The sequence below is a fragment of the Pseudomonas lini genome, assembly GCF_030812475.1.
GTDB classification, from domain to species: domain Bacteria; phylum Pseudomonadota; class Gammaproteobacteria; order Pseudomonadales; family Pseudomonadaceae; genus Aquipseudomonas; species Aquipseudomonas lini_A.
Genome location: NZ_JAUSSR010000003.1, coordinates 170,315 through 227,985 on the forward strand (window position 1 = coordinate 170,315; position 57,671 = coordinate 227,985).

A 57,671-nucleotide genomic window follows, 5' to 3' on the forward strand; every position below is an offset into this window, starting at 1 on the left:
ACCACAACGTGGGTGGCCTGCCGGAAGAAATGAACCTCAAGCTGGTAGAACCGCTGCGCGAGCTGTTCAAGGACGAAGTCCGTCGTCTGGGCCTGGAACTCGGCCTGCCGTACGACATGGTCTACCGTCACCCGTTCCCGGGCCCGGGCCTGGGTGTGCGGATCCTCGGTGAAGTGAAGAAGGAATACGCCGACCTGCTGCGTCGCGCCGACCACATCTTCATCGAAGAACTGCGCAAGGCCGACTGGTACCACAAGGTCAGCCAGGCCTTCGTGGTGTTCCAGCCGGTGAAATCGGTTGGCGTGGTTGGCGATGGCCGTCGTTACGCCTGGGTCGTGGCCCTGCGTGCCGTGGAAACCATCGACTTCATGACCGCGCGTTGGGCTCACCTGCCTTACGAGCTGCTGGAAACTGTTTCCGGCCGGATCATCAATGAAATCGAAGGCATCTCCCGCGTTACTTATGACGTGTCGAGCAAGCCGCCGGCGACCATTGAGTGGGAGTGAGGTTGATTCGCAACTATTTGATTTTATTGTAAAAATAAGAATAGATAGTGATGTTTACTACGTAATCAATGGCGTTTTCAATGGCGCACATCGCACGTCTGTGAGAGAGCTACCTCGATACCATGTCCCGGATAAGGAATGCCGACATGGTATCGAGAACGCTGAAATTCGCTGCAGCCATCACCCCGGCACCGGGCACGTTCCAGTCGAGGCAATCACGCCCCGGCACGGCGCGCACCAGGCTGCATCACATTCTCCATGTCCATGAGCGCCCCAGCGTACAGGGAACTTCCGCTCTGCAGATGGCTCTATACTGGCCTTCTTATAGATGATTCAGGGATCGAATGAAAACTTCTTTGGCGTTTCCATTAGCAATCACTTTCGCTCTTGTCATGGCCGGCTGTAGCAGCCGTCAAGCGGGTGATCTTACTTCAGAACCGGTAGTTCCACTGGCCATGAATGACCATCAAGCCAGCGTGACTTTCCGTACCATAGGTGGCGAGGGAGATCGTCCTGTCAGTTACATGTACGGGTATGCCAATACTGGATTTGTGAGCGCGGGTGAGCGGGTTTATGACTCTGCTTACTTCAAGCGCGTACCGGCTTATCTGAAGAAGATCGCCGGTGGTACTGACAGCATCAGTCAGCTGGTCGAGGCGGACAAAACGGTGTACGTGCAAGGGGAGGTCAAGGACAAACCGTTTACCTTTAATGGTATTCCCATGCCTACGCCGTTCGACAAGGAGCAGCCTGTTGCGCAGCAATTCACGCCGCAAGCCAAGAAGAATTACCTGGTTGAAACCGTGATCGCCGACACTTGGGTCATGAACGTGTACGAAGTCTCCGCAACGGGTGAACGCAAAACCATTGGCGCTCCAAAAAAAGATGCCGGCACAAACTGACCGCGCAGGGATCCTGGAGAGGCAAAGGCTGAGTTTGAGGGGGTTTCATCGACGCGCTCGGCGATTTTGTTCACATCACGACTGATGAACACCGCTGATGACCCCGCCGCATGATCCCGCGCGGGTGCTCCGGCAACCCGGACGTTAACGATAAACCAAACCCCGGCTCAGGTCGGGGTTCTGTTTTTTTGGTCAGGCAAACATTCGGCATGAGGCCGGATGACGTGAAAGAAAACATACCTTGGCAATGCCCTGAAAGACATGAGTCATCCCCCATTCTCAGCCTCGTCTGTACTCTCTTTGGCACCTTCCCAGCCTGTCACGACTGTTGCTGCAGTTCGAATGGCAGGGGTAGATGGTTCTTCATGGTTGTCAGTTGACAACTGTTCGAATTCTGCGGAGACTGGAGGCTATGGATGGCTCGTGCATCTCACCCGAAAAAAGAAATCGAAATGGCCCTGCGTCACGCCGAAGCGCGAGGCTGGCGAGTAGAAGTCGGCGGTAGTCACGCCTGGGGAAAGATCTACTGCCCTTTCAGGCATGACCTTTGTCGCTGTGGCGAATTCTGCATCACCAGTGTGTGCAGCACGCCGAGAAACCCTTTCAACCATGCGAGGGCACTGCGGCGGGTGGTCGATAACTGTACGACGCAGCAGGTGATGGACGGGACGTCGGCACCTCGACTCAAGGAGTAATTCAATGGACTACATCTTCACCCTCAAGTATCAATTAGCGCAGTGCGATAGCGATCCTGACGTGTTGATCGAACGGTTGTACGCCGAAGGATGCGATGACGCATTGGTCGGTGTCGGATTGCCCGGCCGCCTGGCATTGGCGTTCACCCGCGAGGCCGTGACTGCCGAAGCGGCGTTGTTGAGCGCGCTGGTGGACGTCAAGCGCATCATCCCTGACGCTCGCCTGGTGGAGGTGGCACCCGACTTCGTCGGCCTGACGGACATTGCCGACATCGTCGGCGTTTCGCGGCAGAACATGCGCAAACTCATGCTCACTCATGGCAACAGCTTTCCGTTGGCCGTGCATGAAGGCAAGGCATCGGTCTGGCACCTGGCTGAGGTGCTGAGCTGGCTGGATGCCAAGGGCGGCTACCACCTCGAACAACCGGTAATCGAGGTTGCCCGTATCGCGCAAAGCGTCAATCTCGCCAAGGAATCGCGCCGGGTTGTCGCCTTGGGCGCCGAGTGGCAGGCCCTGGTCTGACGTCCCCCTTTCAGCGCCGGGCCACATCGGAAAAGTAGAACTTGTCCAGGGTATGCCGCGATTCGGTGTACTCGAACTGCCTGCCATCCTGCAAAAACGTCTGGTTGCTGACCACGATCACATGGCTCTGGCCATCCAGGTCCAGGTGTTGCTGATCATCCTTGCTCCGCGGCACCGCTTCGATGGTGCGCTGGGCGTAGGCGATTTGCAGCTGCAGGGTCTGCTCGATGAAGGCGTAGATCGAGTGCTCGGCGATGTCCCTGGACAGGCCGGGAATCACCTCGCTGACGAAATGGTTGATGTCGAGGATCACCCGTTTGCCGTCGATCCGCCGCACGCGTTTGATCCTGACAATCAGGCTGCCTGCTTCAGCCTGGATGTGTTCCAGCAGCGCACCTTCAAGCGGGAACTGCGTGAACTCCACCACTTCGGTGCTGACGTCGTTGCCCAGTCGCGGGTAGGTCTCCTGGAAGCTGACGATGCCCCCGAGCTGAAATTCGATCGGGTTGGTCGACAGCACGAAGGTGCCTTTGCCGTGGACCTTTTGGGCGAAACCGCGCTCCTGAAGTTGTTCGATGGCCTTGCGCACGGTGCCGCGACTGGCCTGGTAACTGTCCATCAGTTCGGTTTCGGAAGGCAAACGGGCGCCGCGTTCCAGACGTTCGGTGGTGATACTGGCAAGCAGATCGCTATAGATCTGGTTGTATTTACTCATGGGGATGGCTCTATGCCGCAATGCTCAAGGGTTTGAACCTTAAGGGCGGGGTAGGGAATTGTCCATGCAGGTTTGGATTTCTTCCCATATGGGTGTAGGAAATTTCATCGTCTACGGGATTGGGAGATTTTAAACAAATTGAAACTCGTCTGTACGAGTTGTTGCTTTAACTCGTATAGACGAGTACTTTTCATCTCGGCGTGCTGCCAATAACAAAAAACTACAGCGGAAGATCAAGCATGAGCCACGACTATCCGAACATCGTCACCGAGCTGCTGCACAGCCTCGGCGGCAGCGACAACCTCGAGCAGGCCGCGCACTGTGTCACACGGCTGCGCCTGGCCCTCAAGGACCCGAGCCTGGTCAACAGCGCCACGCTGAACCAGATTGACCTGGTCAAGGGGTCGTTCTTTACCGGGGGGCTGTTCCAGGTGGTCATCGGTCCCGGCGAGGTGGAAAAGGTCTACGCCGAATTGCGCCGTCAAACCGGTCTCGCGGCCTCAACCATCGCTGACGTCAAACAGAAAAGCGCCGACAAGATCAACGCCATGCAACGGCTGGTGCGGGTGTTTTCCGATGTGTTCATGCCGATCCTGCCGGCGCTGATCATTGCCGGCCTGCTGATGGGCGTCAACAACCTGATCGGCGCCAGGGGCATGTTCATCGAGGGCCAGACCCTGCTGGACGCCTACCCCAGGCTTGAAGGGCTCTGGAGCCTGATCAACCTGATGGCCAACACCTCGTTCGTGTTCCTCCCGGCGCTGGTGGGCTGGTCGGCGGCCAAGCGGTTCGGCGGCAGCGAAATCCTCGGCATCGTGCTCGGTCTGATGCTGGTGCATCCGGACCTGCTCAACGCCTGGAACTACGGCAAGGCGGTGGCCGGGCTGGAAGGGCAGAGCCTGCCGTATTTCGACATCCTTGGCGTGTTCCAGATCGAGAAGGTCGGCTATCAGGGGCAGATCCTGCCCATCCTGCTGGCCGCCTATGTCATGAGCGTCATCGAGAAATGGCTGCGGGCGCGGGTGCCGAACGCGGTGCAATTGCTGGTGGTGCCGATCACCACCATCGTCGTCACCGGCGCGCTGGCGCTGGCGGTGATCGGCCCGGTGACGCGACACCTGGGCATCCTCATCACCGAAGGCGTGGTCATGCTGTTCGACCTGGCGCCGATGGTCGGCGGCACGATCTTCGGCCTGCTCTACGCGCCGCTGGTGATCACCGGCATGCACCACATGTTTCTCGCGGTCGACTTGCAGCTGATCTCCACCCAGGGCGGCACGTTCATCTGGCCGATGATCGTCATGTCCAACCTCGCCCAGGGCAGCGCGGCGCTGGCGGTGTTCTACATGACCCGGAATGTGCGGGACAAGAGCATGGCCTCGACTTCGGCGATCTCCGCTTACTTCGGCATCACCGAACCGGCCATGTTCGGGGTCAACCTGCGCTACAAATTTCCGTTTTACGCGGCGCTGATCGGCTCGGGCCTGGGGTGCATCTTCCTGTCGATGAACAAGGTTCAGGCCTCGGCGATCGGCGTTGGCGGGTTGCCGGGTTTTATCTCGATCATTCCGCAGTTCATTCCGATGTTCGTGATCGGGATGGTGATTGCCGTGGTTGTGCCGTTTGTTTTGACCTGTGGGTTGAGCGTGAAGATCGTTCGGCCGGGGTATCGGGTTGCCTGACAGATCGCTATCGCGGGCAAGCCCGCTCCCACAGGGGAACGCGATCACCTGTAGGAGCCGGCTTGCCAGCGAAGAGGCCCTCAAGGCCGATACAAAACTTACTCAAGGAATAGCGCCATGCAAGACTGGCAACGTTCGGTGATCTACCAGATCTATCCGAAAAGCTTCCACAGCCACGCCGGCAACCCCACGGGTGATTTGCTCGGTGTCGTGGCCAAGCTCGACTACCTGCACTGGCTGGGTGTCGATTGCCTTTGGATCACGCCGTTCCTGCGTTCGCCCCAGCGCGACAACGGCTACGACATCAGTGACTACTACGCCATCGATCCGAGCTACGGGACCATGGCCGATTGCGAGTTGTTGATTGCCGAGGCCGGCAAGCGCGGGATCAAGCTGATGCTCGATATCGTCGTCAATCACACCTCCATCGAGCACAGCTGGTTCCAGCAGGCCCGCAGCAGCCTCGACAACCCGTACCGCGACTTCTACATCTGGCGCGACCAGCCGAACCGGTGGGAATCCAAGTTCGGCGGTTCGGCCTGGGAGTACGAGGCGCAGACCGGACAGTACTTCCTGCACCTGTTCGACCACACCCAGGCCGACCTGAACTGGGACAACCCCAACGTACGCGCCGAAGTATTCAAGATGATGCGTTTCTGGCGGGACAAGGGCGTCGGTGGTTTCCGCCTGGACGTGATCAACCTGATCTCGAAACCGGCGGATTTCCCCGACGACGACAGCGACGGTCGACGCTTCTACACCGACGGCCCGAACGTCCATGAATACCTGCAGCAGATGCACCGCGAAGTGTTCGAAGGTCATGACCTGATCAACGTCGGCGAGATGTCGTCCACCAGCCTGGAACACTGCATTCACTATTCCCGGCCAGAGTCGAAAGAGCTGTCGATGACGTTCAACTTCCATCACCTGAAGGTCGATTATCCGAACCTGCAGAAATGGATTCGCGCCGACTTCGACTTCCTCGAACTCAAGCGCATCCTCTCCGACTGGCAGACCGGCATGCAGGCCGGTGGTGGCTGGAATGCGCTGTTCTGGTGTAACCACGACCAGCCGCGGGTGGTCTCGCGTTTTGGCCATGACGGCGAATACCGGGTGATGTCGGCGAAGATGCTCGGCACCGCGCTGCATTTCCTCCAGGGCACGCCCTTCGTGTATCAGGGCGAAGAGCTGGGCATGACCAATCCGGGTTTCGATCATATCGATCAGTACCGCGATGTCGAGACGCTGAACATCTTCCGGCTCAAGCGCGAGGCGGGTGCCAGTGACGCCGACAACATGGCGGCGATCATGCAGAAGTCCCGGGACAACGGTCGTACGCCGATGCACTGGAGCGCCGGGCCGAACGCAGGCTTCAGTGCTGCCGAGCCGTGGATCGGCGTGCCGGCCAACTCGGCACAGATCAACGTCGCCACCCAACTGGATGACCCGGACTCCGTGCTGCATCACTACCGTCGGCTGATCGCGCTGCGTCGCACCGAAGCGTTGATATCCGATGGCGTGTACCGGCAACTGTTGCCGGAGCACCCGCAACTCTGGGCGTATGTGCGTGAAGGTCAGGGTGAGCGCTTGCTGGTGCTGAATAACTTCTACGGCACCCCCTGCGAAGTCCTGTTGCCGGATGAGGTGATCAGCGAGGCGATGGCCCAGCGTCTGGTCATCAGCAACTACCCGGACTGTCCGCCGCGAAATCGGCAGGTCTGTTTGCGGCCTTATGAGTCGCTGGTTTTGCATCTGACCGACTGACCGACCACTAGACAACACCGGTTTTAAAAAACACGCAGAACACTGCGCGGGGGATTTTTGCGCGTCGATTTTGTGCTGCACAAAATAAAAATAATGGGGTGGATATTGAAAACAAAAATAAATCGCAGTCTTGCGCTCGCGTTTGCATGCCTGGCTTTGCCTCTTTCAGCCCAGGCGCTGGAGTTTGGCGGTTACTTGCGCAGCGGCGTCGGTACGTCGGTCAACAGCAGTTCGCAATCCTGCTTCCAATTGCCGGGTGCACAAACGAAATATCGGCTGGGTAACGAATGTGAGCAATATGGGGAGCTGGAGTTGCGCCAGGATCTGTTCACCCTGGACGATGGTTCGGTGCTCAGCGTCGACGGCATGGCCTCGCTGTATAACAAGTACGACCGCCACCTGACATTCAAGGGCGATACCGGTTCGGTGCGCATGCCGCAGTTGTATGCGCAATGGTCGAACATGCCCAGCCTGAACGGTGGTTCGCTGTGGGCCGGTCGACGGTATTACAAGCGCAACGATATCCATATTTCAGACTTCTACTATTGGAACCAGAGCGCGACCGGCGGCGGTATCGAGGACGTGTTGATCGGCGACCTGAAATACAGCTACGCCTTCTCGCGCAAGGACAACCTGTACCAGAAGGACTACATCAACCGCCACGATTTCAATGTCGCCGGCTTCGACACCAACCCCGGCGGTGAACTGGAGTTCGGCCTGAGCTACATCGACAAACCTGACAGTCGTGGCGCACACCGTGGCTGGGCAATCACCACCCAGCATGTGCAGCAGGGTTTTCTGGGCGGCAAGAACAAGCTGGCCTTCCAGTACGGCGAGGGCCCCGGCACCGGGTTGGGCTATACCGGTAACGTGAAGCTCGACGACAGCAACAAGAGCTACCGTGTGGTGGAGTTCTTCGACTGGCAAGTAACGCCGCGGTTTGGCGGTCAGGTCCAGGCCGTTTACCAGAAGGATGTGCGTCCGGATGGCAGGGATCAGAACTGGATGTCCCTCGGTGTTCGTCCCGCCTATGCCCTCACCGAGCAGTTCAAACTGGTGACCGAACTGGGGCACGATCAGGTGGAAGCCACGGGCGGTACGCGCAAGCTGAGCAAGTTCACCTTCGCCCCGACCTGGTCGCCCAAGGGGCCGGAATTCTGGGCGCGGCCCGAAGTGCGGGTGTATTACACCTATGCCAGCTGGAACCAGGCGGCCCAACGAGCGGCCAATGAGCTGGCGAAAGGGTCTGCGTTGTCGGACACCGGCGCCTTTGGCACGGCGCGACACGGTGCGAATGTCGGATTGCAGGTCGAGTACTGGTGGAACTGAACGCCGCCTACCCGCAATCGCTAGTCTTTTTATAAAGAACAAAACAACAGGTGACGTCATGGCCACACCCCAACAATTGCAACTGCTGGCACCTTTGTCCGGCGTGCTGATGCCGCTGGACCTGGTGCCGGACCCGGTATTCTCGAGTCGCGTGATTGGCGACGGCCTGTGCATCGATCCAACCTCGCAAACCCTGTACGCACCCTTGACCGGAGTGGTCAGCAATGTACAGGCCAGCGGGCACGCCGTTGGCATCACCGACGACAATGGCGTGCAGGTATTGATGCACATCGGGCTCGACACCGTGAACCTGGCCGGCCAGGGTTTTACCCGGTTGGTGGAGGAAGGCCAGCGGGTTGAGGCGGGGCAGGCCCTGATCGAATTCGATGCCGATTACATCGCCTTGCACGCCCGCAGTTTGTTGACCTTGATGCTGGTGGTCAGCGGCGAGCCCTTTACATGGTTATCGCCGGAAACCGGCATGGTAGAAGGAGGCCAGCCGCTGCTGAGCTTGCGTTGCGTCGAACAGGTCGAACGGATAGCCGATGAGCCAGCGCCGGTAGAGGGCGACGCGCTGTTCTCCAAACCTGTGACGCTGGCCAATCCGAATGGCTTGCATGCCCGTCCCGCCGCAGTGTTCGCCCAGGCGGCCAAAGGTTTTTCGGCGAGCATCTACCTGCATAAACAGCAGGAAAGCGCCAACGCCAAATCCCTGGTGGCAATCATGGCGTTGCAGACGGCTTTTGGCGACATCGTGCAAGTCAGTGCGGCGGGCCAGGATGCCGAGAAAGCGATTGCTACGCTGGAGGCATTGCTGACCGCTGGCTGCGGGGAAACGGTGTCGGTGTCGGTGCCGGCGCAAGTCGAGGCGCTGGAGCCTTCATCGTTGAAAGTGTTGCGCGGCGTGTGTGCGTCACCGGGGTCGGCCTTTGGTCAGGTGGTGCAGGTCGCCGAACAGCGGCTTGAGGTGAGCGAGCCCGGCAGGGGGCCGCAGGTTGAGCGCGAGCAGCTCTCACGTGCCTTGGCCCAGGCGGATCTGGCTTTGCAGCTTTTGCGGGACAAGGCTACCGGGGATGCCCAGGCAGAAATCTTCAAGGCCCATCAGGAATTGCTCGAAGACCCGAGCCTGCTGGATCAGACCGATGCGCTGATCAGCCAAGGGAAGAGCGCGGCGTTTGCCTGGCGCGCAGCGACCGAGGCGACGGCAGCCTTGTTCAAGGGCCTGGGCAGTGCATTGCTGGCCGAGCGGGCGGCGGACCTGGTGGATGTCTGCCAGCGGGTGCTTAAGCTGATCCTCGGCGTGCAGGATCAAGTGATCGAGCTGCCCGAAGGGGCAATTCTGATCGCCGATCAACTGACGCCGTCCCAGACCGCCGCGCTCGATACCCGCAAGGTCCTGGGGTTCGCCACGGTCGGTGGTGGTGCCACCAGTCACGTCGCGATTCTCGCCCGGGCTGCCGGTTTACCGGCGATTTGCGGCTTGCCTGCTCAAGTACTCTCGCTGAGGAACGGCAGCCTGGTGTTGCTCGACGCCGACAAGGGCGAGCTGCACCTGGACCCGGAACTGGCGGCCATCGAACAGCAGCAGGTCGATCGGCAGCGTCAGGAGCAACGCCATCAGCATGTTTTGGCACACGCAACGCTGGCCGCCTGTACCCGTGATGGACATCACGTCGAAGTCACGGCCAACGTCGCCTCGCTGGGTGAGACCGAGCAGGCCATGACCCTGGGCGGCGAGGGCGTCGGCCTGTTGCGTTCGGAGTTTCTGTACCTGGATCGCAACCACGCGCCGAGCGATGAGGAACAGGCCGCAACCTACAGTGCCATCGCGCGTGCCCTGGGGCCGTCACGCAGCCTGGTGGTGCGCACCCTGGATGTTGGTGGCGACAAGCCTCTGGCCTACGTGCCGATGGACAGTGAAACCAACCCGTTCCTCGGCATGCGCGGCATTCGTTTGTGCCTGGAGCGTCCGCAGCTGTTGCGCGATCAATTCAAGGCCATCCTGGCCTGCGCAGGGCTGGCGCAATTGCACATCATGCTACCGATGGTCACGCAGCTATCGGAACTGCGACTGGCCCGGCAGCTGCTTGAGGAAGAGGCGCTGGCAGCGGGTCACGCTGAACTGCCGAAGCTGGGGATCATGATCGAAGTGCCGGCTGCGGCACTGATGGCCGACCTGTTTGCGCCGGAGGTGGATTTCTTCTCGGTCGGTACCAACGATCTGACCCAGTACACGCTGGCCATGGACCGCGATCACCCACGCCTGGCCGCTCAGGCCGATAGCTTCCATCCGTCGGTGCTGCGCCTGATCGCCAGTACCGTCAAGGCCGCCCATGCCCATGGCAAATGGGTCGGTGTGTGCGGGGCCATGGCGTCCGAAACACTGGCGGTGCCGTTGTTGCTGGGCCTTGGGGTGGACGAACTGTCGGTGAGCGTGCCGTTGATTCCGGCGATCAAGGCCGCGGTTCGCGAAGTGGACCTGGTGGACTGCCAGGCCATCGCCCAGCAAGTGCTGGGCCTGGACAGCGCCGAGCAGGTGCGCGAGGCACTGCGCTTGTACCACGAGGCAACGGTCGATACTTCACAGGTTCTGGAGAACGGACATGTTTGAGAAAATGCAGCAGGCATTCTGGAAGGCGTTGACCCCGGATCTGGTGGTGGATGAGCCCAAGGTGGCGGCGCAGCCGGTTGCCGGGTTGGCGGCGAACGTCGTCGCGGCGTTGGGCGGTGTGGATAACCTCAAGTCGCACAAGGCCGTGGCGCTGACCCGGGTTCGGGTGGAGTTGCGGGATGTGGCGCGGGTGGATCGGCAGGCGTTGACGGCGGCGGGGATACCGGGGGTGATGACGTTGGACGGCGGTGTCGTGCATCTGATCACCGGCCTGAAGTCATAACCGATCCCCTGTGGCGAGGGAGCAAGCTCCCTCGCCACAGATACGTATGAGGCACTGTAGGAGCGAGCTTGCTCGCGATGTTCGTTAACGATAACGCGTGTTTGCTGATTAAACGCGGCGCTCTTGAGTCCATCGTCGGAACGCCGCCCGGAGCAAGCTCGCTCCCACAATTTCCTTAACTGAACGGCATTAGGGCAAGCCTCCTCACCACTGACGCGGTGCTCAGGCCATGGTTCACTGTGACCAGTCGCCGCGCCACCCTTACTGTTTCTCATCCGCAGGTGTATCGTATTCGCCTTTTACAGGCCCCGGGCCTGTCGCTGATACGTGAGGTAGTTGAGTTCATGTCCTTTACCCGTCGCCAAATCCTCGGTGGCCTGGCCGGTCTTGTTGTCGTTGGTGTCGGAGCGGGGGGCGCGTCGCGGTACTGGCTGGGCAAGATGGCGGACGCCGACGCGGGCCACGACTATGAGCTGATCGCCGCACCGCTGGACGTCGAGCTGGTGGCCGGGCACACAACCGAAGCCTGGGCGTTCGGCCCGTCGGCGCCGGGCACCGAGTTGCGCGTGCGTCAGGGTGAATGGCTGCGGGTGCGTTTCATCAATCACCTGCCGGTCGCGACCACCATCCACTGGCACGGCATCCGCCTGCCGCTGGAAATGGACGGCGTGCCTTATGTGTCGCAGCTTCCGGTGTTGCCGGGTGAATACTTCGACTACAAATTCCGCGTGCCCGACGCTGGCAGCTACTGGTATCACCCGCACGTAAACAGCAGTGAAGAACTGGGTCGCGGCCTGGTCGGTCCGCTGATCATCGAAGAACGCGAGCCCACCGGTTTCAAGTACGAGAAGACCCTGAGCCTCAAGAGCTGGCACGTCGATGAAACAGGCGCGTTCGTTGCCTTCAGCATTCCTCGTGAAGCGGCCCGTGGCGGCACGGCGGGGCGTCTGGCGACCATCAACGGCGTCGCACAAGCGGTGATCGACTTGCCCGCCGGGCAGATCACCCGCGTCCGCCTGCTCAATCTCGATAACACCCTGACTTACCGCCTCAACATCCCAGGGGTGGAAGCGCAGATCTACGCGCTGGACGGCAATCCCATCGAACCGCGGCCGTTGGGCAAGGAATACTGGCTCGGTCCTGGCATGCGAATCTGTCTGGCGATCAAGGCGCCGCCAGCCGGTGAAGAACTTTCCCTGCGCAATGGCCCGGTACGCCTGGGCACCTTGCGTTCGGTGGCAAACACCGATGCACCGACCCCGTGGCCACCTGCGCTGCCGGCCAACCCGGTGGCGGAGCCGGACCTGGCCAATGCAGAGAAACTCAACTTCAATTTCGAATGGGTGGGTTCGGTGTCGGTGAACGTCGACAACGGCAGGCCGCCGAGCCTGTGGCAGATCAACGGCAAGGCCTGGGACATTACGGACAAGACCTGCGCCGACCGCCCGATTGCCAAGCTTGAAAAGGGCAAAAGCTACATTTTCGAATTGAAGAACATGACTCAGTACCAGCACCCGATTCATCTGCACGGCATGAGCTTCAAGGTCATCGCCTCGAACCGGCACAAGGTGATCCCGTACTTCACCGACACCTACCTGCTGGGCAAGAACGAGCGCGCACAGGTGGCGTTGGTGGCGGATAATCCGGGGGTGTGGATGTTCCATTGCCATGTGATCGATCACATGGAAACCGGCCTCATGGCCGCCATAGAGGTGGCGTGATGCGGCAGATTCGTCCCATGGCGATCATCGATCGCAGCCGTGATCGCGATTTCATGCGTGAAGCCCTGGCGCTCGCCGCCCAAGGTGCCGCGCTGGGCGAGGTGCCGGTGGGCGCGGTGCTGGTCCAGGACGGCGAGATCATCGGTCGCGGCTTCAACTGCCCGATCAGCGGCAACGACCCCAGCGCCCATGCCGAGATGGTCGCGATCCGCGCCGCCGCCCAGGCCGCGAGCAATTACCGTTTGCCCGGCAGCACGCTCTACGTGACGCTTGAACCGTGCAGCATGTGCGCCGGTCTGATCGTGCATTCGCGGATTGCGCGGGTGGTGTATGGGGCGCTGGAGCCGAAGGCGGGGATTGTGCAGAGTCAGGGGCAGTTTTTTACCCAGGGTTTTTTGAATCACCGGGTGCTGTTTGAAGGCGGGGTGTTGGCGGAGGAATGCGGGGCGGTTTTAAGCGAGTTCTTCAAAGCCCGCCGCGCAAAACCCGCAGACTGAACACCAAACCTTTGTAGGAGCGAGCCTGCTCGCGATGGACTTGAAGGCGGCGCGATAATCCAGACAGGACGCGTCATCGTTCACGTCCATCGCGAGCAGGCTCGCTCCCACAGGGGGATCTCCATTAGGGCGGAGATTGGGTTTTACTTGCGGGCGACAATCACCGCCCGCATCGGCGCCGGCAAACCTTCAATCGTCTTGCTGTGATCCTCAGGATCAAGGAAATCGCTCAGCGACTGATACTTCATCCATTCCGTCCCACGCTGTTCCTCAACGCTGGTCGTGCTGACGTCCACACAGCGAACATCGCTGAACCCGGCACGCCGCAACCACAGCTCCAGCGCCGGCACCGAGGGCAGGAACCACACATTACGCATCTGCGCGTACCGATCTTCCGGGACCAGTACCTGCTGCCGATCGCCCTCGATCACCAGCGTCTCCAGCACCAGTTCACCGCCCTTGACCAGGCAGTCCTTCAGCGCCAGCAAGTGCTCGATCGGCGAGCGGCGGTGATAGAACACGCCCATGGAAAACACCGTGTCGAAGCCTTCCAGATTGGCCGGCAGATCCTCGAAGGGAAACGGCAGGTGCCAGGCATTGGGCTCGGACAGGTAGCGCTGAACCGCCTGGAACTGGCAGAAGAACAGCCAGTTCGGATCGACGCCGATCACGCTGTCGGCACCGGCGCCGAGCATGCGCCACATGTAGTAGCCGTTGCCGCAGCCGACATCGAGGATGCGTTTGCCTTTTAGGTTCAAGTGCGGTGCGACCCGCGACCATTTCCAGTCCGAACGCCATTCGGTATCGACATGCACGCCGAACAGATCGAACGGCCCTTTACGCCACGGCGACAACCCCATCAATGCGGTGCGCATCTGCACGCGGGTCCCATCGTCGCAATCGGTATCGAGCTTCAGGCCGTTCAATAAGTCGACTTCGCTCGGCTGGATCTTTGGCAAGGCGTCCAGCGCGCTCTGCCAACGCTCCAGGTCGCCATGACCCTTTTCCATTTTCTTGTCGAGTTGCGCCTGCAGGGTGTTGGCCCAGTCAGCCAGGGGGGTACCGGCCAGTCGGCGGGCGAGGGGGGACAGATCAATCATGGCAAGGCAATCAACGAGGCAAAGTTAAGACACTGGAACCACGGCACGACTTTCGAGAATCCGGCAGCCAGCAGGCGCTCGCGGTGTTCTTCGAGGCTGTCGGGCTTCATGACGTTTTCGATGGCGCTGCGCTTCTGGGCGATTTCCAGTTCGCTATAGCCGTTGGCGCGCTTGAAGGCCACGTGCAGGTCGGTGAGCAGCGCGTGTTCTTCGGGGTCGTTGAAGCGCAGCTTCTCCGACAGAATCAGCGCGCCGCCGGGCAGCAGCGACTGGCGGATGCGCGACAGCAACGCGGTGCGCTGGTCCGGGGCGATGAATTGCAGGGTGAAATTCAGCGCCACCACCGAAGCCGGCTGGAACTGCAGGGCGAGGATGTCGCCTTCGATCACTTCGACGGGCAGCAACTCCTGGAACATCGAGTCCTGGCCGTTGAGGTACTCGCGGCAGCGCTCGACCATGGCCGCGGAGTTATCCACAGCGATCACCCGGCAACCGTCGGTGCGCACATGGCGGCGCAAGGCCTGGGTCACGGCGCCGAGGGACGAGCCCAGGTCGTAGAGCACGCTGTTGGGCTGGGCGAACTGCGCGGCAAGCACGCCGAGGTTTTCGACGATGGTCGGATAACCCGGCACCGAGCGCTTGATCATGTCCGGGAACACCCGCACCACGTCTTCATTGAAGGCGAAGTCGGGCACCTGGGCCAAAGGCTGGGCGAATAGGCGATCGGGTTCTTTGCTCACGGCGGTTCCAGCGGCTTGGGTGGAAAAGGCCGGCATTTTAGCCAAATTGACGGGGGGATGCGCGGGTTGTCTGATAAACCGGTGGGGTAGGTTCTGAGGTCTGTGTGTTCAGGAATACCGCTTTCGCGAGCAAGCCCGCTCCCACAATGGTTCTGAGTCGGACACAGAAAATGTGTTCACTGAACAAAATGTGGGAGTGGGCTTGCTCGCGAAGGGTTCAGCGCGGTTTCTGAGTGAACGCCGAGGCTGTGATTCCCCATTGCCCCAGCCAATAGCTGAGGATAATGACGTAGGGCGCCGCATGGAACGGCGCAACAAACCGATCGATACCGATCACGCTGTCGGAAAACACAAACGCTACCGCACCCGCCGCCGCCAACAGCGCCGAGCGTTTGGGCACGTCGCTGCCAAGGCGGGCCAGCGCTCTCCAGAGCATGGCGCTGATGGCCAGGCCATAGACGATCACCGGGACCAGCATGGAGCCGAGCCCATTGGCAATCAACATCCCCGGCAGCACCGCGCCGACGCCCAAAGCGACGATCAGCGGTACCGATGCCAACCGCCGACAATCACTCAAGTAAGCTTTCAGATAAGCCAGGTGGGCCAGCAAAAACGCCCCGAGGCCAAACACAAACAAATCCCCCGGCCACGCCAGCAACACATCGCCGAGCAGGGAGAGCATCAATCCAAGGCTGATCCAGCGTCGATACTCGCTGGGCGGTGCGTCGTGCAGCCAGCCGAGGAGGGCCAGCACCGGCAAGGGCTTCACCAACAGGCACAGCAACGTGGCGTGGACGCTCAGGCCGTAGAGAAATGTCACCGCCCCCATCAGCGCCAGAATCAGCCAGCCCATTATCAGTTAACCGAGATCGCGCAATCGAAGGTCTCCACCGGCAGCACTTCCGGTGCCCAAGGCTGCTGGGACGTCAGGCGCAAGCGCCCGGTACCGTTGGCGAACGCCTGGAAGCGCCAGGTCGAAACCCCGGCAGCGCCCACCACGCCAGCGTCTTCCGGGTTGCTGTACACCTCGGGACCCAGCGCACGCAACACGCCACCGGCCGAGTCCTGGATCGCCCAGCGATAACCCGTGGTCGGGTTGCTCGGCAGGCTCAGGATCAGGGTCTGCCCGCTGTGCAGCTTCGCCGGGCATGCGCTTTGTTTTTCCACGGTCAGGTTCTGTTTCGGCTGCGTGGCGCAAGCGGCCAGCAAGGCGAGGGCGAGGGGGACCAACAGGCGGGTGGGGGACATAGGGCGGTAGCTCCGGCGTTCACGACGAACGGCGAGCATAGCTGAAGATGAGACAAATTGTGACAAGAGCCGATTGGAAGAAAATGCTAACGCATCGGCTCTGGTGCGTGGGATAAAATCAAACCTGGCTTTATTCGCTGACGTCGATCTCACCGGCTATATTGCCTATTCGGCCAAACTCCAAATTAAAAGTTATACGATGTTTTTTAGTCGTGTTGTTAAGGATCGCATTGAACTTGCCAGACAGTGCGGATACTGTTCCAAGCTTGTCTTGGTATTGAACGTATCTCATCTTCCCATCCCCACCAAATATAAAATCCTGTTCCCCGGGTAGAGTGCTGGGGTCAATAAGCAACAGGAATATTCGACCTTCAAGCGAGCCTCTACCTATAGATCCCTCGATCTGCAGGTTACCTGGGGCAGAATCCACCAAAACTTTCTCGCTGTTGAATGTTTCAAAGTTGTCGCCTTTTGCGTTGAAGTAACCGGTAGCCGTTCTTTTAGTGGGTGATTCAGTGGTCATGTAATAGCCTCATTGTTAATTTGTTAATTTGTTAATTTGTTAATTGTTGTTTGGGGTGAGGTAAGTGTAATGCGAGGTGATGGGAGTGGATACTGTCAATTCTGTCAGTTGTTTAAAACCAATCGCGATAATAAATTAATTTCTAGGCACGATGCGAGAAACGGATTAACTGCCCGTTTTGTTTTTCAGGTAGAAAAAAACACGACTTCGGATATAGATTTACGGTTTTGTTAGTCTTGAAAGACTACGCCCAATGTGCCGGAGTATTCTGGCGTTTTCAGACGAAGGCGTTTTTATTGTGCCAGGTGCAATGATCGACAAGATTTCTTCGTTCCTTGATATCCATGAGGTTTTCTCTTCAAGGGTGTCAGGTGCTTTAAGTTACAGGCTGCAACGGCGATGGAATACTGTTAGAACTAACAGGTTGTAAAAGACGTTGATTTTAATGTATGTATTGTTGTTCGGCGAAAAAATAGTAATGGCCAGACAGCAAGTCTGGCCATTTCAGTTGCGCTTGATCCGCTTAGAACAAGATCTTCGCCACATCCGCAAAGCGCTTGGCAAAGTGCACCGTTATCCCTTCCTTCAAATAATCCGGCAACTCCTCAAAGCTGCCGCGATTCGGCTCCGGCAGGATCAATTCGAAAATCTTCTGCCGCCGCGCCGCAATGACTTTCTCACGCACCCCGCCTATCGGCAGGACATGCCCGGTCAGCGTCAGCTCGCCGGTCATGGCCACGCCTTTCTTCGGCGGTTGATTACGGGCCAGGGACAGCAGGGCGCTGGCCATGGTCACGCCCGCGCTCGGACCGTCTTTCGGGGTGGCGCCTTCTGGAACGTGCAGGTGCACGAAAGCTTCGTCGAAGAATTTCGGATCGCCGCCAAACGACTTCAGGTTGGAGCTGACGTAGCTGTAGGCGATTTCCGCTGACTCTTTCATCACATCACCCAGTTGCCCGGTGAGTTTGAAGCCACGGTTCAAGGTGTGAATCCGCGTCGCTTCGATCGGCAGCGTCGCGCCGCCCATGCTGGTCCAGGCCAGCCCTGTGATGACGCCGGTGCCTGACAGCACTTGTTCGTTGCGGAATACCGGATGGCCGAGGGAGGCTTCGAGGTCTTTCGGCCCAAGCTTGATCACGGCTTTGGGGTCGTCGATCAACTTCACCACGGCCTTGCGCACCAGTTTGCCCAGTTGTTTTTCCAGCTGCCGCACCCCGGCTTCACGGGCGTAGCCGTCGATCAAGGCTTTTAATGCGCTGTCGCTGATGGCCAGGCTGCCCTTGGACACACCGGCTTTTTCGAGCTGCTTGGGCCACAGGTGACGCTTGGCAATGGCGATCTTTTCTTCGGTGATGTAGCCCGACAGGCGAATCACTTCCATCCGGTCCAGCAACGGGCCGGGGATCGAATCCAGGGTGTTGGCGGTGCAGATGAACAGCACTTTCGACAAATCCAGACGCAAGTCCAGATAGTGGTCGAGGAATTCGACGTTCTGTTCCGGGTCGAGGGTTTCCAGCAGCGCCGAAGCCGGGTCGCCCTGGTAGCTCTGGCCCATCTTGTCGATCTCGTCGAGCATGATCACCGGGTTCATCACTTCAACGTCTTTCAACGCATGGACGAGTTTGCCCGGCTGCGCGCCGATGTAGGTGCGGCGATGGCCCTTGATTTCGGCCTCGTCGCGCATGCCGCCGAGACTGAAGCGATAGAACGGCCGGCCCAGGGATTCGGCGATGGATTTGCCGACACTGGTCTTGCCCACGCCCGGCGGGCCCACCAGCAACACGATGGAACCGCTGATTTCGCCCTTATAGGCACCGACCGCGAGGAACTCGAGGATGCGGTCCTTGATGTCGTCGAGGCCGGCGTGGTGTTTGTCCAGCACCTTGCGCGCGTGCTTGAGGTCGAGTTTGTCTTCGCCGTACACGCCCCAGGGCACCGAGGTGGCCCAGTCGAGGTAGTTGCGGGTTACCGCGTACTCCGGCGAGCCGGTCTCGAGGATCGACAGCTTGTTCATTTCCTCGACGATGCGTTTTTGCGCCTGGGCGGACAACACCTTGCCTTCCAGGCGCTGCTCGAACTGTTCGATGTCGGCGCTACGGTCGTCCTTGGTCAGCCCCAGCTCTTGTTGAATGACCTTCAGTTGTTCCTTGAGGAAGAATTCCCGCTGATGTTCGCCGATCTTGCGGTTAACCTCGGCGGAAATTTCTTTCTGCAGGCGTGCGACTTCGACTTCCTTGCGCAGCATCGGCAGGACTTTTTCCATGCGCTTGAGCATCGGCACGCAGTCGAGTACTTCCTGCAGTTCACTGCCCGTCGCCGATGTGAGGGCGGCGGCGAAGTCGGTCAGCGGCGACGGGTCGTTGGGGCTGAAGCGATTGAGATAGTTCTTGAGCTCTTCGCTGTACAGCGGGTTGAGCGGCAGCAGCTCCTTGATCGCGTTGATCAGCGCCATGCCGTAGGCCTTGACCTCGTCGGTGGGGTCGGCGGGCTGATGCGGGTATTCGACTTCCACCAGATACGGCGGGCGATGGTGCTTGAGCCAGGTCTTAAGGCGTACGCGCGTCAGGCCCTGGGCGACGAATTGCAGTTTGCCGTTTTCGCGACTGGCGTGGTGCACCTTGACCAGCGTGCCGTAGAGCGGCAAGGCCGAGGTATCGAAGTGGCGCGGGTCTTCCTGGGGCGTGTCCATGTAGAACAGGGCCAGGCAGTGGTGATCGGATTTGCTCACCAGATCCAGGGTTTCCGCCCAGGGTTCTTCATTGACAATGACTGGCAGTACCTGGGCCGGGAAGAACGGGCGGTTGTGGATCGGGATGATGTAGACCTTGTCCGGCAGGTTCTGGCCTGGGAGGGCGAGGCCCTTGCCGGTGGAGTGATGTTCAACGTTCTCCGGGTCGGCGTATTCGCTGGGGTCTTCAGGGAATTCTTGCTGGTCGCTCATGGGGCACCTGCGCAATGGAGTATGGGTCTTAGATGGGGCAGGTGGAGGGTGGTTTCAATGGTCGCGATTAATTCAAGGTATTCGCTTCGACCACTGTAGGAGCGAGCCTGGCCGCGAAAAACCTGAGAGCGCCGCGGGGCATCAGGCCGGGCGCGTTATCGTTGAGGACCATCGCGAGCAGGCTCGCTTGTATGTTTAGACTTGAGGGGGTGGGCGGAAAATAAGGCTGTTTACCATGCAATGTTGATGGTGACTGAGAGGGCGCTTTCGCTGGCAAGCCAGCTCCTGCAGGGGATGTGTATTCACAAAAAAAGGCGACCCCCTCGCAGGAGTCGCCTTTGGTTTTGACTGTCGCTAAAACTTACTCGGACAGTTTGAACGCCATCACATAGTCACCCTGCTTGGTGCCCAGCGACCCGTGACCGCCGGCAACCACAAGCACATACTGCTTGCCGTCCTTGCCGGTGTAGGTCATCGGCGTGGTTTGCGCGCCGGCGGGCAGGCGGCCTTCCCACAGTTGCTTGCCGTTTTTCACGTCATAGGCCCGCAGGTACTGGTCAAGGGTGCCGCTGAGGAAGCCCACGCCACTGGCAGTGGTGAAGGTCCCGCCCAGGCTTGGCACGCCCATGCTCAGGGGAATCGGAACCGGCGAGCTGTCGCGCACGGTGCCGTTCTTGTGCATCCAGATGGTTTTGCTGGTGGTCAGGTCGACCGCTGCCACATAGCCCCAGGCCGGTGCCTGGCATGGCAGGCCCATGGGCGACAGCAGTGCTTCGAGGACCACGCCGTAAGGCGCGCCTTTGTTGGGCTGCACGCCTTCGGTTTCGCTTTTGCGCGGGCCTTGGGCGGCGATTTCCGAGGCCGGGATCATTTTCGATTTGAACGCCATGTAGCTCGGGTTCACGAAAGCGATCTGGCGCACCGGGTCAACCGCGATGCCGCCCCAGTCGAACACGCCGAAGTTGCCTGGGTAAACGATCGAACCTTGCAGCGACGGCGGGGTGAACGGACCGTCGTAGCGCATGGATTTGAAGTCGATCCGGCAGATCAGCTGGTCGAACGGGGTAACGCCCCACATGTCGCGCTCTTGCAGCGGCGGCGGCATCAGGTTCAGCTCGGATTTCGGCTGGGTCGGTGAGGTGCGGTCACCTTCGACAGCGCCTTGTGGCACCGGCACTTCGTGGATTGGCACGATCGGTTCGCCGGTGCTGCGGTCCAGCACGTAGATGCTGCCCTGCTTGGTGGACGCCAGTACCGCCGGCTTCACGCCGTCGGCGGTTTTCAGGTCCATCAGGGTGGGCTGGCCACCGACGTCCATGTCCCACAGGTCATGGTGGGTGAATTGCATGTGCCAGCGCACCTGGCCGGTTGCGATGTCGAGGGCGGTCAGGCCCGCGGCGTGCAATTCCGATTCAGGCGTACGATCGCCACCGAACTGATCCGGGGTCTGGTTGCCCATCGGCAGGTAGAGCATGCCGAGCTTTTCGTCGACGGCGAACATGGACCACATGTTCGGCGAATTGCGGGTGTAGACCTCGCCTTCGGCAATCGGCGTGGTGTCGTCCGGGTTACCGCTGTCCCAATTCCACACCAGTTTGCCGGTGTGCACGTCGAACGCGCGGATCACGCCGCTGGGCTCGTCGGTGGAGACGTTGTCGGTGACGTGGCCGCCAATCACCACCAGGTCCTTGGTGACCGCCGGTGGCGAGGTGGAGTAGTAACCGCCGGCGGTAAAGCCGCCGATGTTGGCGCGCAGATCGACCTGGCCTTTGTCGCCGAAGTCTTCGCACATCTTGCCGGTGTCGGCGTCGAGGGCGATCAGGCGCGTATCGGCGGTCGGCAGGAAGATGCGACGTGGGCAGACGGTGCTGACGGGCGTGGTGCTGGCCGTGCCGGTCGGGCTCTGCTCGGAGGCGTAGACGGCGTCATCGTGATAGGTCACGCCGCGGCAGGTCATGTGCGCCCAACCTTTGAAGTTCTCCGCGTTCTGGGTGGAGAGCTTCGGATCGAAACGCCAGATTTCCTTGCCGGTGTCCGGGTCCAGGGCGATGACCTGGCTGTGCGGCGTGCACACGTAGAGCATGCCGTTGACTTTCAGCGGGGTGTTTTCGGCGGTGGTTTCACCCGGGTCGTTCGGCCCTGGCAGGTCGCCAGTGCGGTAGGTCCAGGCCGGTACCAGTTTGTTCACGTTCTGCGGGGTGATCTGGGCCAGTGGCGAGTAACGATCGCCGTGGGCGCTGCGGCCGTAGGAATTCCAGTCACCGTCCGGCATGGCCGGGGCGGTGTTGGTCATGCCCGGCACGCTGTCGCGGTCCAGTTGGCCTTTGATTTCACCGGGGTTGGTGAACTGGCTGGCCAATGCAGTGGCACCCGCGAGCACCACGGCCACGCTCAGGGCGCCTGTGCCCATCGGCGCGGCGCCTGCACGCAACAGCGGACGACGGAACCATGGCAGCAACATGACGATGCCCAGCGCAAACAGCATGGCCAGGCGCGGCACCAGTTGCCACCAGTCGAGGCCGACTTCCCACAGGGCCCACACCGTGCTGGCGAACAACACCAGTGCGTACAGGCCCAGCGCAGCGCGGCGTGCGGCAATCAGCAGCACGCCGGTGAGTGCCAGGCCAATGCCGGCCAGCAGGTAATACAGCGAGCCGCCGAGCAGGCTCAGCTTGATCCCCCCGGCCAGCATGGCCAGGCCCATTAGCAGAAGCAGGACGCCGAGCAGGCTCGGCAGCAGACGGCTTCGACTCAAAGCACCATCAGTGCTCATAGTGTGGTTCTCCGTGACGTTTTAAGAAGTCCCGCGCAAGTTCACTGTAGATGACGATCCTGTGCGGGCAGGGTTCAGATAAAAATGGTTCGGTTGATGCGTCCCCTTGTAGGAGCGAGCTTGCTCGCGAAAAACCTGAGAACGCCGCGGGGTGTCAGGTTCCCAGCGTTTTCGTTAACGACCATCGCGAGCAAGCTCGCTCCTACAGGGGGGTTACGGGGTTGGTTAGAACGAAGACTGGATCTTGATCCCGCCAATCAGCGCGTCATCGACCTGGTCCACGCCACCGGGGTGGCGGATGTATTGCAGGTTCGGGCGCACGGTCAGCCAGTTGGTGACGTGCACGCCGTAATAGAGTTCGGCGCTGTATTCGGTGTCTTGCGGTGGCAGGAACGACGGGTCGTCGTAATCGGATACCGCGCGAGCCTGGTTGCTTGCCTCGGCGTTCTTGCGATAGGCCGGGTTGACGTGGACCCGTGCGACGGCAAAACCGATATCGTCCCGGGTGCGGGCATCGAACAGGCCTTTGTAGACGACGCCGGCCTGGACATAGTTGTCGATGGCGTTGGTCTTCTTGTCGTGCATCGTGCCGTTGGCAAACACGCTCAAGCCGCGGGAGTGGTCGCTGGCGCGGCTGGTCAGTTGCTGTTGCACACCGAGCCATACGCCGTGCTTGCTCGACGCGCTACGGTAAGCCTCGCCGCTCAGGGCCGCCGGCTGGCCATTGCTGTCCTTGTAGGCATCGGTCGCGTTGGCGTTGCTGTAGTAGTAACCGGCGCGGTATTCACCCGGCAGGCCATTGAGCTTTGGCGACCACACCAGTTCCACCGGCAGGATCGCGCCCTGGGTGCCACTGCCGCTGAGCTTGAAACCGTTGTCGCGATCAAGGTTCGACGGGTTTTGCTCGTAAGCGCCGACCTGCGCGTAGAGTTCCGGCGTCAGGTGATATTTAACCCGCATCGCCCATTGGCTGACCGGCCAGTTGTACCAGATGCCCCCGACCCAGTTACCGACCTGGGAGCCGCAGAACGCCAGGTTCTGGAAATCGCAGGCAAAGCTGTTGAAGTCCTCGCCCTCGCCAAACCGACCGACCTTGATGTCGAGCTTCTGGTCGAAGAATTTCTGCTGATACCACATCTGCGTCAGGCGCCAGGTCTGGCCACGGCCCCAGACTTCCTGGGCCGAGGTGAAGCCACCGACCCGTGGATCGTTGATCCGGTCGTTGCTGATGTTGTTGCCGCTGCGCTCGGTGATGGTCAGCTGGAATTCGGCGTCGTCCCAACCGAGGATCTTCTGCAAGTCCAGGTGGGTGCCGAAGCCGAACTGATCGCTGTAGCGGGCGGTGCGATCGTGGTCGTAGCCGCCGTGCAGGTTGCTGCCCATTTCACCGGTGTAATCGACTTTGAAGTCGTAGCCTTTTTCCGATAGCTCGGTGCGCGTGCCATTCCAGTCGCCGAGCATCCACGGCGAATCACTGTCGAAAGCCGGGGCCGCATGGACGCAAGTGGCGAGGCTTAAAGCGGCGAAACCGCTGATTATGTTCAGGGCGTTTCGACTGGCAACAGTCGTGCAGACAGCGCTGTCTCGCGAAGATTGAAAATAAGGCATAGAGAAGGAATTCTTGATCTTTTTCTGGGATGAACTGAAAGCAGCAGGATGAAGCGGGCGGCAGAAGCGTTTCAGCTTTGGCGGGTGTAAGGATAATGTCCTGTTACAAATAGAGAAAGGGCTTTTACTGACATGCTGCTTTTCGGAATTGGTAACAGTCGGCAGATACGCAAATCCCATATCCACCGAGATCCCCTGTAGGAGCTGGCTTGCCAGCGAAAGCGCCATGTCAGCCAGCACATCTATCAACTGACACACCGCTTTCGCTGGCAAGCCAGCTCCTACAGATTCGCCTACATTTATGAGATAGCGCACAGATCGCTTTCCCCGGATGAAGCCCTCGGCTAATGTGCGCGGCTTCCAATTCCCACTTCGCTCGAAGGCCTGGCATGACCGAACAGAACAACAACCCGCTGCACGGCGTGACGCTCGAGCAGATCCTCAATGCCCTGGTTGAGCACTACGAATGGTCGGGGCTGGCCGAGCGCATCGATATTCGCTGCTTCAAGAGCGACCCGAGCATCAAATCGAGCCTGACCTTCCTGCGCAAAACCCCGTGGGCGCGGGAGAAGGTCGAGCGTTTGTACGTGAAGTTGATGCGCACCAAGCGTCCGGTCTGAACATGGCCCGCCCGTCTGCCGCGCGGCATCGCTTCGTGGCCGTGGCTGCCTTGCTCGGCTGGGCGGGATTGAGCATCCAGCTGTACCTGATTATGTACCTGCGCTGGAGTATCGAGGCCAGCCTGCTTGGCGGGCTGATGAGTTTCTTCAGCTATTTCACCGTGCTGACCAACACACTGGTGGCGACTGTGCTGACGTGTGAGCTGACCTCCCGCGAGTCGGCGGCGCGACGCTGGTTTCTGCGGCCGGCGGTGAGCAGTGGCATTGCGGTGAGCATGGCTTTGGTGGGGCTGGCCTACAGCCTGTTGCTGCGCCATTTATGGCACCCCGAAGGCTGGCAGTTCCTGGCTGACGAGTTGATGCATGATGTGATGCCGCTGCTGTTTCTGGGCTGGTGGTGGTGCTGTGTGCCCAAAGGCACCTTGCGTCTATGGCACATCGCGCTGTGGTTGATCTATCCGCTGGCGTACTTCGCATATGCGTTGCTGCGGGGGCATTTGCTGGCGGCTTATCCGTATCCGTTCATCAATGTCGACAAGCTGGGTTATCCACAGGTGTTCGTGAATGCGGGTGGATTGTTGGTGGGGTTTGTACTGATTGCCTTGCTGGTGATTGGCCTGGATCGGTGGCGGCGTAATCCCTGAATCACCTGGCCCCCTGTAGGAGCTGGCTTGCCAGCGAAAGCGGTGTGTCAGCCGGCGTAAATTTCAACTGACACACCGCCTTCGCTGGCAAGCCAGCTCCTACAAGGGGTTGTGTTCAGTCTTCGCTAGTGTCATCCAGCCGCCAATAGCCCACCGCTTTGACGAACTGTTCGTCCAGCCCATGCTCATCCAGCAACACCCGACGAATCTGCCGGGACACTTTGCTTTCGGTCGCCACCCAGGCGTACAGGTTGCCACCGGGCACTTGCAGTTCTTTCACGGTGGTCAGCAGGCTGTTCCTGCCGCCTTCACGCAAGACCCAGATCACGTCGACCTGCGCCGGGCTGTCGAGCTTTTGCTGTTCGGCGCCGTTCTCCACTTCCACGATCACCAGGGCCCGCCGGTTGGCGGTCAGGCCTTCCAGACGCCGGGCAATGGCGGGCAGGGCGGTCTCATCGCCGATCAGCAGGTAGCTGTCGAAGATATCCGGCACGATCATCGACCCCTTGGGCCCGCCGATGTGCAGGAACTGACCGGGTGTGGCCTGTTCGGCCCAGGTCGCGGCCGGCCCGTCGCCGTGCAGTACGAAGTCGATGTCCAGCTCCAGCGTGTCGAGGTCATAACGCCGCGGGGTGTAGTCGCGCATGGCCGGCATCGGGCCGTGGTCTTTGCCGGCACCGAGTACCAGGGTTTCCAGGGTCGCCTGTTCCGCCGCGTTCTGTGGGAACAGCAGTTTGACGTGATCGTCGGTGCCCAGGCTGACGAAGCCTGCCAGTTCCGGGCCGCCCAAGGTAATCCGGCGCATGCGCGGGGTCAGGTCGACCACCCGCAGGACTTGCAGCCGACGGCGCTTGATTTCATGCATGACGCGGTGAATGGTTTGGGTATCGACAGCACTCATTCGGCGCTCTCCCGGGCAGGTTGCAGGGTGGGACCCTCGACGATGCGCTTGGCCGCGTCGTTGAGCAGTGTGCTGACCCGAATGATTTCTTCCGGGCTCCAGCGACCATGGTGCATGTGCAAGGCATGGCGCAGGTTGTGCACCGCTTCGTGAATTTCGGCCGGGCGGTCCTGCCCGCGCAGCGAGCGCTTGCTGACGTCGATGCGCATACGTACACCGTCCAGCGCAATCGCCTGCTCGCTTAATGAAGCTCGTCCGGCGTCGGTGACGCAGTAGCGCTTTTTGCCGCCTTCGGCGTCGCCCAGGATCATTTCGCTTTCTTCGAGAAAGGTCAGGGTCGGGTAGATCACGCCAGGACTTGGGCTGTAGGCGCCGTCGAACATGTTCTCGATCTGGCGGATCAGGTCATAGCCGTGACACGGCTGTTCGGCGATCAGTGCCAGCAACAGCAGTTTCAGGTCGCCGGGGGCGAAGACGCGGGGCCCACGTCCACCACGCTCGCGGCCGGGCCCCGGGCGTTTTTCGAAGCCGTCGCGGCCGTCGCCATGTTCGCGGTGGGGGGAATGATGGTCTCTCATTTTTCTGCTTCTCTCGTCGTGTTTAGATACAACTTAAGATATATCTTAAATCGCACGCAAGACATTTTTGCCAGAGGGCTAGCCACCGCCGACGAGTGGTCCGCCTGTTTCAACGCTCGATTTACCGAGTAATTTCCACTGGACGAGCGCTTTTTTCGTACGGACAGACTCTTCTGGTGTATTTGAAGTTATTGCTCTAATTATATTTGAGTTAATATTCTAGAAAAGCCGTAAATGCCCATGTTATTTGACCGAAAACGCTGTATGGTTTTTTCAACTAAACTGTATGTAGGTCGCAACTTACAGTCACTGTTTCATATTTAAGTTTTTTGTGTATTTTTCTTTCTAGCTCTGAGGTCGTTGAACTACACGTTCATCGGAAGTTGCCTGCTTACTTCCCGGATCGAACAGTCGATGATGCCCCGGCATTGAAAGTTCAAAGCAACATGCCACGTCAGGGGCATGGGTTGTTTGAACTTTTAATGAACCGAACCTCATCAAGAAAACAGGTACTGAACATGTTCAAGAAATTCGCAATCGCTGCTCCGTTGGCTCTTCTGGCACTGGGTTCCTCGGGTGCATTCGCTGCAGGTGAAGCGGCTCACTCCATCAGCATCGTCGCGCACGTGCCGACCAACGGGTTCTACGTGGTACCAACCGACCCGGACTTGATTAGCAAGGATCAGCGCATGGACCACAATCCTGGCACCGGCCAGATGGACGAGGTCAAGGGGTTCTTTGATGTTCGCAACAATAACGGCTCTGTCCACGCCAGTGTTGTCACCGCTCCCAAGTTGATTTCCGGCGCTGACACCATCGATCTGAAAGTAGAGCTCAATGGCAAGGAATTGACGACTACGCCACAAATGGTAGTTGGCGAAGCAGAGTCCGATGTGAACTACCGCGCCGCGCTGCGTATCAGCTCAACTGATGCGACCCCCGCTCCAGGCGACTACACCGGTGTCGTCGCAATGGTATTCGACGCTGTTCCACCCGTAGCACTCTAAGCGTCCTGCTGGCCTGAAACGTCATCTCCCAAGGTGGCGTTAACCGGCGGGCATACACCCTGTATGTCCGCCGGACTTCAACTGTTCGTAATCAGAGTAAGAGTTCATGTTCCCGATGACACCCATCGCGGCTGCGCTTGCGCTGTTGTTTTGTGCCAGTGCAGTGGCGGCTCCAGCTTCTCCCGCCGGAACGACACCGCGAAGTCTGTTGGCCCAGGCCAAAGGCCTGCCGGCGGATTTCGAGGAGCATTTTTTTGATGTGCCTCTGGCTGTTCGGGTGGAACTCGACCAGCAGCCATTGGGGGAGGCGATGGTGGTGCTGTCCCGTGACGATCGCATCACCCTGCTCGAATTTACTGACACCAGTGACAACCGTTTCGGCCCCGCCGAGCGGGAAAAATGGGCGAGTTATCTCAAGCCGGGTGTGGCGCTGGGCAATTGCACCGGTTCATGTCCGGATCAGGTGCTGGCTGTGCACTACAACCTGGAAAATTCGCTGGTCTCTATCCTGACCGAAAACGCTGAACGCGATGTTGAAGCCAAGCGTTATTACGAGCAGCCCGCTGGCGGTAGCAGCGGCCTGATGGTGCGTAACCAGCTCAACCTCAATGGCGGCCAGGATCAGGATCCGGGTGGTCGCTTCGGCCTGGAAGCCAGCGCCAGCCTGGGCAACTGGAGCCAGACGTTCAATATGCAATTGGCCCGCCTTGGCGGTCCCGATGACAAGCTTTATCACGCGGTGCATGAGCTCCACACCCAGCGCGAACTGCAAGGCAGTTTTCTGCGCCTGGGCTATTTCACCCCCAATTCCGAAGGGCTGACCCGCCAACCGCGCACGTTTGGCACCAGCCCCGATACCGCCGTCGGCGTCATGTACGGCAGCTCCGACAGCCTGGCGATCAACACGCCGATGCCCAGCGTCTATCCGATCTATGTCACGGCCAATCGCCAGGGTTCGGTGGAGATCTATCGTGACGGCCTGTTGATCAATACCCAGTCGGTGCCCGCCGGTTTGCAGACCCTCGACACGCGTCCGTTGCCCGGCGGCATCTACGAAGTGGAAGTGCGCCTGGTCGAAGACGGCCAGATCACCTCCACCACCCAGGAGCTGGTGTATAAGCCCAGCAACTGGCGCAACCTCGACGATCGCTGGCGCTACAACCTGTTCGCCGGGGAAGAAACCAAGCTGCTGAGCAACTGGGATCAACAGTCCAGCGGCAGTCCCACGGCAGGTGCCTCGGTCAACTACCTGATGCACCCGCGGGTGATTCTCGGGCTGTCGGCGCGGCAGATTCGCGAAAAACTGCAATACGGCAGTTCCATCGACTGGACTTTGGCCAATCACATCAGCCTGTACGCCAACGTATATCAGACCCAGGATCATGGCACCGGCCTCGATCTGCAAAGCCTCTATAACTATGGCGCCGGTAGCGTGGTGATCAGTCACAACCGCAGCTGGCTGGACACCACCAACCTCTACGAAACCCTGCCGGACGGCACCCGGATCCGCCAGCGCAATGTCTTCGTCGGCGAGACCAGCAACTCATCCCTGGCGCTGAACCATCGGCTCAGCAGCAAAAGTTCGATCAATGCCCGGGTCTCCCACAGCGAGGGCAACGTCGAAGGCGTCGGCCTGGACCTGGGCTGGAATCAGCGCACCTTGCTGTTTGGCAGCGATGGCAACTGGCGTTTGTCGCTGTTCGACCGGCCCGGCAGTTACAGCAGCGGCAGTGCGCGCAATCGTGGGGTCGACCTGAGCATCAACCTGGCATTGGGCGCGCCTGGCCAGCAGATCACCGGCAGCATCGGTTCGCGTACGGCGCGCGATGGCGGTCGCGACAACAACGCCTCGATCGGCTGGCGCAAGGACCTGAAAGATCACGTGCTGCAAAGCGTCTCGGTCACCGCGCTCACCGACACTTATGGCGTCGGCCTGTCCAGCCTGGCGAACTTTCGCACCGACCAGATCAATGGCGATGGGTTTATCCAGCGCTCGTCCTACAACGGTAACTACACCGGCGGCCTGAACCTGGACAGCACCCTGGCCATTGGCGGCGAGCAAATGATACTGACCAGCCAGCACGAGATGCGCGGCGCCGGGCTGATTGTCGATGTGGAATCGGACATCGATGACATTGCCCTGCGCGCCGACGATTACAGCGGCGGCAGCGCCGCATTGAGGCCAGGGCGCAACTTCATCCCGATCACGGCCTATCAGAACAGTTCGGTGAGTTTCGACTTCGAGGGCAACCATGTCCCGGCGGCGACCATCGAGCCGGCGCGCACCCGCTATCACCTGAACAAGGGCGGGGTGGAATACCGCAAGATCCGCGTGATGAAAACCCTGACCGTGCTCGGCCGGCTGGTCGACGCGCAGGGGCGACCGCTCAAGGGCCATCACGTGATCAACCACGCCAGCCGCGGAGTGACCGAAGTCGATGGCTTCTTCTCGATGGAAATGAACGCCGGCTCGCCGACTTTGGAAGTACGCCAGGGCAATCAGTTGCTGTGTCAGTTCCGGCTCGACGCGAGTCGTCACCGCAGTGAAAACAACGTGTTGATGATCGGTGATCTGCGCTGCACGCCGGACACCCTGGCCGACGTCACGGCTACCGAACAGAAGGCGGGATGAAATATGAAGAGGTCTACCTGTTGTCTGGGATTGTTGATGGCACTGGCGCTGCCTTCGGTAGGGGCGGCGAATCAGATTCCGCCCGGTGGCAACAAAGTCTTGTTGGAACCCCAAGGCGGTTGGCAAGGCTGGTTGGAGCATGGTCGCAAGCCAGTGCGACTGGAGGGCCGACCTGTCAAGGGCACTATCACCGTGATCCGGGATTGCGTGGTCTGACCTTCAGGGTCGGTCATCTTTTATTTTTATGAGGTAAAGATCAATGAAGCGTCTGTTGTGGATGTGTCTGTTCTGTATGTATTCCCTGACGGTTCAGGCCGGACCGCAGATCAACGTCGGCACCGTGTATGACTATCTGGACGCAGATAAAAGCACCTACCTGAAACGGGTGTTCAACAGCGGTGACAGCACCGCGTTCGTCAAGGTCAACGTACTCGAAATCGTCTATGACGCCGACGGCTTGCCGAAGGAAATCCCGGTGGAGACCGCCGCCGATGGTGCGTCGCGCAATGGCGTGATGGCCAGCCCGGCGCGGCTGATCGTGCCGGCCCAGGGCATGCAGGGCACCCGTCTTTTGTACTTGGGCGAGCGCGACCGTGAGCGCTATTTCCGTGTGCGGTTCGTGCCGGTGGTACCGGAAAAGGAAGATGAGTTCGCGGTCTCTGCTGAAGAGCGTGAAGACTACAAAAAGAACCTGTCGGCCGGGGTCAACGTGATGACCGGTTTCGGCACCGTGTTTTTCGTGCGACCCAAAGACGCCCGTTTCGAGACCGCCGTCAATGACACCGCCGACCGCTATGAGTTGCGCAACAACGGCAACACGGTGGTCATCGTCGACGAGTTCAAAAGCTGCTCATTGAGCAATGAAGCCGACTGCGGGGCGACCACTAAACACCACGTCATGGCCGGCAAGACATTTGGCTTCGACAAGGAAAAAGGCCGTGAATACCGGTTCTTCCTGATTGAAGGCGACAACAAAAAAGTCCTGAAGATCGCCGGCCGCTAGGCCTTTGGGTGTTCTTTTCATGGCTGAAATTCAATCTGGATATCACCGCAAAACCCTGTGGGCTTTCCATTGACGCAACGGGTAACGAACATGATCAAGCAATGCGCCGCCGTCGCGCTGACGGCAATCACCGTACTGACGGGCTCTTTGTCCTGGGCTGCGCGGGAAGAGCACACCTTCGATGTGTCGGTAACTATCCCGACGCTCGCGTTTTATGTGATCCCGGCCGAACCGGACTGGATTCACCGGCCACAGCGCCTGAACTGGAACCTCTCGAACTCGACCCTGAGCAGCGTGCGCAAGAATTTCGATGTGCGACATGACACCAGCGCGATCGAGGCCCGTCTGGAAGCCGCTCCTTACCTGTCGAACGGCAGGCCGGATGACGACATTGCATTGCGGGTAAGTTTCAACGGTGTGGAGTTGAGCCCTGACATTAACCCACGGCAAGTGGTGTCGGTGGCCGACGCGGCAACGGGCATGCGGGCGATGTTGGAGATTGCTCCCATTAAACCGGCCGGGGGCTACCGTCCCGGTGATTACAGCGGCAACGTACTGTTGTTGTTCAGCGCCAGGGCGCCAGGGGCGTGAAGACGTGGCCCGGTATCAGGATGTCCAGACTCAGCTTCAGGTAGGGAAGACAATGAATTTGATTAACAGGCAATGCTTTAAACGGTGGAATGGGTGGTTGTGTATCGGCCTGTTGTTGGCTCTGGGCGCCGCTGAAGTGCGGGCCGAGGTGCACGACATCAGGGCCACGTTTCAGCCGGATTCGGCGAATCCGCAGAAAAACCTGTTCAAGAATCAGACGCCATCGGAGGGGTTTTGCCGTCAGATACCAACGGCCTGTGAACCCATAGGCATGTTCAGCCTGATCGCCCGGATTCCGTTCACGGCCAATGCGCCAATCCTGGCCAATCATGCCGATCCACGTCAGGGAGGGATGGCCAAAGTACCTTCCGAATGGCGGAACGTGACGGTCACTCATACTTCGGGTGATACAAAAATACTGCAGTTGAGGATTGCCGGTATTGGTCATGAAACAGCACTTCCGCTTCCGGTGCGCGAATTAACCGGGGGGCGATGGTGGGATGATTTATGGGAAGGCGGAGCCTGGGTCTGGGCGCCGCCACCCTGCCGGGGTGTGGGAACGGTCACTGCTGGTGAGTATGGCTACAACAGTTTCTGGATAGTCCCCGAGGGGGCCGGGGTTTGCAGCAAGAAGGCGAAATTCGATATTCCGCTTGCCATGCGTTATCTGTTCTTTACATACGCCTATGAACTGCGCGCTCCGGATCCGCTGCAAATGACTTCCGGTGAGTACACCGGGTCTATTACGTACCACGTCGGTCCACGTCAGGATTTCGACATGGGTGACGTCATGATCCCGGCAGACAACCTGCTGACCCTGAACTTTTTTCTGGATGTGCAGCACACCCTGAAAGTCGACATTCCCCCCGGTGGCAATCGCGTCATCCTGGAGCCAAAAGGCGGCTGGCAATCCTGGTTGAACCAGGGGCGTAAACCCGCACGTTTGTTCCGCGATCAGACGTTTAATATTACAGCGTCGAGTCGCTTCAAGATGAACCTGCAATGCCAATACGCCATCGGTAACGATTGTGCACTGTGGGAACCGACTACCGGCCATCCGGTGCCGCTCGAAGTCAGTGTCACGCTGCCTGCCGGGCTGGCTGATTCGGCGGGGCAACCGGTGAATCGTCGTCCACTGCGGCGTGATGGCATTGGCACAGAGCTGTTTCAGCCAAGCGTTTACCTGGATCGCAAGCCGGGTACCCTGCATTTTGAAGTGGCCCGTGACGCGGTTGAGGAAATGCTCAAGCCGGGGGGCGCCCGAAGCTATTCGGGCAATGTCACGGTTATCTGGGATTCGGAAGTAGGCTGAACACTGTACCGGATGGAAAACCAACCCCGAGTGGAAGACACTTGGGGCTGGCCCAGGATCAATCAATGGCTCTTAGGCGCGAGGGGTAAACCGTTGAATCTTCGAATCTGAAAAATATTTAAATACCACCTGCAGCAAGGAAAACTCAGCGGTGCGATGTCGGGTCGGCCGCAGCGACGGACGAACCTTCCACCGGATGACATTGTGAAGCGCTGCCTGGTTGCAGATACGGCGTCAGAATCGGCGCCATGCCCTTGAGAACTTGCACCGGCAACGCCGAGGTGAACTTGAACGCTTCCGCCGTGCGCCCGGGCACGAACGCGGTCATGGTGCCGAAGTGGGTGTCGCCGATGAAGAACACAAAGGTCGCCGTGCGGTTGATCGACTTCGAGCTCAGAATCCGCCCGCCGGAACCGATGGCTTCGATGCGGTTGTCGCCGGTGCCGGTCTTGCCGCCCATGGCCAATGGTTTGCCGTCGGGCGTGATGAAACTGCCGGACACCCGTTTGGCGGTACCGGCATCCACCACCTGCGACAAGGCTTCGCGCATCGCCGTGGCCACCTCGGACGGCATCACCCGTTTACCGGCGTCCGGATTACTGATCAGTCGGGTTTCATATGGCGTGTCCGCCGCGAAGTGCAAGCTGTCGATACGCAGCGTCGGCATCCGTACCCCGTCGTTGAGAATGGTGCCGATCAGTTCGGCCAGCGCTGCCGGGCGATCGCCCGAGCTGCCGATGGCGGTGGCCAGTGACGGCACCAGGTGATCGAAGGGGTAGCCGACTTTCTGCCAGCGCTGGTGAATGTCGAGGAACGCCTCGATCTCCAGCATGGTGCGGATGCGGCTGTCGCGGGCACCCTTGTGCCGGCTTTTGAACAGCCAGCTGTAGACCTCCTGGCGTTCGAACTGGCTGGCTTTGACCACCTGGCTGAACTTGGCGTCGGGGTGATTCAACAGGTAGCCGATCAGCCACAGATCCAGCGGGTGCACCTTGGCGATGAAACCCTGGTCCGGCAGGTCATAGGAGCCGGGTCCGTAACTCAGGTACAGCCGCTCAAGGCGTTCGTCGGTGAGTTTTTCGCTGAGCTTGGCGCCCTTGAGGTGCGAGCGCACGAAGGCGTTGAAGCTTTCCTGGTTGGCCTGGGGGAATAGATAACGATGCACGGCGGCCATGCGAATCGGGGTCGGGCGCATGCCGTCGAGGAAAGTCTCGAGCCGCGCCCGGGTGTCCTTGGTCTTGTACTTCTTCCAGAATTTCAGCAGGAACGAGGTGCCCTCACGGTCGGCGAACGAGGCCAGGTATTCCTGACGCCGCGGGTCGCGATCGTCCTTGAGCAGTTCGGCACTGTTGTTGGGACCGGAATACGTGGTGTAGCGCACCAGATCGCGCATCAGCCGAATGAACGGCAGGTTGATCGACTCTCGCAGGGCATCGCGCAGCGTCGGGAGGCGGCCGTTGTCTTCCTTGCGAAAGTTGACGAATGTGTGCAGGCCGCCACCGGTGAAAAAGGCTTCGCCGGGGCTGGCGGAGTATTTGCGGTCCAGCGCGGCGCCCAGCATGGCCGACAGGTTGCGGTCTTTATTCTGGATCAGGTAATCGACCGCCCAGCGGCTCAGGCGGTCCTGGTCCGGGACGTCGACTTTCTTCAGTTCCGGGATGGTCATCGTGGCGTATTTATCGTGCAGCTCGGCGATGATCTGCAGGTAGGTGGTGAGCACGCGCATTTTTGCCGTGGAGCCCAATTCCAGTTTGCTGCCTTCATTGATATCGAACGGCTGGTCGGTGCTGTCGGTCTGCACTCGCACCCGTGAGCCGTCTGGCGTCAGTTCAAACAGGGTGAAGCTGTAGCGCACCTGCGTGGTGCTGGTGGGGGTCAGCAGGCGTTCACCGATCAAGCCGATCTGTGCCGCGTAGGCCGGGTCAGCCAGATGCTTGAGGTACTCGGTGGCCTGGGCTTGCAGATCGCCTTGCAAGGTACTGGTCGCCGAGAGATCGAGGCGATCGAGGTCGTACAGCGGACGATTGAGCAACCCGCCGAGACGACTGCGCGCCACGCTGATGCCCTTGTTGGTTTCGATCGGCTGGATAGTGGGTTGGGTCAGCCAGTCGCGGTAAGTCACCTTGCTGGCCAAGGCCGCTTTCGCGAGGGGCGCATCGATCACGCCATTCTGGGCCAGCAGGCGAAGGTGGCTGTCGGTGAGGCTGGCCAATTCATCATGGCCCTTGGTCAGATAATGTGATGGGCGGCGCTGGGCAATCATCAGCGACAGCATTTCACGCAGGGCCAGGCCTTTTTCCGCCATGCTTTTGGGGTCTGTCGCGGCGCTGTTCAGCCGTGCGTTGGCCTCATTGAAGTCGGCGCCGTACCAGACGCGCAGACCCTCGGCCATGCCATGCACTTCACCATGACCCGGAACGGCCGACAGGGGTACGCTGTTGAGGTAATCGCGAATCACATTCTGCCGGGCCACAAGGGTATCCGGGCCGGCCTGATAGGCGCGCACGCTGGCGGAGATCATCTGGCGAATTTTCTCCGCGCCAGAAACGGTCAGGCCGTCGGGCGAGTGCCGGTATTTCTCAAGCTGCGTCGCCAGGGTACTGCCGCCCGCCGACTGGCCCGGCAGGTGCAACAATTTTGCGACCTGGGACCAGGCCGCCATGCCGAACCGAGGCCAATCCACGGCGGGGTTGGCCTGGGGCTGATGGGGGTCGAGCAGGAAGCGGTTTTCAATGAATAGCAGGCTGTTGACCACCACCGGCGGGATCGCCTCAAAGCTCGAGTAAAGTTGTTGCGGGTATTTGTACTGGTAAAGCGGTGCCGCACGGCAATCGGTGATCGACAATCCTGCCTGGATTTTCTCTGGGTAGGGCACGAAAAAGCCCTTGTCGCTGTAGTTCATCAGCGCTTCGGAGAAGCGGGTTTGCGAGGCAATGACGTAGTCACGCTTGAGCAGCCGTGGCAGGAACTCATCCAGGGAGCTGTAGCCGAGACGCATATCAAAAGGCCCGGCGCCGGGGTAGTGAATGGCGTCGCTGGGGCCCGGTTGCATCTCATATTTCAGGGACGAGGCAAATTTGCTGACTTCCCGGGATTGAAATTTCGAGGTGCGCATTTCCTTGGCAGCCGCCAGCCCCACGACAATCGCGATAATCAGCAGCAGCAACCCGAATGCCCCCCAGCCATGCCGGGAGCCACCAGGTTTTTCAGGTAAAGGCGCTTCATCCACTCGTTCAGTCGGAACCACAGTTTTACTCGTATCGGTTTGCCATAAAGCGCCCATAGTCGACTGATCCATTCCCGCAGATTGATCGGACTTGTTTCAAGCTTAGACGGTGGTTGGCGTTGGTGAAAAAATTGTGAGAATTCTCGATCGTTCGACCGGAGAATGGGCCGGCGGTGGAGGCGCAGGACTCGGGGATGGGCGGCAGGAGGGGGAACCGCCTGGCAATGCTGAATAATCCTCGTTCAACATTCTGTTTGGCGCAGTTTCAACTTCAAGTTGAAGGAGTGAGGCGTGTACCAATGACCAGCCGAGAGACGGATCAATAATGTTTGGTAGTAATCCATGAGTGTCTGCCTGGGGCCGTACGGTATTTAATCGGGCTTCTTTTTTTGTATCAAGGACGATGTCATGACTGATCTGCCCGCTTCGAAAAAGAATGCCGCATCGGCTATCGGCAACACCGCAATCGAGCATCTGGAAATCGTCAAGGCGGCTACGCCTCCAGCGCTATTGAACATGTCGATACATAATCTCGCCGTGTTGAAAAGTTTTACCCCGACGATGCCCGATTGGCTAAAGGCTGCCTCCCAGGAACAGCGTACTGAAGCAGGACAACTGGTCGAAGCGAGTGTAACGGCACACACGGCATTGACCGGCGTCTTGGCAACAGTCAAGAACCCTTATGAATTTGCTGAGCCGTTACTCAAGAAAAGAATAAGCGAAGTGTTTGGCCTGGATCTCGATGTCAATGCCATGCATTTGAAACTCTTCGATCCGGATCAACGAAAAGTCCGAAATGTCAGTCTCTTGGAGGCCGCCCTCCATAACTTTGAAAATGCTGAAGGTCCGGAGTATTTTCCCGGCCTGGAAAACTTCGCCTATGGGCCGACGGCCGCACTGCCCAGGATTGAATTCAATGGCGAGCGTTTCGCCGCGATGTGCCGGGAGTTGGACATCGGGCAACAGTATCAGGAACACCTGAAGAGTGGAGTGAAACGGGACGATCCGGTCGCGCAAGGAAAATTGAGCGAAGTATTCATCAGTTATCAAAAAGCCGCCTTGCAAGCGTCAACTTATATCGCCTTGCGCAGAGGCGATATTGAACTGAAGCACCAACGCGCAATACTTCAAATCATTAACGGGAATATGGCTGCCCGCGTCGACGGGAAACCCGTGTGGTGTCGCGGCCTGAGTTTCATGGGCATGCCGTTGCACGGTTGTATTGTTTTCGAGATGGCCGACCCTGACGATGAAACGTTGTTGGAAAGTGCTCTGGATAAGTTTTGGCCAACAGTCGATGGTCAAGCCAAAGGCGATTTTATCGTCTACATTCCCGATGATCCCGATCACCCGGTGAAGTATTACGCAACAGTTGCCGAGTTCAAAGCTCGCCTGATCAGCCAGTTCGTGCGAAGAAAATCCGGCGACTCCGCCAGCGCACCGACTGCTTATCAGCAATTTTTCAGTCGTTTTATGCGGCACAAGGACCGCGCAAAGTATTTCTACAGTTTCACTGAACGGGTTCCGACTCCCCCGGAAGAAGCGTATCGCCACGTTCACTATCTTGAACGTCGGCAGAAGGCGGCGCCTGATTTTCTGCTGCAGTTCAGCGTGCTGGATCCGTCTGGAGAACCCTGGCGGCAGCGGTTTGATCTCTGGGCAACGCTTTTCAAGGCGTTCAGGCAAGGACTATTCGTTGATGCCCGCAGCCAGGCCGTTCCCACAGAGGATGCGGATGCCGCTGAACGCCGGGCGTTGATCGCTCACCTGCTGGATAGCGGCCTGACCGCGCTCAATCTGCTCTCCTTCGCGGTACCCCCATTGGGCGTGGTGATGCTGGGCGTCGCGGCGGTACAACTGATGTATGAAGTTGTGGAGGGCCTTGAAGATCTCAGTCTGGGTGACAGGGAGGCCGGGTGGCTGCATATCACCAACGTGCTGCAAAACCTTATGCTCGGCGCAGAGGCTGCTCCGGTGTTCGCCCTTGTGCATCCGGATTTCATGGCCGTAGAACTTCCCAACGGGAAGAAACGCCTGTGGAAGCCCTCCAGCACTTACCGGAGGGAAGCGCTGGAGGGCATCGAGCCCAGTGACGGGGCGATGGATGCATCGGCCACTGGAACTGCTCAGGCAATGATCGATAAAGATCCGGCAGGCACATCGGGTACCCAAGGCGATGATTTTTCATCTGCCGCCTTCGGCGGGTTCAGCAACACCCTCTATGCCCGGTATGTCACCCAGGAATCACTGATTGCCGGGTTGAGTCCCGTGAAAGGCATTTATCGAAGCCTCGACGGACAGCAGTTTTATATCCGCAACGTCGATGAGGCGGGTACGGTAGCGGTCTATCAGGTCAGAAGCTCGTTTAATCTCGACTCCGACATCGTGGATGTGAGCGTCGTTGATCCTGTCAATGGCTCCTCTTCGCATCTGTTGCTATGGCAGGCCGGGCCTGATCAATGGCAACCGCTTTCATTGAAGGGCGGGGCTGGCGAACGCAGGTTCATCAAGACAGCAGATATTCGCGACTGGAACCACTTACCACCCCTGAGCCGGCAAAAAATCACCTTGAAAAAATTTGCCAGGGATCGCGGGCTCTTCCTTCCAACACTGGAACGTTATGTATTGGCCGATGGAACCGTGACTGCCGAAGGCGCTGACTTTCTTGCCAGCGGCAATGGTGTACGAAATAAAGTCACGGCGAGACATCTTTCGAAGTGGGAGAGTTTGTCTGCACGTCAGCGCCACGAGTTGACGCGTGAAGGGTTTGCAAATAAGTACAGGCTCGACACCGCATCGTTCATGAAACATGTCAAACAGGATGGCACGCTCGATCTGGCAGGAAAGGTGCTTGCCGGAAAACGATTCAACAGAATCACCGAGGAACATCTGCAGGACTGGTACACCTTGTCGCGACTGCCGAATAACGAGGTCGCCATGGTCGAGTATGTCGAGCGCAACAACCTCAATCCTGCTGTCTGGGAGCGCTATGTGAAACCCGATGGCAGTTTTACGGTACCCGGCAATAATGTGCTTGTCCTCGGGCTCGATGAGTTCAGCCCTGTTTCCGATGAGCATCTGAAAAGGTGGTGGGATATTCATCACGACCCTGACATTGGCATCGGGATGAGCGGTTTCCTCGAATTGAACAGGATCGATCCATTGGAGTGGGCGCATTACGTCAATGAAGATGGGCGTTTCACGCCAGCCGGTACCGATCACCTGATATTTGGCGATGTCGACGAATCCGGCCCGTTACCCAGGCCGCCTATGGCGCGCAAATCCTTGCGACGGCCGGGGGGCACCCGGCGCACGGCCGAGGAAGACGGGGCCGAACACAACAAGCGTCGACGCCTGGAGGACCAGGCCAGTTCCGCCGCGGGCGATTATGTTCCTCAGTACGGTCATCAAATAGACAACCGGTTACCGATTTTGCAGGATCCGAAGGATGTCACTCGCAGCATCACGTTGTCAGCGGAAGGGCCGGAAGGCGTCGGTGGGCCGGAAGCGAACATCGATGAGATCGAGGTAACGTACTGGAACAGGTTACTCGACGATGTCGAGCCGAGAATAGAAAGGTTGGAGCTGGCAGATGCCATCGTTGAAGATGTCCGGGACTGGATCAGAAACGAAAAAAATCTGTCTTCCCGGTTTGATCGGCTCTTGAAGGTTGAAAAGCTCGAGTCCGGGCCGGAAAGAGGTCTGTCGGTGGTGGCCAATCGTGATATTCGTCGCTTCGAGGTTTTAGGCCCGTATTCCGGAAAGTTGCACCGTGGCAATTCAACACTGACCAAAGAGCTTAATGGCAAGGGGCACAGGGCTGTCGAAAGTTTCTCTTTTTCCACGTTTTCCAACGATGGAACCTTGAGTGCCCATGGCAGCGGCAATGTCCTGAGCCTGGTTAATAGTCCTTATGCCCCAGGCGAATCTTTTGGACGTGAAAACGTGGCACCTATCAATGTGGGTCGATACATGACCTTCTTTGTCGCCTGGCAAGACATACAAAAGGGCGAAGAACTCTTTCTTGATTATGGCCCTGCTTATAAATGGGATTAAGTGGCGCAGGCATTCTCTCGACACCCGGTGCCGCCTTCGCCTGACCCCTGCAATCACTGTTGCGGCATGGATGCAGTAAACGCGACTGCAGCCCTGTACTTCCCCTCGACGCATGTTCACCCGGTCAACTGGCACCGGGTGAACATGACGACGCACCAAAGTCGTGCAATACTCCGCGCCGTTTCCGCAACGAAAAATCCTACGCAAGTCAGGTAATGCCCCTCCGCAAACCAGGCCTTTCCCGAGAGTTCTCGCTGAATGTTGTGGTTTATAGAGTGAAAATCCCTGTCCGAAGCTTTTTATACTGCACGCCCCGCGGATCTTGCAGGTTTGGCCCTGCAAGACGGTTCTGCCCACGAAGCAGGTCCGGTTTCAAGCAAGCAATGGCTTATCGGTCAGCGCTGCGAAACTCGGTGGTCATATCCAATAACAAGACGAGGTTGTACCCCTATGCCAGTCGGCAATCACCTGCCTCACGGCGAGACCGCTCAGGGCGGCCCGCTTAAACGCGAACTCGGCGAACGGCATATTCGCTTGATGGCGCTCGGTGCCTGTATCGGCGTCGGCCTGTTCCTCGGTTCGGCCAAGGCCATCGAAATGGCCGGCCCGGCCATCATGCTGTCCTACATCATCGGTGGTCTGGCGATCCTGGTGATCATGCGCGCCCTCGGCGAGATGGCCGTGCATAACCCGGTCGCCGGCTCCTTCAGCCGATACGCTCAAGACTACCTCGGCCCCCTGGCGGGCTTCCTCACCGGCTGGAACTACTGGTTCCTGTGGCTGGTGACCTGCGTCGCGGAAATCACTGCGGTGGCGGTGTATATGGGCGTCTGGTTCCCCGACGTGCCGCGCTGGATCTGGGCGCTCGCTGCGTTGGTCAGCATGGGTTCGATCAACTTGATCGCGGTGAAAGCCTTCGGTGAATTCGAGTTCTGGTTCGCCCTGATCAAGATCGTCACCATCGTTGCGATGGTGGTGGGCGGCATCGGCGTGATCGCGTTCGGTTTCGGCAACGACGGTGTGGCACTGGGAATTTCCAACCTCTGGGCCCATGGCGGCTTCATGCCCAACGGCGTGCAAGGCGTGTTGATGTCCCTGCAAATGGTGATGTTCGCCTACCTTGGCGTCGAGATGATCGGCCTGACCGCCGGGGAAGCGAAGAACCCGCAGAAGACCATTCCCAACGCAATCGGCTCGGTGTTCTGGCGGATTCTGCTGTTCTACGTCGGCGCGTTGTTCGTGATCCTGTCGATCTACCCGTGGAACGAAATCGGCACCCAGGGCAGCCCGTTCGTGATGACCTTCGAGCGTCTGGGCATCAAGACCGCCGCCGGCATCATCAACTTCGTGGTGATCACTGCCGCACTGTCGTCCTGCAACGGCGGCATCTTCAGCACCGGGCGCATGCTTTACAGCCTGGCGCAGAACGGCCAGGCCCCGGCCGGTTTCGCCACGACCTCCAGTAATGGCGTGCCGCGCCGTGCGCTGCTGCTGTCGATCGGTGCCTTGTTGCTGGGTGTACTGCTCAACTACCTGGTGCCGGAGAAGGTCTTCGTCTGGGTCACCGCGATTGCCACCTTTGGCGCGATCTGGACCTGGGTGATGATCCTGCTGGCCCAGCTCAAGTTCCGCAAAGGCCTGAGCGCCAGTGAGCGTGCCGGCCTGAAATACAAAATGTGGTTGTTCCCGATCAGCTCCTACCTGGCGTTGGCGTTCCTGGTGCTGGTGGTCGGGCTGATGGCGTACTTCCCGGATACCCGCGTGGCACTCTATGTGGGACCTGCGTTCCTGGTGCTGCTAACGGTATTGTTCTACGTGTTCAAGCTGCAACCGACCAATGTGGCGCAAGGTGCGGTGCGTTCGGCTTCATAAGTTGTCGATACGCTTGAAACGCAAAAGCCCCGGTCAAATGATCGGGGCTTTTTGCATCAGGGAAAATCAAAAGATCGCAGCGGCCGTGAGGAACCGCTGGTCCGAAAGAACGTCAAGCCTGTGATTTCTGACAGTAGACAGGTTCAAAGGTTTATGGCGTGAAACGGAGGGGCAGCATGAGGCGCTTTTGGAAAGGATTTTCCAGCTACACCGTGGTCGGGGTCGCCAATACGCTGATCCACTGGCAAATTTTCTTCCTGCTGAGTGAGGCCGCCGGCTTCAGTCAGGCCATGAGCAATCTGGTAGCCTTCGGCGTTGCCGCCTCGTTTTCCTTCTACATGAACGCGCTGTATACCTTCGATGCCAAGGCATCGGTCGGCGGTTATCTTCTATTCTTGGGAGCCATGGGGGCCCTGAGCCTGGGCGTCGGCCATGCCGGTGACGTGTGGCGGTTTCATGGCCTGCTGACCGTGGCCCTGTTTTCGGCCTTGAGCCTGGTGCTGGGTTTTCTGTTTTCGAAATACGTGGTGTTTCGCGAGCGTGAGCAATGAAAATCTCGTTGATCGTCCCGGTATTCAATGAGGAGCAGGCGATCGACCTGTTTTATCAAGCGGTCCGGCGTGAGTTGCAACTTGAACAGGTCGAGTTCGAGATCGTGTTCATCAACGATGGCAGTTCCGACCGCACGGCCGAGCAGATCAAGGCGCTGGCGCGCACCGATGACCAGGTGTTGCTGATCAACTTCTCGCGCAATTTCGGCAAGGAGCCGGCGCTGTTCGCCGGCCTGGAGTATGCCACCGGCGATGCAGTGATCCCGATGGATGTAGACCTGCAGGATCCGATCAGCGTCGTCCCGCGGTTGATTGAGCAATGGCAGAAAGGCGCCGATGTAGTGCTCGCCAAACGTCGCGATCGCACCGCCGACGGGTTGTTGAAGCGCCTCAGTGCGGCGCTGTTCTATCAGGTGCTCAACCGTATCGCCTACACCCGGATCGAAGAAAACGTCGGTGATTTCCGACTCATGGACCGCAAGGTGGTCGATGTGATTCGCACGCTGCCGGAACACCAGTTGTTCATGAAGGGCGTGCTGTCGTGGGCCGGATTCACTACGGTGGTCGTGGAGTACGAGCGCGCCGGGCGAGTGGCGGGGCGCAGCAAGTTCAATGGCTGGAAACTGTGGAACCTGGCGCTGGAAGGCGTGACCTCCTTCAGCACGGTGCCGCTGCGTTTGTGGACCTATATCGGTGGTGCCATCTCGATCTTCGCGGTGCTGTATGCGGTGTACATGGTGCTGGACAAGATCTTCTTCGGCAACAGCGTCCCCGGTTACCCGTCGTTGATGACCGCGATCCTGTTTCTCGGCGGCGTACAGCTGATCGGCATCGGCATTCTCGGCGAGTACGTGGGCCGCATCTACATCGAAGCCAAGCATCGGCCGCGCTATGTGGTCAAGGACATCGTCGGCGGCAAAAACCGGCTCGGGCTTTAGCATGGGCCGGTTCAGGCGACTGGTCAGCGATGAATTTGGAAGCCGTCAGGTCTGGCTGTTTTTTCTGCTCGCAGTGCTGGTGTACGTGCTGCCGCTGATCCTCGCCGACTATCCCTACATCGACGACAACTGGCGTTCGCTCTCGGCCGGCATGGCCTGGGCGGAGCAGGGGCGATTGTTTACCGAGCTGTTTTACAACCTGCTGACGTTCGGCAACGGCGCGCCGAACATCTTCCCGTTGCCGCTGTTGATTGCCTCGCTGGCCATGGCCGCGGCACTGACCCGCCTGACATTTCACTACTACCGGCAGCCGACGCTTGCCTGCTGCCTGGTGGTATTGCCGCTCTGGTACAACCCCTTCTTCCTGCAAAACCTGTCCTATCAATACGACGGCCCTGCCATGACCTTGAGTCTGGTAGCGGTGATCTACGCAATCACCTTTCGTCACCCCTCGCGCATTTTGCAGTGGCTGGTGCCGTCCTTGCTGGTTGCCCTGGCGCTGGGGCTGTACCAGGTAAGTTTCAATGTGTTTCTCGGGCTGTGTTGCCTCGAGGCACTCAAAGGCGCCAATGACAGACTGGCCTGGCCCCAGTGGTGGGGTCTGCTCGGCTGGAAACTGGCGCAGGCGATCCTTGGCTGCCTGATTTACGCCATCAGCGCTTATCCGTTCACCCAACACAGCCGTACTTCCTTGGTGAACTGGTCGGCGGAGCCGTTGTTGCAACTGCAGATCAATATCGGGCGGGTGCTGGAAAAAGTGGTGCTGCTGTTTCATGGTGGATTTGCCTGGATATTCGCCGGGTTATTGCTGTGCGCGGTGGCCGGCTCGATACAGCTGGGGCTCAAGGTCGCGACACGTCAGGACAGCCCGGGGAGGAACCTGCTGATCGGCCTGATCTGCGTACTGACCGTGCCGGTGCTGATGCTGCTGGTGTCGGGGATGGCTTTGTTTTTCCGCGATTTCAACGAAGGGGCCCGGACGCTGATGGGTTTCGCGGTGCTGTTGCTGCTGTTGTTCTATTTGAGCCACCTGGCATTGGCACACCTCCACGAGCGGCTGCCGCTGCTGCTGGTGATTCCCCTGCTGTCGATGCTGTCTTTATCGTATGCCTACGGTCGGGTACTGACGGTGCAGAAAGTCTTCGCGTCCAGCGCGGTATCCAGCATGGCGTACGACATTGCATCCCGTAAGGAATTGCGCGAGGCCAAGCGCATCTACCTGTCGGTGACCTATTCCGATCGCTGGCTATTGGGTGCTGCGGGTTCGTTCAAGCAGATGCCGGTGTTGCACTACCTGCTGAACATCGACTTTTTGGTGATGGCCGAAAACCTGCCGAAACTGGGCATCACCAACGTGGTGTCCGAGAGGGATCGACGCAATGCAACCAGGGTCGGGTATCAGGGTTACGCCCCGTTCCTGGAGAACCGGTACTACCGGATTTATCTGTTGGGCGACTACGGTTTCATCGTCATGAAAGAGCCCGCCCCGATCAAGGTGCTGCACTGGTGAAGCGCGATGATCCGTGGCTCACCACTCGATCAACCGGTCGCGCGTTGACCTGAAATGCTTGCCTGCCTGTTATTTGTGACAGTAGACCGGCACTCGCGCCGGTTCTACCCTGAAGTTGTCGAAACGCAACCAGGGAAGTGTCATGAAGGACTTGGAAAAAGGATTCTCCAGCGACACGGTTGTAGTGTTTTGTGAGTGCGCGGCATGAAGGTTTCATTGATCGTTCCAGTCTTCAATGAAGAGAAGGCCATCGAGGTGTTTTATCAGGCCGTGCGCCAGGACCCGGGCTTGCGCGAGTATCAGGTTGAAATCGTGTTCATCGACGATGGCAGCAGCGATGGAACATCCGATCTGGTCCAAGGGATCGCCTTGGTCGACAGCGACGTGATACTGATCAATTTCTCGCGCAACTTTGGCAAGGAGCCGGCGCTATTCGCGGGTCTGGAATACGCCAGTGGCGATGTGATTATCCCAATGGATGTGGACCTGCAAGATCCGATCGACGTCATTCCCCGACTCATCGCAGAATGGAAAAACGGCGCTGAAGTCGTGTTGGCCAAACGCCGCAGTCGTGCGTGCGATAGCTATATCAAACGCCATGGCGCGGCGATCTTCTACCACTTGCTCAAGCGCATTTCTTTCACGCCCATCGAAGAAAACGTCGGCGACTTTCGATTGATGGACCACAAGGTGGTGGACGTCATCAAGACCCTGCCCGAACAACAGCTATTCATGAAAGGTGTGCTGGCATGGGCCGGTTTTCGCACGGTCGTCATTGAGTACGACCGAGCGTCGCGAACGAAGGGCAAGAGTAAGTTCAACGGCTGGAAACTGTGGAACCTGGCGCTGGAAGGCATTACCTCGTTCAGTACGGTGCCATTGCGGTTATGGAGTTACGTTGGCGGCGCCATTTCGCTGCTGGCGCTGGCCTGTGGGGCTTTTATGCTGCTGGACAAACTTGTGTATGGAAATGAAGTGCCCGGTTTTCCTTCGCTGATCACGGCAATTCTGTTTCTGGGAGGGGTGCAACTGGTCGGGATTGGCGTCATGGGGGAATACATCGGCAGGATTTACATGGAAACCAAGCATCGGCCCAGGTATGTGGTCAGGAGTGTCGTGAAGGGTGATGCCTTGAACAATGAGCACACGTAGTTGAAAGGAGAAGGCGACCTCAAGCCTTGCAGCGCATCTGAAGACGCCTTCGCCGGCAAGCCGGCTCCTACAGGGTTTGGCGTTGACCACAATGCATCGGCACGCTGGTGATCATGTAGGAGCCGGCTTGCCGGCGAAGAGGCCCTCAAGGCTTGCGCCGTCTTTAAGGATATCTTCGCGGATCGGTTTCAGGCAGCCGGTTTCGTTTGGTGTATGGGTAACTCAACCCTGAACGTGGTCCCTGCACCCACCTCACTGCGCACCGAAATCTCCCCCCGGTGCTTCTTCACGATGCCATACGACAGCGACAAGCCCAGCCCCGTCCCCTGGCCCACCGGCTTGGTGGTGAAGAACGGGTCGAAGATTTTCTGCAGGGTCTGTGGCGCGATGCCGGCGCCGGTGTCTTGCACCTCGATCCACACCTTTGCAGCTTCATGCCCGGTGCGCAGGGTGAGGGTGCCGCGTTCCGGGCCGATGGCCTGGGAGGCGTTGACGATCAGGTTCATGAACACCTGGTTGATCTGCGAAGGCAGACACTCGATGTCGGGCAGCGCCTGATACTCCTTGATCACATCGGCCTTGTACTTGAGTTCGTTGGCGACGATGTTCAGCGTCGACTCGATGCCCTGTTGCAGGCTGACCCATTGCCATTCCTGGTTGGAGTCCACGCGGGAGAAATCCTTGAGGTCCTTGACGATCTGACTGACCCGGTTGATGCCGTCCTTGGATTCCTTGATCAACAGCGGAATGTCGTCGCGCAGGAACTCCAGTTCGACCCGTTCGCGCAGCTGTTGCAAGTGCTCGACAAGCTCGCTGGAGCCGATGGCCTCTTCGGCATCGCGATAGGCGTCGAGCATTTCCTGCAACTGTTTGAAGTAGCCATCGAGGGTGCCGAGGTTGGAAGAAATAAAGCCGATGGGATTGTTGATTTCATGGGCGACACCCGCCGCGAGTTGACCCAGTGAAGCAAGTTTTTCCGATTGCACCAGTTGAGATTCAAGCTGTTTGCGTTCGTCGATTTCCCGCTGCAGCTCAACGCTGGTTTCGGTGAGTTGCCGGGTTCGGCGGTCGACCATCTGCTCCAGTTGGTCGACCTGCATGCTGGCCCGTTCGGTCATCTCCCATTTGGTCAGCAGGGTGTTGGCCATCTGCTGCACTTCAATATTGTCGAACGGCTTTTTCAGAATCAGTAAGCGGTCGTGGGCCTGCAAGCGGTCGAGCAGTTCATCCCAGGAATAGTCGGAATAGGCGGTGCACACCACCACCTGCAGGCGCGGGTCCTGCTGCCACAGGTATTCAATGGTCTGCGCGCCATCCCAGCCCTCGGGCATGCGCATGTCGACAAAGGCCAGGGCGTAAGGACGGTGCTCCTGCAGGGCCCATTTGAGCTTTCCGAGCCCCTCCTGGCCACCGTACGCCGAATCCAGCTCGAACACCGCGCTGGCGGTTTTGACTTCCCGGCCGAACAGCGTCGCTTCCATCTCGTCCAGCTCGACGGTCAGCGCCGGCGTCGGCATGAGAATCTTGCGAAAATCCACATGGATGGACGGTGTATCGTCGATCAGCAGAATACGCCGGTTCGAACGCTCGCTCATGCATGCTCCGGAACGACTTTAAGCGGGATCTGCAAGGTGAACAGCGCGCCTTTGCCCGGGCCGTCGCTATGGGCGGTAAGGTGGCCGTTCATCTCGATGGCGGCCAGGGCGCAGCTGTGCAGGCCGAATCCGTGGCCTTCCTTGCGGGTGGTGAAACCGTGGGCAAAGATGCGCGTCATGTTCTCCTCGGCGATGCCTTCGCCGTCGTCCTTGACGCTGACTTGCAGGATCGAATCCTCGACTATTTTTACCCCAAGCGTCATTTGCCGCGGATGATTGCCCGGATCGGACATGGCGTACTTGGCGTTGCTGATCAGGTTGATCAGGATCAGTAGCAGCCGGTGCTTGTCGCCCATGACCTGCGGCACTTCACTGTACTCCTTGATGACCTTGACGTGATGCCGGGTCAAGGCGCCTGCGTTCATGCGCAGGGCGTCTTCAAGCAATTCGCTGATGTACAGCGGTTCCATCAGGTTGTTGGCGCCGGCATAGGATTGCTGGGTGGCGACGATGTCCTTGATGTGGTCGACACTTTTGCTCAGCTGCGCCAGCTCTTCGGTCATGCCTTGTTGTTCCAGGGCAATCGCATCCACCAGTTGATTGAGATAGCCGGGCAGCAATTTGCCTTTCTCGTCCTGGGTGAGAAAGGTGCCAAGGTCGCCTGGATGCCCGTTGATCAGCTGCATGGCCTTGCCCAGGCCCTGGGCCTTGCTGGCGCGCAGTTTGCGGCTGACCAGGTCGGCGGAAATATTCACGCTGTTGAGCACGTTGCCGACGTTGTGCAACACGTTGGTGGCGATTTCGGCCATGCCGGCCTGGCGCGCGGTGTCGAGCAGCTCGCTCTGGGTGTCCTTGAGTTCGCGGGTGCGCTCTTCCACCCGCACTTCAAGATCGTCGTTGGCGGTTTGCAGGGCGTTGTTGACGCGCTGGATCACCGTGAAACTGCGCATCAGGTGAATCGCCAGGTACACCAGCAACAGGACCAGCAGGACTGAAAACACCAGCATGTAGAAGTGATAGCGCTGGTCGACCGCATCGGCCCGCTGCTGGTCGGTGTTCAGCAGGCCGGTGATGGCGTCCAGGCGTTCGGCCACGGGAATGGCTTCGATGTTCTGCAGCAGCCGATTCACCACCGGTTGCTCGCGCAGGATCAGGGAAATGTGGTTGCTCAGAATATCGATCGGACTGTGGAACTGTTCAGGCAGGCGCTCTTTGTTGACCGCCAGTTTACTCAGCCCGAGCAGGATGTCGGCCGCTTTGTCGTCGGAGGTGACCTGGGCGAATTCCAGGCTGCTGAGCAGCAAATCGTAGGTGTCGGTGGCGATGTTCTGCAGTTGCAGTTTGTCGCCGTCCACCAATTGCCCAAGCTGTTCCTGAATGTCGTCCTCAGCCGTGGGCAGGAACGCCAGCGAGTTGCGCAACACCGCGTTGTGCGACTTGAACTGTTCCACCAGCCGGGTCTTTTCCTTGAGGGTTTCCTGATAGGCGTCATGGCTGGCGCGCCAGGTCGGCGAGTCGTTGCGGCCGTGGCTGGACTCCATCGTATCGAAGCGTTGCCACAACTCAGTCATCTCTGTCAGCGGTGCGACCAGCGGATCATAGTTGTGGCTGATGGCGATCCTGGCCTTGAGAATCTCGGTTTCCCACTGGGCATTCAACTGTTTGATCCGCCCGATCAGGTCCCGGGACTCGGTGTAGGTCGTGGTCTGGTTCGAGTTGGATTTGAGGTACAGGAACAGCAGCGTCGAGGCCAGCATCACGGCGACGATGCCCAGCAGCGCCAGGTTGCGGCGGTGAGAAATCCTCATAAGGGTTTGCCCTCCCATTCGCCAGTCAGGGTCTTGAGAAATTTGATGATCAGGGTTTTGTCTTCGGTGGAAGGAATGCGCCCAAGCTGGAACTTGAACATCACGTCCACAGCATCTTCGAGAGTGCTGGCCGAGCCGTCGTGAAAGTACGGCGCGGTCACGGCGACGTTGCGCAGGCTGGGTACCTTGAAGACGTTGCGGTCCTCTTCGTCCCGGGTCACCAGATATCGCCCAAGATCGGATTCGACAGCATGGCCCCGTACCTGAAAGTAATCGGCCATCACCCCGAACTTCTGGAACATGTTGCCGCCGATGTTCACCCCTTGATGACAGGCGATGCAGCCGTATTCCTTGAAGCGCTGGTAACCGTATTTCTCCTCCCGGTTGAGGATCTCGGTATCACCCAGCAGGTATTGGTCGAAGCGTGAGTTGCGACTGAGCAGCGTGCGTTCGTAGGTGGCCAGGGCATTTTGCACCGTGTTCATGGTCACGCCGTCGGGGTAGGCGTTGGCAAATGAGGCCTGATAAGCGGGATCGGCGGACAGCGTCTGCACCACGTGCTCCCAGTTGTTGCCCATTTTATCTGGGCTCTGCACCACTTCGTGGATCTGGGCTTCGAGGGTGTCGGCCCGACCGTTCCAGAATTGCCGAAAATTCAGGCTGGCGTTGAATACGCTGGGGGTATTGGTCTCCACTGCAAGACCGGCGAAACCCATGGAAAATGCCTGGGTGTCGGCACCGCCGTTTTCCAGTCGGTGGCAGCTTGAACAGGATATCGAGCCATTGACCGACAGGCGGGGTTCGTTAAACAACTGGCGCCCGAGTTCGACCCGCAGCGGATCCTGCCTGGGCGCCGCCGGCAATGGTTTGAGCGGTTCATCCAAAGGGGCGGCGCCGGCGTTCAGACACAGCCCGAACAGCGGCACCAGAAGCAGGCGGTGAAAGAAGGGCGACATCTGATGATTCCTTGGCCTATGGCCCGAGTGTCTTTGCGAATCGTTCACGTGGCGACGGATGAAGAGAGCTGCACCGACCGCAGGTACCGGACGAATGCCTCCGGCTCCACGGCTTTGCTGAAGTAGTATCCCTGGCCTTCCTCGCATTGATGGGCCTTGAGGAAATCCAGTTGTTGAAGGGTTTCCACCCCTTCGGCAATGATCGTCAGCTTGAGGCTGCGGCCCAGGCTGATGATGGCGCTGACCAGCGCGGCATCATTGCTGTCGCTGCTCAAGCTGCGAATGAACGACTGGTCGATTTTCAGCACGTCGACGGGAAAGCGCCGCAAGTAACTCAAGCTGGAATAGCCGGTGCCGAAGTCATCGATGGCCAGTCGCACCCCCAATGCCTTGATCCGGTTCAGGGCGGTGACGGTGGCATCGATGTTTTGCATCAACACGCCTTCAGTGATTTCCAGTTCGAGCAAGGCCGGCTCCAGACCGGTGTCCTTGAGTACCTGCTCGATGCCGTCGACAAAGTCCCGTTGGCGGAAATCGATGGCCGATACATTCACCGATATGCAGATCTTCGGCAGCCCAGCCGCCTGCCACGCACAGGCTTGTCTACAGGCCTGGGCCAATACCCATTTGCTCAACGGGACGATCAGGCCGCTGTCTTCGGCCACGCCGATAAAGTCCGACGGGTAGACGCAGCCATGTCCCGGTTTATGCCAGCGGATCAAGGCCTCGGCGCCGACGACCTGACCGCTGCCCAGGTCCAGTTTGGGTTGGTAATGCAGGACAAATTCGTTGCGTTCCAGCGCCAGGCGAATGCCGGTCTCGATGCTTTGCTGATCCCGGGCCCGCTGGTTCATTTCGTCGATGAAGAAACTGAAGTCGTTCGGGCCGTTTTCCTTGACGTTGCGCATCGCGGTTTCGGCTTTCTTGATCAGCGAGATGGCATCGAAGCCATCGTCGGGATAAATGCTGATGCCCAGGCTGGCAGTGACGCTCAGGTCGTGGCCGGCAATGTGCTGGGGCTCGCGGATGGCCTTCAGGAGTTTTTCGGCGATGCCCTTGGTCTGCTGTGGGTGGCGGATGTCGGCGAGGATCACCACGAATTCGTCCGAACCGTAGCGAAACACCGAATCGGACTCACGCACCGAGGCCACCAGATTGCGCCCGACCTGCTTGAGCATCTGGTCACCGGCCGGATGGCCCAGGGCGTTGTTGATGCGTTTGAAGCGGTCGAGCCCCAGAAACATCACCGCCAGCTGCTTGTCATGGCGCCGGGACAGTGCCAGTGACTGGTTGAGGCGGTCACCGAGCAACGTACTGTTGGGCAGCTCGGTCAGGACGTCGTACTGCAACAGATGCGAGACCTTGAGCAGTTCGAGGACCCGGGCCTCGATGGTTTGCTCCAGGCTCAGGACTTTCATGGCCGCGTCCTGAGCCATTTGCCACTTCCAGGTCAGGGCGCTGGCCATCTGCCGGATTTCCAGGCTGTCGAAGGGTTTTTTCAGCACCAGCAACTGGTCGCCGAATTCCAGCCGCTCCGCCATGTCTTCCCAGCTGTAATCGGAATAGGCGGTGCACAAGGCAATTTGCAGGTGCGGGTCGGCCTTCCACAGCTGTTCGATGGTCTCCAGGCCGTCCCAGCCCGGTGGCATGCGCATGTCGATGAAGGCCATGGCATAAGGCCGGCCTTCGGCCAGTGCGCACTGGACCTTTTCGAGGGCTTGCGAACCCTGGTAGGCCGAGTCGAGCTGAAACGTCAGCCGATCGAGCTGCACGGTGCCGAAGAGCGCTTGTTCGGTGCCGGCCAGGCTTCGGTCATCTTCGCTTTGCGCGCCAAGGATCTTGCGAAAATCCTCATGGATCGAGGGCGTATCGTCGATGATCAGAATGCGCCGGTTGGTTCGCACGAAAGGGATTTTCATCTTTTGTCCCCCGTGGAGCGTTGCGGGTTGTCTTGCATCGGCCCGAGCTCGTGGCTCGCGGGCGCGATACTGCCGGCCTTCAACAGCTCGGCGGCCTGCTGGCTGCTGACGGCTTTGCTGAAGTAATGACCCTGGGCGTTCATCGGTGAACCGGTGGCCATCAGCGAGCTGCGCTGCTCCTGGGTTTCGACGCCCTCGGCAATGATGCCGATCCCTACCTCCCGGGCGAAGTTGATGATGGCGCGCAGGGTGTTCGCGCTGGCCGGGTCGCGGGCCGCGGTGTCGATGAAGGCCTGGGCGAGTTTCAGGTGATTGACCTGGTAGGTCTTGAGGTAGTCGAAAGAGGAGTATTCGGTGCCGAAGTCGTCGATGGCGATCTTCACCCCCAGCTCGCGCAGACGTGGCAACACATCGTTGTGGGTCCATTTGGTCTGGGCCAGCGTCGCTTCGGTGACGTCGAAGCGCAGGTCCCAGGGGCACAGTTCCCAGCGCGCGGTGGTGCGCAGCACGTCGTAGATCAACTCGGGACCACTCTTGAGCTGGGCCAGGGACAGCTTGATTGCGATCACCGGAGGTGCCATGCCGTCGTCGCGCCACTGGCGCATTTGCCGGCACGCACGATCCAGCACCCAGTGACCGAGGGCGACGATGGTGCCGGTCTTTTCCGCTGCGGGCAGAAATGCCGAAGCTTCCAGCAGGCCGCGTTCGGGGTGGTTCCAGCTGACCTGCGCTTCCATGCCGAGGATCCTGCCACTGCTCAGGTCCACTTCCGGCCAGTAATGCAGTTCCAGTTCCTCGTGTTCGATGGCTTCTCTCAAGTCGCTGGCGATGGCCATGCGTTCGACCACCTCCTGATTGATTTCCTCGGAGTGGAAGTGGTACTGGTTGCGCCCCTTTTCCTTGGAGCGGTACAGCGCCATGTCGGCCTGGGTCAACAGGCCGTCGGCGCTGGTGCTGGCCGGGCTGTAACTGCTGATGCCGATGCTGACCGAGACCCGCACATCATTGCCGGCCAGGGAGTAGGGCAACACCAGCGCATCCCGGACCTTGGCGGCCAGCCCTGCGGATTGGGTCGGGTCGCTGACATCCAGTTGCAAGATCGCGAACTCGTCACCGCCCAGGCGGGCGACCACATCGTTTTCCCGCACACAGGCCTTGATCCGGCGGGCGACCTCTTGCAGCAGCAGGTCGCCCGCCGGGTGGCCCAGCGAGTCGTTGATGCGTTTGAAGTGATCCAGGTCCAGGTAAAATATGGCAAAGGTGGCCGCACCCCGTCGCGCGGCGGCGAACGCCTGGTGCAGCCGCTCGATCAGCGTCGCGCGGTTGGCCAGCCCGGTCAGCCCGTCGGTGCGAGCCAGCAGGGCGATTTTCTCCTCGGCCACTTTGCGCTCGGTGATGTCGATGATGATGCCTTCGACTTCGAGCAAGCGGCCCTCATTGTCGCGTACCGGGATGTAGCGGTTTTCCACCCAGCGCCAGGCGCCATTGCCGGTGCGCATCCTGAATTCGATGGAGGCGCCCGCCGCATGGCGGTCAAGCACCCGGGCCATGGCGGTGTCGACCTTCGATTGATCGTCGGGATGGATCAGCTCCTGGGCCCAGTTGGCCGACGACACCAGCGCCGCGGCAATGTGCCCGTACTTGGTGATGTTGTGAGAGATGTACATCAACGGAAACGACGGTTCGCCCCGCAACCGATACAGGATGGTCGGACTGTTTTGCACAATGATATTGGCATCGGACAGCTCCCGGGTGCGTTCCTCGACGGCCTGCTCCAGCAGCGACATTTTCAATGCCGCGTCTTCGGTCATCTGCCATTTGGCGGTCAACGCGCTCGCCATCTGGCGGATTTCGATGGCATCGAAGGGTTTTTTCAGGATCAGCAAGCGGTCGCCCAGCTCCAGGCGCTCGTCGATGTCTTCCCAGGAATAATCGGAATAGGCGGTGCAAAGTGCCACTTGCAGCTTGGGATCGACCTGCCACAGCCGTTCGATGGTCTCCAGCCCGTCCCAGCCCGGTGGCATGCGCATGTCGATGAAGGCCATGGCATAGGGCAGGTCGTTGGCCAGAGCCGTCTCGACCTTGTCCAGTGCCTGCAGCCCCTGAAACGCCGAATCGAGCAGGAAACTTTGCAGTGAAATGGCCGCGGAGGTGCCGAACAGGGCATTTTCAGCGCTTATCAGACTGTCGTCGTCGAACGAAGGCGGGCTGAGGATCTTCGCGAAGTCGGCATGAATCGAGGCGGTATCGTCGACGATCAGAATCCGCCGGTTGGTCCGAGCCAGCAAAGAATTCATCGACATGCGCCGGGACCAGCGTCTTTATGGTGGGGTGTGTTCATAGAGGGCATCCTTTCCCTGATCTCCTGGCCGAACGTACAGATTATGGATCCGAGTCAGCTGAGCATAGACCTCTGTCCAGCACTTCGCGCTACAGAATCAAACGAATCATTTCCGGATCACGCGCAAAATCATCTAGCCTGAAGGACAGGCTCCGACAATAGGGGATGTTTGTCCGGAACCTGATTGCGATACAGCCGTTTCACTCGAGGTAACGCCATGGAAGAGCAACTCCCCACGACATTGACTGATAAACCCAAGGTGCTGCTGGTCGATGATGAGGAGTCGATCCTCAACAGCCTGCGTCGCTTGTTGCGCGGCCAACCCTACGACGTGCTGCTGGCCACCAGTGGTGCCCAGGCCCTGGATATCATGGCGCAACAGCCCGTCGACCTGGTGATGACCGATGCTCGCATGCCCAATATGGACGGCGCCACGCTATTGGCCCATATCCATCAGCGCTACCCCGACACCACCCGAATCATGCTGACCGGTTACGCCGATCCGTCGGTCATTATCAAAGCCATCAATGAAGGGCAGATTCATCGTTACATCAGTAAACCCTGGCACGATGAGGAAATGCTGCTGACGTTGCGACAAGCCCTGGCCTACCAGTATTCCGAGCGTGAACGCTTGCGTCTGATGCAGGAGACACGGGATCAGAACGAGCAATTGAGGCTGCTCAATGCCACCCTGGAGAGACACGTCGCCTCCCGTACCGCCGAGCTGCAGCAGACCGCGGACATGCTCGACCTGGCCTACGAAGAACTCAAGCACAGCTATGTCACCAGCACCGAGGTGTTCTCGCTGCTGGCCAACCTGCGATTGCCGCCGGCCAAACAGACCAACCGCCAGATCATCGAACTGGTGCGGGTCTACTGCCAACGGCATGAGCTGGACGAAGGTACGGGTCGCGACCTGACCATGGCCGCGGCGCTTTATAACATTGGCAAGCTGAGCTGGACCGACAATATGATGACCGCGCCGGCGGACCTGCTGCATCACAACGATCGGGAGCGCTACCGCGGTTATCCGAAACAGAGCGAGTCACTGTTGATGACGCTCGAGCCGTTGAAGGATGCGGCGCGGCTGATTCTTCACCATCAGGAGCGTTGGGATGGCAATGGCTTTCCCGACCGGCTCAAGGGCGAGGCGATTCCGTTCGGTTCACGGCTGCTGAAACTGGCGGTGGATTTCATCGAATTGCAGCGTGGCCTGATTCTCGAGCGGCAGATGAACAGCGATGAAGCACTGGTCTATATCCGCAACTATGCCGGCCGGCTCTACGATCCCGGGATGGTGGAGGATTTCATCCAGGTCTGTGCGGCGTACCTGAGCGATGTTTCGCTGGCCGATCCTTTGGTCAAGGTGCTGACCACCCGGGACCTGGCGGCAGGCATGATCCTGGCGCGCAACCTCAATGCCGACAATGGGATGTTGCTGCTCAATGCCGGCAAGGTGTTGAACGGGGCGCTGGTGGATAAGTTGATCGCCTTCGAAGCCATGGAAGGGGCGAAATACGCCATTTTTGTGAAGATACCTGAGGATGTGAACGGCGCAATTCTCGAGATGGAAAATGTTGCCCCGGCCCTGCATTGACCCCCCTGTAGGAGCGAGCCTGCTCGCGATGGACGTGAACGATGACGCGCGCTGTCTGGATGAACGCAGCGCCCTCACGTTCATCGCGAGCAGGCTCGCTCCTACAGAGGGGAGGGGGACTTGGCAGATGTTTTTCCGCGTGACGACGCCTCGGCCCGCATGTGATCCTTGCGCCTTTTACCCAAAGCCAGATCCGCTTCATGACCCTATCCTCCGTCTCGCCCCGTCTCATCCGTATCGCTGCCGCCCTGTTGATCGGCCCCGACGGCCGCACCTTGCTGGTGCGCAAGCGCGGCACCGAAACCTTCATGCAACCGGGCGGCAAGATCGAAGCCCATGAACAACCTATCCACGCCCTGGCCCGCGAACTGGAGGAAGAGCTGGGCCTGGTCATCGATCCGGCGCACGCCACCTGGCTGGGGCAATTTTCGGCACCGGCCGCCAACGAGCCGGGGTTTGTCGTCCAGGCCGAAGTCTTTCAACTGACTGTCGACTCAGACGTATCCCCGGCGGCCGAGATCGAAGAGGTGCGCTGGATCGACCCGGCCACCGACGGCAATCTCATCCTGGCGCCATTGACACGGGACCTGATCCTGCCGTTTTATCGAGCCTCGCTGACCGCGATCGCCTGATCATTCACGCCGGGGAATTGCCATGATCCCGCTTCAAGACCTGCTGATTTTCGCCGCCGCCGCGTTGCT

Annotated in this window: 45 protein-coding genes (2 of these 45 running past the window's edge); 28 read left to right on the top strand and 17 right to left on the bottom strand. The window is 59.3% G+C overall.

All coding sequences use genetic code 11. The annotated features are described in order from the left end of the window. The 4 genes from guaA to J2W17_RS07260 form a co-directional block, all read left to right on the top strand. A protein-coding gene (gene guaA, locus J2W17_RS07245; protein WP_064679546.1) for a glutamine-hydrolyzing GMP synthase crosses the window boundary here: on the top strand, positions 1–506 show its end. 1,072 nt of this gene lie to the left of the window's left edge; 506 of the gene's 1,578 nt are visible here — the last part of the coding sequence; its start codon lies beyond the left edge, outside the window; the stop codon is at positions 504–506. 344 nt (positions 507–850) lie between these two features. After that, on the top strand, positions 851–1,408 hold the full coding sequence (locus tag J2W17_RS07250) for a hypothetical protein (RefSeq protein ID WP_307331479.1): 558 nt from the start codon (positions 851–853) through the stop codon (positions 1,406–1,408). Between the two features lie 416 nt (positions 1,409–1,824). After that, positions 1,825–2,103 carry a hypothetical protein gene (locus tag J2W17_RS07255; RefSeq protein ID WP_307331482.1) on the top strand — a complete coding sequence of 93 codons (279 nt, stop codon included), beginning with the start codon at positions 1,825–1,827 and terminating at the stop codon, positions 2,101–2,103. Positions 2,104–2,107: 4 nt separating this feature from the next. After that, positions 2,108–2,626 (top strand): helix-turn-helix transcriptional regulator, encoded by a 519-nt coding sequence (locus J2W17_RS07260; protein WP_307331485.1) that lies wholly within the window; start codon positions 2,108–2,110, stop codon positions 2,624–2,626. Between the two features lie 10 nt (positions 2,627–2,636). On the opposite strand, the gene treR is transcribed toward J2W17_RS07260, so the two are convergent. After that, positions 2,637–3,341 (bottom strand): trehalose operon repressor, encoded by a 705-nt coding sequence (gene treR, locus J2W17_RS07265; protein ID WP_307331487.1) that lies wholly within the window; start codon positions 3,339–3,341, stop codon positions 2,637–2,639. Between the two features lie 239 nt (positions 3,342–3,580). On the opposite strand from treR, the gene treP reads away from it, so the two are divergent. The 7 genes from treP to tadA all read left to right on the top strand — a co-directional run bounded on the left by treP (position 3,581) and on the right by tadA (position 13,228). Then, a complete protein-coding gene (gene treP, locus J2W17_RS07270) occupies positions 3,581–5,023 on the top strand; it encodes a PTS system trehalose-specific EIIBC component (RefSeq protein ID WP_307331491.1) in 1,443 nt (480 codons plus the stop codon). 117 nt (positions 5,024–5,140) lie between these two features. Further along, positions 5,141–6,787, top strand: a complete 1,647-nt coding sequence (gene treC / locus J2W17_RS07275) for an alpha,alpha-phosphotrehalase (RefSeq protein WP_307331495.1) — start codon at positions 5,141–5,143, stop codon at positions 6,785–6,787. Positions 6,788–6,880: 93 nt separating this feature from the next. Continuing rightward, entirely contained in the window at positions 6,881–8,116 is a 1,236-nt protein-coding gene (locus J2W17_RS07280) for a maltoporin (RefSeq protein ID WP_307332388.1), read from the top strand. Between the two features lie 58 nt (positions 8,117–8,174). Further along, entirely contained in the window at positions 8,175–10,727 is a 2,553-nt protein-coding gene (ptsP, locus tag J2W17_RS07285) for a phosphoenolpyruvate--protein phosphotransferase (protein ID WP_307331498.1), read from the top strand. After that, positions 10,720–11,010 (top strand): PTS transporter subunit EIIB, encoded by a 291-nt coding sequence (locus J2W17_RS07290; RefSeq protein ID WP_307331501.1) that lies wholly within the window; start codon positions 10,720–10,722, stop codon positions 11,008–11,010. Before ptsP ends, J2W17_RS07290 begins: the two co-directional genes overlap by 8 nt. 344 nt (positions 11,011–11,354) lie before the next feature. Continuing rightward, a complete protein-coding gene (locus tag J2W17_RS07295; RefSeq protein WP_307331504.1) occupies positions 11,355–12,731 on the top strand; it encodes a multicopper oxidase family protein in 1,377 nt (458 codons plus the stop codon). Then, complete coding sequence (tadA, locus tag J2W17_RS07300; protein ID WP_307331509.1) at positions 12,731–13,228, top strand: tRNA adenosine(34) deaminase TadA; 498 nt, start codon at positions 12,731–12,733, stop codon at positions 13,226–13,228. Before J2W17_RS07295 ends, tadA begins: the two co-directional genes overlap by 1 nt. Positions 13,229–13,371: 143 nt before the next feature. Here the strand turns inward: tadA and cmoB are convergent, their stop codons facing one another. The 8 genes from cmoB to J2W17_RS07345 form a co-directional block, all read right to left on the bottom strand. Beyond that, a complete protein-coding gene (gene cmoB, locus J2W17_RS07305; protein ID WP_307331512.1) occupies positions 13,372–14,328 on the bottom strand; it encodes a tRNA 5-methoxyuridine(34)/uridine 5-oxyacetic acid(34) synthase CmoB in 957 nt (318 codons plus the stop codon). Next, a complete protein-coding gene (gene cmoA / locus J2W17_RS07310) occupies positions 14,325–15,104 on the bottom strand; it encodes a carboxy-S-adenosyl-L-methionine synthase CmoA (protein ID WP_307331515.1) in 780 nt (259 codons plus the stop codon). The genes cmoB and cmoA overlap by 4 nt, the downstream gene beginning before the upstream one ends. A gap of 181 nt (positions 15,105–15,285) precedes the next feature. After that, on the bottom strand, positions 15,286–15,921 hold the full coding sequence (locus tag J2W17_RS07315; protein ID WP_307331517.1) for a lysoplasmalogenase: 636 nt from the start codon (positions 15,919–15,921) through the stop codon (positions 15,286–15,288). Positions 15,922–15,923: 2 nt separating this feature from the next. After that, the gene (locus J2W17_RS07320) at positions 15,924–16,316 is read right to left on the bottom strand and encodes a protease inhibitor I42 family protein (RefSeq protein ID WP_307331521.1); all 393 of its coding nucleotides are present in this window, start codon (positions 16,314–16,316) and stop codon (positions 15,924–15,926) included. Positions 16,317–16,446: 130 nt separating this feature from the next. Further along, a complete protein-coding gene (locus tag J2W17_RS07325) occupies positions 16,447–16,839 on the bottom strand; it encodes a hypothetical protein (protein WP_307331524.1) in 393 nt (130 codons plus the stop codon). A 523-nt stretch (positions 16,840–17,362) separates the two neighbouring features. Continuing rightward, positions 17,363–19,780, bottom strand: a complete 2,418-nt coding sequence (gene lon / locus J2W17_RS07330) for an endopeptidase La (RefSeq protein WP_307331528.1) — start codon at positions 19,778–19,780, stop codon at positions 17,363–17,365. Between the two features lie 361 nt (positions 19,781–20,141). Then, positions 20,142–22,553 (bottom strand): glucose/quinate/shikimate family membrane-bound PQQ-dependent dehydrogenase, encoded by a 2,412-nt coding sequence (locus tag J2W17_RS07335; protein WP_307331530.1) that lies wholly within the window; start codon positions 22,551–22,553, stop codon positions 20,142–20,144. A 225-nt stretch (positions 22,554–22,778) separates the two neighbouring features. Then, positions 22,779–24,161: a carbohydrate porin gene (locus J2W17_RS07345; protein ID WP_307331533.1), complete on the bottom strand. Its 1,383-nt coding sequence runs from the start codon at positions 24,159–24,161 to the stop codon at positions 22,779–22,781. Positions 24,162–24,550: 389 nt separating this feature from the next. Between J2W17_RS07345 and J2W17_RS07350 the strand changes: the two genes are divergently transcribed. Further along, the gene (locus J2W17_RS07350; RefSeq protein ID WP_007944895.1) at positions 24,551–24,781 is read left to right on the top strand and encodes a VF530 family protein; all 231 of its coding nucleotides are present in this window, start codon (positions 24,551–24,553) and stop codon (positions 24,779–24,781) included. A gap of 2 nt (positions 24,782–24,783) precedes the next feature. Continuing rightward, the gene (locus J2W17_RS07355; protein WP_307331542.1) at positions 24,784–25,425 is read left to right on the top strand and encodes a Pr6Pr family membrane protein; all 642 of its coding nucleotides are present in this window, start codon (positions 24,784–24,786) and stop codon (positions 25,423–25,425) included. A 115-nt stretch (positions 25,426–25,540) separates the two neighbouring features. Here the strand turns inward: J2W17_RS07355 and J2W17_RS07360 are convergent, their stop codons facing one another. Further along, the gene (locus J2W17_RS07360; RefSeq protein ID WP_307331545.1) at positions 25,541–26,326 is read right to left on the bottom strand and encodes a siderophore-interacting protein; all 786 of its coding nucleotides are present in this window, start codon (positions 26,324–26,326) and stop codon (positions 25,541–25,543) included. After that, on the bottom strand, positions 26,323–26,904 hold the full coding sequence (locus J2W17_RS07365) for a PadR family transcriptional regulator (protein WP_307331548.1): 582 nt from the start codon (positions 26,902–26,904) through the stop codon (positions 26,323–26,325). Before J2W17_RS07365 ends, J2W17_RS07360 begins: the two co-directional genes overlap by 4 nt. A gap of 518 nt (positions 26,905–27,422) precedes the next feature. Here J2W17_RS07365 and J2W17_RS07370 point away from each other — a divergent pair. The 6 genes from J2W17_RS07370 to J2W17_RS07395 all read left to right on the top strand — a co-directional run bounded on the left by J2W17_RS07370 (position 27,423) and on the right by J2W17_RS07395 (position 33,449). Further along, positions 27,423–27,911: a CS1 type fimbrial major subunit gene (locus J2W17_RS07370; protein WP_307331551.1), complete on the top strand. Its 489-nt coding sequence runs from the start codon at positions 27,423–27,425 to the stop codon at positions 27,909–27,911. Between the two features lie 106 nt (positions 27,912–28,017). Further along, entirely contained in the window at positions 28,018–30,543 is a 2,526-nt protein-coding gene (locus J2W17_RS07375; protein ID WP_307331555.1) for a CS1-pili formation C-terminal domain-containing protein, read from the top strand. A 3-nt stretch (positions 30,544–30,546) separates the two neighbouring features. Next, positions 30,547–30,759: a hypothetical protein gene (locus J2W17_RS07380; protein ID WP_307332420.1), complete on the top strand. Its 213-nt coding sequence runs from the start codon at positions 30,547–30,549 to the stop codon at positions 30,757–30,759. A gap of 43 nt (positions 30,760–30,802) precedes the next feature. After that, positions 30,803–31,546, top strand: a complete 744-nt coding sequence (locus tag J2W17_RS07385) for a molecular chaperone (protein WP_307331558.1) — start codon at positions 30,803–30,805, stop codon at positions 31,544–31,546. A gap of 90 nt (positions 31,547–31,636) precedes the next feature. After that, positions 31,637–32,137 carry a CS1 type fimbrial major subunit gene (locus J2W17_RS07390; RefSeq protein ID WP_307331561.1) on the top strand — a complete coding sequence of 167 codons (501 nt, stop codon included), beginning with the start codon at positions 31,637–31,639 and terminating at the stop codon, positions 32,135–32,137. Between the two features lie 52 nt (positions 32,138–32,189). Further along, positions 32,190–33,449 (top strand): hypothetical protein, encoded by a 1,260-nt coding sequence (locus J2W17_RS07395; protein WP_307331565.1) that lies wholly within the window; start codon positions 32,190–32,192, stop codon positions 33,447–33,449. Positions 33,450–33,594: 145 nt separating this feature from the next. On the opposite strand, the gene J2W17_RS07400 is transcribed toward J2W17_RS07395, so the two are convergent. Continuing rightward, a complete protein-coding gene (locus J2W17_RS07400; RefSeq protein WP_307331568.1) occupies positions 33,595–36,732 on the bottom strand; it encodes a transglycosylase domain-containing protein in 3,138 nt (1,045 codons plus the stop codon). 351 nt (positions 36,733–37,083) lie between these two features. Here J2W17_RS07400 and J2W17_RS07405 point away from each other — a divergent pair, with 351 nt between their 5' ends. The 6 genes from J2W17_RS07405 to J2W17_RS07430 all read left to right on the top strand — a co-directional run bounded on the left by J2W17_RS07405 (position 37,084) and on the right by J2W17_RS07430 (position 46,754). Continuing rightward, positions 37,084–40,731 carry a dermonecrotic toxin domain-containing protein gene (locus J2W17_RS07405; protein WP_307331571.1) on the top strand — a complete coding sequence of 1,216 codons (3,648 nt, stop codon included), beginning with the start codon at positions 37,084–37,086 and terminating at the stop codon, positions 40,729–40,731. Between the two features lie 450 nt (positions 40,732–41,181). Beyond that, positions 41,182–42,603 carry an amino acid permease gene (locus tag J2W17_RS07410; protein ID WP_307331575.1) on the top strand — a complete coding sequence of 474 codons (1,422 nt, stop codon included), beginning with the start codon at positions 41,182–41,184 and terminating at the stop codon, positions 42,601–42,603. 176 nt (positions 42,604–42,779) lie between these two features. After that, positions 42,780–43,154, top strand: coding sequence for a GtrA family protein (locus J2W17_RS07415; RefSeq protein ID WP_307331578.1), 375 nt, complete (start codon positions 42,780–42,782; stop codon positions 43,152–43,154). Beyond that, positions 43,151–44,092, top strand: a complete 942-nt coding sequence (locus J2W17_RS07420; RefSeq protein ID WP_307331579.1) for a glycosyltransferase family 2 protein — start codon at positions 43,151–43,153, stop codon at positions 44,090–44,092. Before J2W17_RS07415 ends, J2W17_RS07420 begins: the two co-directional genes overlap by 4 nt. Position 44,093: 1 nt before the next feature. Then, positions 44,094–45,602, top strand: a complete 1,509-nt coding sequence (locus tag J2W17_RS07425) for a glucosyltransferase domain-containing protein (protein ID WP_307331583.1) — start codon at positions 44,094–44,096, stop codon at positions 45,600–45,602. 204 nt (positions 45,603–45,806) lie between these two features. Then, complete coding sequence (locus tag J2W17_RS07430; RefSeq protein ID WP_307331586.1) at positions 45,807–46,754, top strand: glycosyltransferase family 2 protein; 948 nt, start codon at positions 45,807–45,809, stop codon at positions 46,752–46,754. A 188-nt stretch (positions 46,755–46,942) separates the two neighbouring features. Here J2W17_RS07430 and J2W17_RS07435 read toward each other — a convergent pair whose 3' ends face one another. Genes J2W17_RS07435 through J2W17_RS07455 form a run of 5 tightly spaced genes read right to left on the bottom strand, consistent with a single transcriptional unit; the run spans position 46,943 to position 55,335 of the window. Beyond that, positions 46,943–48,349 (bottom strand): ATP-binding protein, encoded by a 1,407-nt coding sequence (locus J2W17_RS07435; RefSeq protein WP_307331589.1) that lies wholly within the window; start codon positions 48,347–48,349, stop codon positions 46,943–46,945. Beyond that, positions 48,346–50,157, bottom strand: a complete 1,812-nt coding sequence (locus J2W17_RS07440; RefSeq protein ID WP_307331592.1) for a DAHL domain-containing protein — start codon at positions 50,155–50,157, stop codon at positions 48,346–48,348. Before J2W17_RS07440 ends, J2W17_RS07435 begins: the two co-directional genes overlap by 4 nt. Beyond that, positions 50,154–51,113: a cytochrome-c peroxidase gene (locus J2W17_RS07445; RefSeq protein ID WP_307331594.1), complete on the bottom strand. Its 960-nt coding sequence runs from the start codon at positions 51,111–51,113 to the stop codon at positions 50,154–50,156. Before J2W17_RS07445 ends, J2W17_RS07440 begins: the two co-directional genes overlap by 4 nt. 44 nt (positions 51,114–51,157) lie before the next feature. Next, a complete protein-coding gene (locus J2W17_RS07450; protein ID WP_307331596.1) occupies positions 51,158–53,032 on the bottom strand; it encodes a putative bifunctional diguanylate cyclase/phosphodiesterase in 1,875 nt (624 codons plus the stop codon). Then, the gene (locus tag J2W17_RS07455) at positions 53,029–55,335 is read right to left on the bottom strand and encodes a putative bifunctional diguanylate cyclase/phosphodiesterase (protein ID WP_307331599.1); all 2,307 of its coding nucleotides are present in this window, start codon (positions 55,333–55,335) and stop codon (positions 53,029–53,031) included. The genes J2W17_RS07450 and J2W17_RS07455 overlap by 4 nt, the downstream gene beginning before the upstream one ends. Positions 55,336–55,590: 255 nt before the next feature. On the opposite strand from J2W17_RS07455, the gene J2W17_RS07460 reads away from it, so the two are divergent. The 3 genes from J2W17_RS07460 to J2W17_RS07470 all read left to right on the top strand — a co-directional run. Further along, positions 55,591–56,970, top strand: coding sequence for an HD domain-containing phosphohydrolase (locus J2W17_RS07460; protein WP_307331602.1), 1,380 nt, complete (start codon positions 55,591–55,593; stop codon positions 56,968–56,970). A 200-nt stretch (positions 56,971–57,170) separates the two neighbouring features. Then, positions 57,171–57,602 carry an NUDIX hydrolase gene (locus J2W17_RS07465; protein WP_307331603.1) on the top strand — a complete coding sequence of 144 codons (432 nt, stop codon included), beginning with the start codon at positions 57,171–57,173 and terminating at the stop codon, positions 57,600–57,602. A 22-nt stretch (positions 57,603–57,624) separates the two neighbouring features. After that, positions 57,625–57,671: the start of a LysE family translocator gene (locus J2W17_RS07470; protein WP_307331607.1), read on the top strand. Its footprint extends 592 nt past the window's final position; the window shows 47 of its 639 coding nt (coding positions 1–47); its start codon is at positions 57,625–57,627; its stop codon lies off the right edge, out of view.

What these genes read in the sequence shown, in the direction of transcription:
- J2W17_RS07250 (WP_307331479.1), top strand. Translation starts at nt 851, where the DNA reads ATGAAAACTTCTTTGGCGTTTCCATTAGCAATCACTTTCGCTCTTGTC.
- J2W17_RS07255 (WP_307331482.1), top strand. Translation starts at nt 1,825, where the DNA reads ATGGCTCGTGCATCTCACCCGAAAAAAGAAATCGAAATGGCCCTGCGT.
- J2W17_RS07260 (WP_307331485.1), top strand. Translation starts at nt 2,108, where the DNA reads ATGGACTACATCTTCACCCTCAAGTATCAATTAGCGCAGTGCGATAGC.
- treR (WP_307331487.1), bottom strand. Translation starts at nt 3,341, where the DNA reads ATGAGTAAATACAACCAGATCTATAGCGATCTGCTTGCCAGTATCACC.
- treP (WP_307331491.1), top strand. Translation starts at nt 3,581, where the DNA reads ATGAGCCACGACTATCCGAACATCGTCACCGAGCTGCTGCACAGCCTC.
- treC (WP_307331495.1), top strand. Translation starts at nt 5,141, where the DNA reads ATGCAAGACTGGCAACGTTCGGTGATCTACCAGATCTATCCGAAAAGC.
- J2W17_RS07280 (WP_307332388.1), top strand. Translation starts at nt 6,881, where the DNA reads ATGGGGTGGATATTGAAAACAAAAATAAATCGCAGTCTTGCGCTCGCG.
- ptsP (WP_307331498.1), top strand. Translation starts at nt 8,175, where the DNA reads ATGGCCACACCCCAACAATTGCAACTGCTGGCACCTTTGTCCGGCGTG.
- J2W17_RS07290 (WP_307331501.1), top strand. Translation starts at nt 10,720, where the DNA reads ATGTTTGAGAAAATGCAGCAGGCATTCTGGAAGGCGTTGACCCCGGAT.
- J2W17_RS07295 (WP_307331504.1), top strand. Translation starts at nt 11,355, where the DNA reads ATGTCCTTTACCCGTCGCCAAATCCTCGGTGGCCTGGCCGGTCTTGTT.
- tadA (WP_307331509.1), top strand. Translation starts at nt 12,731, where the DNA reads ATGCGGCAGATTCGTCCCATGGCGATCATCGATCGCAGCCGTGATCGC.
- cmoB (WP_307331512.1), bottom strand. Translation starts at nt 14,328, where the DNA reads ATGATTGATCTGTCCCCCCTCGCCCGCCGACTGGCCGGTACCCCCCTG.
- cmoA (WP_307331515.1), bottom strand. Translation starts at nt 15,104, where the DNA reads ATGCCGGCCTTTTCCACCCAAGCCGCTGGAACCGCCGTGAGCAAAGAA.
- J2W17_RS07315 (WP_307331517.1), bottom strand. Translation starts at nt 15,921, where the DNA reads ATGGGCTGGCTGATTCTGGCGCTGATGGGGGCGGTGACATTTCTCTAC.
- J2W17_RS07320 (WP_307331521.1), bottom strand. Translation starts at nt 16,316, where the DNA reads ATGTCCCCCACCCGCCTGTTGGTCCCCCTCGCCCTCGCCTTGCTGGCC.
- J2W17_RS07325 (WP_307331524.1), bottom strand. Translation starts at nt 16,839, where the DNA reads ATGACCACTGAATCACCCACTAAAAGAACGGCTACCGGTTACTTCAAC.
- lon (WP_307331528.1), bottom strand. Translation starts at nt 19,780, where the DNA reads ATGAGCGACCAGCAAGAATTCCCTGAAGACCCCAGCGAATACGCCGAC.
- J2W17_RS07335 (WP_307331530.1), bottom strand. Translation starts at nt 22,553, where the DNA reads ATGAGCACTGATGGTGCTTTGAGTCGAAGCCGTCTGCTGCCGAGCCTG.
- J2W17_RS07345 (WP_307331533.1), bottom strand. Translation starts at nt 24,161, where the DNA reads ATGCCTTATTTTCAATCTTCGCGAGACAGCGCTGTCTGCACGACTGTT.
- J2W17_RS07350 (WP_007944895.1), top strand. Translation starts at nt 24,551, where the DNA reads ATGACCGAACAGAACAACAACCCGCTGCACGGCGTGACGCTCGAGCAG.
- J2W17_RS07355 (WP_307331542.1), top strand. Translation starts at nt 24,784, where the DNA reads ATGGCCCGCCCGTCTGCCGCGCGGCATCGCTTCGTGGCCGTGGCTGCC.
- J2W17_RS07360 (WP_307331545.1), bottom strand. Translation starts at nt 26,326, where the DNA reads ATGAGTGCTGTCGATACCCAAACCATTCACCGCGTCATGCATGAAATC.
- J2W17_RS07365 (WP_307331548.1), bottom strand. Translation starts at nt 26,904, where the DNA reads ATGAGAGACCATCATTCCCCCCACCGCGAACATGGCGACGGCCGCGAC.
- J2W17_RS07370 (WP_307331551.1), top strand. Translation starts at nt 27,423, where the DNA reads ATGTTCAAGAAATTCGCAATCGCTGCTCCGTTGGCTCTTCTGGCACTG.
- J2W17_RS07375 (WP_307331555.1), top strand. Translation starts at nt 28,018, where the DNA reads ATGTTCCCGATGACACCCATCGCGGCTGCGCTTGCGCTGTTGTTTTGT.
- J2W17_RS07380 (WP_307332420.1), top strand. Translation starts at nt 30,547, where the DNA reads ATGAAGAGGTCTACCTGTTGTCTGGGATTGTTGATGGCACTGGCGCTG.
- J2W17_RS07385 (WP_307331558.1), top strand. Translation starts at nt 30,803, where the DNA reads ATGAAGCGTCTGTTGTGGATGTGTCTGTTCTGTATGTATTCCCTGACG.
- J2W17_RS07390 (WP_307331561.1), top strand. Translation starts at nt 31,637, where the DNA reads ATGATCAAGCAATGCGCCGCCGTCGCGCTGACGGCAATCACCGTACTG.
- J2W17_RS07395 (WP_307331565.1), top strand. Translation starts at nt 32,190, where the DNA reads ATGAATTTGATTAACAGGCAATGCTTTAAACGGTGGAATGGGTGGTTG.
- J2W17_RS07400 (WP_307331568.1), bottom strand. Translation starts at nt 36,732, where the DNA reads ATGGGCGCTTTATGGCAAACCGATACGAGTAAAACTGTGGTTCCGACT.
- J2W17_RS07405 (WP_307331571.1), top strand. Translation starts at nt 37,084, where the DNA reads ATGACTGATCTGCCCGCTTCGAAAAAGAATGCCGCATCGGCTATCGGC.
- J2W17_RS07410 (WP_307331575.1), top strand. Translation starts at nt 41,182, where the DNA reads ATGCCAGTCGGCAATCACCTGCCTCACGGCGAGACCGCTCAGGGCGGC.
- J2W17_RS07415 (WP_307331578.1), top strand. Translation starts at nt 42,780, where the DNA reads ATGAGGCGCTTTTGGAAAGGATTTTCCAGCTACACCGTGGTCGGGGTC.
- J2W17_RS07420 (WP_307331579.1), top strand. Translation starts at nt 43,151, where the DNA reads ATGAAAATCTCGTTGATCGTCCCGGTATTCAATGAGGAGCAGGCGATC.
- J2W17_RS07425 (WP_307331583.1), top strand. Translation starts at nt 44,094, where the DNA reads ATGGGCCGGTTCAGGCGACTGGTCAGCGATGAATTTGGAAGCCGTCAG.
- J2W17_RS07430 (WP_307331586.1), top strand. Translation starts at nt 45,807, where the DNA reads ATGAAGGTTTCATTGATCGTTCCAGTCTTCAATGAAGAGAAGGCCATC.
- J2W17_RS07435 (WP_307331589.1), bottom strand. Translation starts at nt 48,349, where the DNA reads ATGAGCGAGCGTTCGAACCGGCGTATTCTGCTGATCGACGATACACCG.
- J2W17_RS07440 (WP_307331592.1), bottom strand. Translation starts at nt 50,157, where the DNA reads ATGAGGATTTCTCACCGCCGCAACCTGGCGCTGCTGGGCATCGTCGCC.
- J2W17_RS07445 (WP_307331594.1), bottom strand. Translation starts at nt 51,113, where the DNA reads ATGTCGCCCTTCTTTCACCGCCTGCTTCTGGTGCCGCTGTTCGGGCTG.
- J2W17_RS07450 (WP_307331596.1), bottom strand. Translation starts at nt 53,032, where the DNA reads ATGAAAATCCCTTTCGTGCGAACCAACCGGCGCATTCTGATCATCGAC.
- J2W17_RS07455 (WP_307331599.1), bottom strand. Translation starts at nt 55,335, where the DNA reads ATGTCGATGAATTCTTTGCTGGCTCGGACCAACCGGCGGATTCTGATC.
- J2W17_RS07460 (WP_307331602.1), top strand. Translation starts at nt 55,591, where the DNA reads ATGGAAGAGCAACTCCCCACGACATTGACTGATAAACCCAAGGTGCTG.
- J2W17_RS07465 (WP_307331603.1), top strand. Translation starts at nt 57,171, where the DNA reads ATGACCCTATCCTCCGTCTCGCCCCGTCTCATCCGTATCGCTGCCGCC.